At 45.2% G+C, this 57671-nt stretch carries 55 protein-coding genes and 1 other RNA gene (2 of these 56 only partly in view); 11 read left to right on the plus strand and 45 right to left on the minus strand.

Annotated elements, in window-relative coordinates; genetic code table 11:
- The 22 genes from IGI73_RS14255 to IGI73_RS14360 all read right to left on the minus strand — a co-directional run.
- Positions 1–790: the 5' portion of a PASTA domain-containing protein gene (locus IGI73_RS14255; RefSeq protein ID WP_005227808.1), read on the minus strand. It extends 524 nt beyond the left edge of the window; the window shows 790 of its 1314 coding nt (coding positions 1–790); it begins with the start codon at positions 788–790; its stop codon lies off the left edge, out of view.
- Positions 783–1457 carry an ABC transporter ATP-binding protein gene (locus IGI73_RS14260; RefSeq protein ID WP_428206802.1) on the minus strand — a complete coding sequence of 225 codons (675 nt, stop codon included), beginning with the start codon at positions 1455–1457 and terminating at the stop codon, positions 783–785. The genes IGI73_RS14255 and IGI73_RS14260 overlap by 8 nt, the downstream gene beginning before the upstream one ends.
- Before the next feature lie 12 nt (positions 1458–1469).
- Entirely contained in the window at positions 1470–2933 is a 1464-nt protein-coding gene (locus IGI73_RS14265; protein ID WP_332282532.1) for an ABC transporter permease, read from the minus strand.
- 272 nt (positions 2934–3205) lie between these two features.
- Positions 3206–4591 (minus strand): APC family permease, encoded by a 1386-nt coding sequence (locus IGI73_RS14270; protein WP_081116932.1) that lies wholly within the window; start codon positions 4589–4591, stop codon positions 3206–3208.
- A 23-nt stretch (positions 4592–4614) separates the two neighbouring features.
- A complete protein-coding gene (locus IGI73_RS14275) occupies positions 4615–5481 on the minus strand; it encodes a GRP family sugar transporter (protein WP_015510464.1) in 867 nt (288 codons plus the stop codon).
- 115 nt (positions 5482–5596) lie between these two features.
- On the minus strand, positions 5597–6634 hold the full coding sequence (gene sapS / locus IGI73_RS14280; protein WP_010749047.1) for a two-component system sensor histidine kinase SapS: 1038 nt from the start codon (positions 6632–6634) through the stop codon (positions 5597–5599).
- Positions 6631–7305, minus strand: a complete 675-nt coding sequence (gene sapR, locus IGI73_RS14285; RefSeq protein WP_005227794.1) for a two-component system response regulator SapR — start codon at positions 7303–7305, stop codon at positions 6631–6633. Before sapR ends, sapS begins: the two co-directional genes overlap by 4 nt.
- Before the next feature lie 158 nt (positions 7306–7463).
- Complete coding sequence (locus tag IGI73_RS14290) at positions 7464–7667, minus strand: hypothetical protein (RefSeq protein ID WP_005227790.1); 204 nt, start codon at positions 7665–7667, stop codon at positions 7464–7466.
- A 19-nt stretch (positions 7668–7686) separates the two neighbouring features.
- Positions 7687–9192 carry a phosphomannomutase/phosphoglucomutase gene (locus IGI73_RS14295; RefSeq protein ID WP_118215363.1) on the minus strand — a complete coding sequence of 502 codons (1506 nt, stop codon included), beginning with the start codon at positions 9190–9192 and terminating at the stop codon, positions 7687–7689.
- Positions 9193–9295: 103 nt separating this feature from the next.
- On the minus strand, positions 9296–9790 hold the full coding sequence (locus IGI73_RS14300; protein ID WP_428206803.1) for a methylated-DNA--[protein]-cysteine S-methyltransferase: 495 nt from the start codon (positions 9788–9790) through the stop codon (positions 9296–9298).
- A gap of 201 nt (positions 9791–9991) precedes the next feature.
- The gene (locus IGI73_RS14305; protein WP_428206818.1) at positions 9992–11914 is read right to left on the minus strand and encodes an ABC transporter ATP-binding protein; all 1923 of its coding nucleotides are present in this window, start codon (positions 11912–11914) and stop codon (positions 9992–9994) included.
- Positions 11853–13592 carry an ABC transporter ATP-binding protein gene (locus IGI73_RS14310; protein WP_010749042.1) on the minus strand — a complete coding sequence of 580 codons (1740 nt, stop codon included), beginning with the start codon at positions 13590–13592 and terminating at the stop codon, positions 11853–11855. The genes IGI73_RS14305 and IGI73_RS14310 overlap by 62 nt, the downstream gene beginning before the upstream one ends.
- A 189-nt stretch (positions 13593–13781) precedes the next feature.
- Complete coding sequence (locus IGI73_RS14315; RefSeq protein ID WP_159160640.1) at positions 13782–15332, minus strand: PASTA domain-containing protein; 1551 nt, start codon at positions 15330–15332, stop codon at positions 13782–13784.
- A complete protein-coding gene (locus tag IGI73_RS14320; protein ID WP_005227776.1) occupies positions 15325–15999 on the minus strand; it encodes an ABC transporter ATP-binding protein in 675 nt (224 codons plus the stop codon). Before IGI73_RS14320 ends, IGI73_RS14315 begins: the two co-directional genes overlap by 8 nt.
- A 12-nt stretch (positions 16000–16011) precedes the next feature.
- Positions 16012–17553: an FtsX-like permease family protein gene (locus IGI73_RS14325; RefSeq protein ID WP_208769942.1), complete on the minus strand. Its 1542-nt coding sequence runs from the start codon at positions 17551–17553 to the stop codon at positions 16012–16014.
- A 312-nt stretch (positions 17554–17865) separates the two neighbouring features.
- Positions 17866–18312, minus strand: coding sequence for a D-aminoacyl-tRNA deacylase (gene dtd / locus IGI73_RS14330; RefSeq protein ID WP_428206804.1), 447 nt, complete (start codon positions 18310–18312; stop codon positions 17866–17868).
- Between the two features lie 6 nt (positions 18313–18318).
- The gene (locus tag IGI73_RS14335) at positions 18319–20529 is read right to left on the minus strand and encodes a RelA/SpoT family protein (protein ID WP_428206806.1); all 2211 of its coding nucleotides are present in this window, start codon (positions 20527–20529) and stop codon (positions 18319–18321) included.
- Between the two features lie 187 nt (positions 20530–20716).
- Positions 20717–21382, minus strand: a complete 666-nt coding sequence (locus IGI73_RS14340; RefSeq protein WP_005227769.1) for a hypothetical protein — start codon at positions 21380–21382, stop codon at positions 20717–20719.
- 4 nt (positions 21383–21386) lie between these two features.
- On the minus strand, positions 21387–22142 hold the full coding sequence (locus tag IGI73_RS14345; RefSeq protein WP_060792566.1) for a 16S rRNA (uracil(1498)-N(3))-methyltransferase: 756 nt from the start codon (positions 22140–22142) through the stop codon (positions 21387–21389).
- A gap of 1 nt (position 22143) precedes the next feature.
- Positions 22144–23091, minus strand: a complete 948-nt coding sequence (gene prmA / locus IGI73_RS14350; protein WP_081116938.1) for a 50S ribosomal protein L11 methyltransferase — start codon at positions 23089–23091, stop codon at positions 22144–22146.
- Positions 23092–23102: 11 nt separating this feature from the next.
- Positions 23103–23591 carry a DUF3013 family protein gene (locus IGI73_RS14355; RefSeq protein WP_156236266.1) on the minus strand — a complete coding sequence of 163 codons (489 nt, stop codon included), beginning with the start codon at positions 23589–23591 and terminating at the stop codon, positions 23103–23105.
- 16 nt (positions 23592–23607) lie between these two features.
- Complete coding sequence (locus tag IGI73_RS14360; RefSeq protein ID WP_010749036.1) at positions 23608–24228, minus strand: DNA-3-methyladenine glycosylase; 621 nt, start codon at positions 24226–24228, stop codon at positions 23608–23610.
- Positions 24229–24444: 216 nt separating this feature from the next.
- Between IGI73_RS14360 and IGI73_RS14365 the strand changes: the two genes are divergently transcribed.
- The 4 genes from IGI73_RS14365 to IGI73_RS14380 all read left to right on the plus strand — a co-directional run bounded on the left by IGI73_RS14365 (position 24445) and on the right by IGI73_RS14380 (position 27004).
- Entirely contained in the window at positions 24445–25722 is a 1278-nt protein-coding gene (locus tag IGI73_RS14365) for a replication-associated recombination protein A (RefSeq protein WP_015510472.1), read from the plus strand.
- An 85-nt stretch (positions 25723–25807) separates the two neighbouring features.
- A non-coding RNA gene (ssrS, locus tag IGI73_RS14370) (6S RNA) lies at positions 25808–26002 on the plus strand.
- A 167-nt stretch (positions 26003–26169) separates the two neighbouring features.
- A complete protein-coding gene (locus IGI73_RS14375) occupies positions 26170–26460 on the plus strand; it encodes a hypothetical protein (protein WP_010749034.1) in 291 nt (96 codons plus the stop codon).
- A gap of 64 nt (positions 26461–26524) precedes the next feature.
- Positions 26525–27004, plus strand: a complete 480-nt coding sequence (locus tag IGI73_RS14380) for a universal stress protein (protein ID WP_010749033.1) — start codon at positions 26525–26527, stop codon at positions 27002–27004.
- A gap of 284 nt (positions 27005–27288) precedes the next feature.
- Here IGI73_RS14380 and IGI73_RS14385 read toward each other — a convergent pair whose 3' ends face one another.
- Both IGI73_RS14385 and IGI73_RS14390 read right to left on the minus strand, forming a co-directional pair.
- A complete protein-coding gene (locus tag IGI73_RS14385; protein WP_208769943.1) occupies positions 27289–28869 on the minus strand; it encodes an ABC transporter in 1581 nt (526 codons plus the stop codon).
- The gene (locus IGI73_RS14390; RefSeq protein WP_005227750.1) at positions 28870–29625 is read right to left on the minus strand and encodes an ABC transporter ATP-binding protein; all 756 of its coding nucleotides are present in this window, start codon (positions 29623–29625) and stop codon (positions 28870–28872) included.
- Positions 29626–29895: 270 nt separating this feature from the next.
- Between IGI73_RS14390 and IGI73_RS14395 the strand changes: the two genes are divergently transcribed.
- The 3 genes from IGI73_RS14395 to abc-f all read left to right on the plus strand — a co-directional run bounded on the left by IGI73_RS14395 (position 29896) and on the right by abc-f (position 33793).
- Positions 29896–31896, plus strand: coding sequence for a KUP/HAK/KT family potassium transporter (locus tag IGI73_RS14395; RefSeq protein WP_005227748.1), 2001 nt, complete (start codon positions 29896–29898; stop codon positions 31894–31896).
- A gap of 80 nt (positions 31897–31976) precedes the next feature.
- Entirely contained in the window at positions 31977–32105 is a 129-nt protein-coding gene (locus tag IGI73_RS14400) for a hypothetical protein (RefSeq protein ID WP_010749031.1), read from the plus strand.
- Positions 32106–32209: 104 nt separating this feature from the next.
- Entirely contained in the window at positions 32210–33793 is a 1584-nt protein-coding gene (gene abc-f / locus IGI73_RS14405; protein ID WP_208769944.1) for a ribosomal protection-like ABC-F family protein, read from the plus strand.
- Between the two features lie 95 nt (positions 33794–33888).
- On the opposite strand, the gene IGI73_RS14410 is transcribed toward abc-f, so the two are convergent.
- From IGI73_RS14410 to IGI73_RS14480, 15 genes are all read right to left on the minus strand, one after another.
- Positions 33889–35349: a peptide MFS transporter gene (locus tag IGI73_RS14410; RefSeq protein WP_208769945.1), complete on the minus strand. Its 1461-nt coding sequence runs from the start codon at positions 35347–35349 to the stop codon at positions 33889–33891.
- 358 nt (positions 35350–35707) lie between these two features.
- Positions 35708–36892 carry an acetate/propionate family kinase gene (locus tag IGI73_RS14415; RefSeq protein WP_005233419.1) on the minus strand — a complete coding sequence of 395 codons (1185 nt, stop codon included), beginning with the start codon at positions 36890–36892 and terminating at the stop codon, positions 35708–35710.
- Between the two features lie 24 nt (positions 36893–36916).
- Complete coding sequence (locus IGI73_RS14420) at positions 36917–37921, minus strand: class I SAM-dependent methyltransferase (protein ID WP_208769946.1); 1005 nt, start codon at positions 37919–37921, stop codon at positions 36917–36919.
- A gap of 167 nt (positions 37922–38088) precedes the next feature.
- The gene (gene comGG / locus IGI73_RS14425; RefSeq protein WP_244323117.1) at positions 38089–38460 is read right to left on the minus strand and encodes a competence type IV pilus minor pilin ComGG; all 372 of its coding nucleotides are present in this window, start codon (positions 38458–38460) and stop codon (positions 38089–38091) included.
- A complete protein-coding gene (gene comGF / locus IGI73_RS14430; protein WP_208769947.1) occupies positions 38423–38848 on the minus strand; it encodes a competence type IV pilus minor pilin ComGF in 426 nt (141 codons plus the stop codon). Before comGF ends, comGG begins: the two co-directional genes overlap by 38 nt.
- Positions 38838–39152, minus strand: a complete 315-nt coding sequence (locus IGI73_RS14435) for a hypothetical protein (RefSeq protein ID WP_208769948.1) — start codon at positions 39150–39152, stop codon at positions 38838–38840. The genes comGF and IGI73_RS14435 overlap by 11 nt, the downstream gene beginning before the upstream one ends.
- Entirely contained in the window at positions 39133–39606 is a 474-nt protein-coding gene (gene comGD / locus IGI73_RS14440; protein WP_034857584.1) for a competence type IV pilus minor pilin ComGD, read from the minus strand. The genes IGI73_RS14435 and comGD overlap by 20 nt, the downstream gene beginning before the upstream one ends.
- Complete coding sequence (comGC, locus tag IGI73_RS14445) at positions 39581–39886, minus strand: competence type IV pilus major pilin ComGC (protein ID WP_081116944.1); 306 nt, start codon at positions 39884–39886, stop codon at positions 39581–39583. The genes comGD and comGC overlap by 26 nt, the downstream gene beginning before the upstream one ends.
- Entirely contained in the window at positions 39883–40911 is a 1029-nt protein-coding gene (gene comGB, locus IGI73_RS14450) for a competence type IV pilus assembly protein ComGB (protein WP_010749023.1), read from the minus strand. The genes comGC and comGB overlap by 4 nt, the downstream gene beginning before the upstream one ends.
- Positions 40865–41827 (minus strand): competence type IV pilus ATPase ComGA, encoded by a 963-nt coding sequence (gene comGA / locus IGI73_RS14455; RefSeq protein ID WP_005227732.1) that lies wholly within the window; start codon positions 41825–41827, stop codon positions 40865–40867. The genes comGB and comGA overlap by 47 nt, the downstream gene beginning before the upstream one ends.
- 88 nt (positions 41828–41915) lie before the next feature.
- A complete protein-coding gene (gene trmB / locus IGI73_RS14460) occupies positions 41916–42572 on the minus strand; it encodes a tRNA (guanosine(46)-N7)-methyltransferase TrmB (protein ID WP_015510485.1) in 657 nt (218 codons plus the stop codon).
- 57 nt (positions 42573–42629) lie between these two features.
- Positions 42630–43409, minus strand: coding sequence for a phosphotransferase family protein (locus IGI73_RS14465; RefSeq protein ID WP_005227730.1), 780 nt, complete (start codon positions 43407–43409; stop codon positions 42630–42632).
- Positions 43410–43513: 104 nt separating this feature from the next.
- The gene (locus IGI73_RS14470) at positions 43514–44725 is read right to left on the minus strand and encodes an ABC transporter permease (protein ID WP_195961355.1); all 1212 of its coding nucleotides are present in this window, start codon (positions 44723–44725) and stop codon (positions 43514–43516) included.
- Entirely contained in the window at positions 44722–45456 is a 735-nt protein-coding gene (locus IGI73_RS14475; protein WP_142964470.1) for an ABC transporter ATP-binding protein, read from the minus strand. The genes IGI73_RS14470 and IGI73_RS14475 overlap by 4 nt, the downstream gene beginning before the upstream one ends.
- 78 nt (positions 45457–45534) lie before the next feature.
- Entirely contained in the window at positions 45535–46014 is a 480-nt protein-coding gene (locus tag IGI73_RS14480) for a hypothetical protein (protein WP_005227727.1), read from the minus strand.
- A 212-nt stretch (positions 46015–46226) separates the two neighbouring features.
- Here IGI73_RS14480 and IGI73_RS14485 point away from each other — a divergent pair, with 212 nt between their 5' ends.
- The 3 genes from IGI73_RS14485 to IGI73_RS14495 all read left to right on the plus strand — a co-directional run bounded on the left by IGI73_RS14485 (position 46227) and on the right by IGI73_RS14495 (position 48177).
- Positions 46227–46652, plus strand: coding sequence for an HIT family protein (locus IGI73_RS14485; protein WP_005233401.1), 426 nt, complete (start codon positions 46227–46229; stop codon positions 46650–46652).
- A complete protein-coding gene (locus IGI73_RS14490; RefSeq protein WP_005227717.1) occupies positions 46653–47027 on the plus strand; it encodes a YtxH domain-containing protein in 375 nt (124 codons plus the stop codon).
- Positions 47028–47142: 115 nt separating this feature from the next.
- Positions 47143–48177 carry a peptidylprolyl isomerase gene (locus IGI73_RS14495; protein WP_074934658.1) on the plus strand — a complete coding sequence of 345 codons (1035 nt, stop codon included), beginning with the start codon at positions 47143–47145 and terminating at the stop codon, positions 48175–48177.
- A 183-nt stretch (positions 48178–48360) separates the two neighbouring features.
- Here the strand turns inward: IGI73_RS14495 and IGI73_RS14500 are convergent, their stop codons facing one another.
- From IGI73_RS14500 to IGI73_RS14520, 5 genes are all read right to left on the minus strand, one after another.
- Positions 48361–49305, minus strand: a complete 945-nt coding sequence (locus tag IGI73_RS14500; RefSeq protein WP_026008117.1) for a 3'-5' exoribonuclease YhaM family protein — start codon at positions 49303–49305, stop codon at positions 48361–48363.
- Between the two features lie 16 nt (positions 49306–49321).
- Positions 49322–51997, minus strand: coding sequence for an AAA family ATPase (locus IGI73_RS14505; RefSeq protein WP_208769949.1), 2676 nt, complete (start codon positions 51995–51997; stop codon positions 49322–49324).
- Entirely contained in the window at positions 51994–53184 is a 1191-nt protein-coding gene (locus IGI73_RS14510; RefSeq protein ID WP_438759267.1) for a metallophosphoesterase family protein, read from the minus strand. The genes IGI73_RS14505 and IGI73_RS14510 overlap by 4 nt, the downstream gene beginning before the upstream one ends.
- 193 nt (positions 53185–53377) lie before the next feature.
- The gene (locus tag IGI73_RS14515; RefSeq protein ID WP_005227708.1) at positions 53378–53719 is read right to left on the minus strand and encodes a YlbF family regulator; all 342 of its coding nucleotides are present in this window, start codon (positions 53717–53719) and stop codon (positions 53378–53380) included.
- Positions 53720–53789: 70 nt separating this feature from the next.
- Positions 53790–55952, minus strand: a complete 2163-nt coding sequence (locus IGI73_RS14520; RefSeq protein ID WP_208769951.1) for a PBP1A family penicillin-binding protein — start codon at positions 55950–55952, stop codon at positions 53790–53792.
- A gap of 191 nt (positions 55953–56143) precedes the next feature.
- Here IGI73_RS14520 and IGI73_RS14525 point away from each other — a divergent pair, with 191 nt between their 5' ends.
- Positions 56144–56998 carry an RluA family pseudouridine synthase gene (locus IGI73_RS14525; RefSeq protein WP_016620005.1) on the plus strand — a complete coding sequence of 285 codons (855 nt, stop codon included), beginning with the start codon at positions 56144–56146 and terminating at the stop codon, positions 56996–56998.
- Between the two features lie 96 nt (positions 56999–57094).
- Here the strand turns inward: IGI73_RS14525 and IGI73_RS14530 are convergent, their stop codons facing one another.
- Positions 57095–57671, minus strand: the 3' portion of a protein-coding gene (locus tag IGI73_RS14530; RefSeq protein WP_194188305.1) for a M23 family metallopeptidase. It continues 500 nt past the right edge of the window; 577 of the gene's 1077 nt are visible here — the last part of the coding sequence; its start codon lies off the right edge, out of view; the stop codon is at positions 57095–57097.

Genomic DNA, 57671 nt, shown 5'->3' on the forward strand with positions numbered 1-57671 from the left:
TGCCTTCTTCCACAGTATCCGAAGCCTGTTCTTTGATTTCAAGCTCCAGCTCATGGGCTTTCCCCCATGTTTCTACCTCTGCACGGGTTTTATCACGAAAGTCTGGTACTTCAATATCTTTTTCAAAGGTTTCTTCGCCTTTGGAATAAAAGACTCGTCCGACATCTCGACGATGATAGTTTTCTTGCGAGACTTCTTTATTAGTAAATTCTACTCGAATCGGTGCTTTTTCCTCGATCTCATCGTGGTATTCATCGACGATCGTCAAATTGCTGGCTTGATTTTTTTCGATCCACTCTGCTGCCTCGTCCCTCGTCATTTCCATAAAGTCTGGCAGTGCCAATTTCTCTTCTGGATCTGGGCCTTGGCTCACCGTTAGATGCAGGGTGCTTCTTTTTCTGACCCGACTTCTGGCGGCTTCTTCTTGGGCGATCACTTGATTGGCTGGGGCTTCATCATAGGCAGGCGTCACATCGATCGCAAGATCATGTTCCGCCGCCCATTCCCTGACTTCTGAGATCTCTTTGTCCACAAAGTTATCCAGTCGGACGTACGCCAATTGGAAAAATAAAAAGCCGCTGAGTAGAAGTAGTCCGAGTAATGCACCAAGCCCCAGCAGTCGTTTTTTCCGCCGTTTCTTTTTGAAGGAGGGATCGTGTTCGATCCCCTCTTCTAAAGAAGCTGAACCTTTTTCTTTGCGGGAAGCACGGGAAGAAGGTGCTTTAGCTGTAGCTGATTCCTTGTCTGGCTCTTTCGGTTCTTCTTCAAACTTCGATAAAAAATCACTCATAGGCCGTCAACTCGCCATTTTTCAAATAAAAGGTCTGATCCGACTGCTTGGCAATTTCAGTCGAATGCGTCACTACGATGATGCACTTGTTGTGTAAAGTAGCTAAATCTTTAAAAATATCCACGATTTCTTGCTCTATGCCTTCATCCAAATTTCCCGTCGGCTCATCGGCTAAAATAATATCAACATTGGTCGCTAAGGCACGAGCGATGGCGACCCGCTGTTGTTCCCCACCGGAGAGCTGATTGACGAAACGATCAGCTTTCGTGGAGGTGATTCCGATATAATCCAACAAGCGATACGCAATTTGATCGTGTTGATCGGGGAGCTTGTTGTCTGAGATTGCCATCGAAACAAGGACATTTTCTAATGCCGTCAAATATGGGATCAAGTTGTAACTTTGAAAAATCAAACTGATCTTGTTGCGGCGATACTCTTCATAGCCGATCGTTTTGATATTTTTCCCTTCGAAAAATACTTCCCCATCGGTTGGTTGATCCAATGCGCTGATCAAGGAAAGAAAGGTGGTCTTTCCAGAGCCTGATTTCCCTAAAATCGTGTAAAATTTACCTTTTTCAAAGGAGATATTGGTTTTATCTAAAATCTTCCGACGATTCTCACCATCTTGGTAGTAATACGTCATCTCTTTGGTCTCTAAAATTGCCATGTTCTTCGCTCCTTACAGCATGATTTTTTTCGGATTCAAACGCAGAATATATAATAGCGGCACCACTGCCGAAAGCAAGATCGTCACGATCCCGGTCGCTAAAAAGGCAATGATATAAGGCAAGGTGTATTGAACGCGAAACGCTTCGTTGATCGTTGCTTGATCGATTTTCGGTACGGCCGCAACGCCCACAAAGAATTGCTCCACCCCTGCTTGATTTGCCTCTAGCATACTGCTGGATAACAAAGATTCAGAAACCATCTTGCCCAGCATATTCCCTGTGACCAAGGAGATCAGCATTGCACTGACACCAATCAACAGGAGTTCGAGCACGATTTGTGCAAACACGTATTTCCGTCGTTCCCCTAACGAAAGGTAGATGCCTAACTCATATTTCCGATCTCGGGTAAACAACACAATGATCAAGGAGATAATAATCAAGGAAGCAATCACCGCAATCACTACGACATATGAAGAAATTTGTGATAAGCGATTCATGCTGGTTCCCACACGATCGTACTCATCCGTAGAGGCATTGACCTTATAGCCATTTGGCAAGAGCGGTGTCACCTCTTGTTTGAATTGCTCTGCATCTTCTGGTTGATTCAAAATGAATTGCGGAGTGAAGAACTCCTCATCAGAACCGAAATCTGTCGCTGGAAACGCCGCTTGCTGGCCCGCACGTTCCTCTTCAACAATCGTTTTCACAGCATCATTGGGCATATAGATACGATTGAAGGGCCGATCATCAAATGCAAATGAGCTGACCATGCCATCTTGGCCTTGATCGTTCGCTTGTTCTAAGCTGGTATTTTTAAAGATCCCGACGATTTCGATTGGGTAATCATTGCCTTTTTGCTTCTCAGGGTCCATCCCTGACGAATAATCGACAAACTGTCCGTCTAAGACCATAGTGTCTCCCACGGTCAAGCCGTTTTCCTGAGCAAGCTCTTCAGAAATCAAGCCGACACGTTTTCCCGTACGCTGCTCCTCTTCGTTAAAGAAGCGACCTTGCGTTAAATTCACCGTATCCTCTTCAAAATCTAACGGCTGTAGGAGATTGGTTCCTGTTAAATAGACCGCAGAAGGCATGCCCCCAACGATCATGACATTCTCATCTTCCTCTTGTGGGCTGAAACTATAGGGTTTGAAGTTTTCAACAGCAATCACTGTTTCTCGTAGATAATCGTACTGCTTGACTTCGGAGCGTTCACCGATCTGCTTGATCAGCTCTTCTGACAGCGGCTGAATCTCCTCCATTCTTGCGCCGCTATCACTATTTGCCATCAACGCTTCATAATCGATCTCAATCGTTGCCAGTGAGCCTAATTGGTTTTTGATCTGCTTTTCGACATTTTGAGTCGATTGATTGACCGCAATTGCGCCAGCGATCACATTTCCTAATATCAGAATAACAGCAAACAATATCGCAGATTTCCCTCGCTTTCTCGTCACACTCAGCCATGCTCGTTTCATATAATTCACTTGCCAACATCCTCTCTTTTTTTCTCTAACAAAAGCATACTGGATGAACCTTTAGTGAATCTGTCATTTGCAAATTTTTTCAAAAAAAGCAGAATCTTAGGGAACATTTGATAAAAAAGACTGTTGTTTCAATGATCGACTCAAGCAATCATCGGAATGTGAATGACAAAAGAAAATACCTCCCAAAGATTTCTTTGGGAGGCTTTGCTATAGTTAACAAAAAAAGACAAAGACCACATCTGGATCTTTGTCTTTTCGCTATCTTATTCGTCGATTTTCTCATTTAATTCGCTGTTACGATAGCCATATACAAAATAGATCGCGATTCCGATCACTAAGGAGATCCCAAAAACGATCCAGGTCGCCGTTTGCAGACGGGTCATCAAGAAGAGACAGCTGGCAACAGACAACAAAGGCAATAACGGTACCAGGGGTACTTTAAATTCACCTTTAGCAGGTGGCCCCATCATCTTCCGCAGCTTGATGATCCCTAAGGACATTAAGATCATATAAGACAATGCCGCAATGTTGGTCAATTCTGCCAAGATATTCAACGGGAAAGCTGCCGCAAAGAAGAAAGCAAAAACACCAGCGATGTAGGTCGCTTTCTTTGGTGTTTTATGCTTAGGATCGATGGCTTGCATGGCTTTTGGCAATAACCCATCTTTACTGATGGCATATAACAGACGCGCCAAAGAGTACATCATAGCGATCGTCACTGTTAATAAGGTCAAGATCGCCCCTACAGAAATGATTGATCCGACCACTCCATGACCGACATAACGCATCGCAAAAGCCACCGGATCATTGACTCCTAATTCAGCAAACGGCACGATTCCCGTCATGATCAGTGTGACAATGATATAAAGGACTGTTGCGATCGCAATGGACCCAATGATCCCCCGAGGGACATTTTTCTTTGCATCTTCAACTTCTTCCGCCGCCATTGCGACGGCATCAAAGCCAAGAAAAGCAAAGAAGACTAACGCTGCACCATTAAAGACGCCTGAAAAACCAAAGGGCATAAAGGGCTGCCAGTTGTCTGGTTCCACGAAAAAGGCACCAAAGACGATAAACAAGAGGATCACGCCGAATTTCACCCATACCATGGCATTATTCAAACGCAACGCTTTTTTCGCTTCTTGGCTGACCCATAAGGTTACAAAAATAATGACTAAACCAGCAATCAGATCAATGTAGGTCCCCTTGCTTGGATCATAACCGCCCGTCAAAGCGGTTGGTAAATGGATATCCGCACTGGCCAAGAAGCCTTGCACATAGCCTGACCAGCCAGATGCCACCGAAGAAACGGCCAATAAGAACTCGCAAATCAAAAACCAGCCTGCCAGCCACGCGGTAAATTCACCAAAAACGACATACAGATACGAATAGGCGCCCCCTAAAACAGGGATCCGAGAAGCAAATTCCGCAAAAGAAAGCCCTGATAACACAACAACGATACCAGCTACAACAAAGGAAAGAATCAATGCCGGTCCGGCATACTCAGCAGAAGCAGTCCCTGTAACAACAAAGATACCTGTGCCGATAATGGCGCCGATCCCCAACATAATCAAATCTTTTAACTTCAACTCTTTTTTTAAATTCGTCACACTTTCCCGTTGTATGACTTTTTTTCGAAATAAATCCATAACTCCTCCTCAAAAATATAAGTTTATGTTGCTTTCATATACCCCAGCAAAACACCACCGATAATCACCAGCAGACAACCAATCACCACATAACGCAGTTCTTTCTTGGTTTTCTTTTCGCCGAGAATAAAAATCCCGCCTAGCGTTGAAATGATGATCCCCATCTGCGACAATGAGAAGCCCACCGCGAGTCCAACTTGCTGAACCGTGATCAGCATGCAGACATTTCCGATGCCCCATAACAACCCTGACAAAGTATTTTTCCCTACAAAACGGTCGACCTTCGTCTTCCTTAAAGCAAATAGGCTGGCACCGATCAGCATCCCGACACTTTGTGGCAAAATGATCGCCAAGGGGTCCAATCCTGCCCAAGTAATCAAAATCGTATAGGCGCCGTAACCGATCGTTGATGAGATCAATGCCCGAAATCCTTTAGGAAAATCAAGCATCTTGCTGCCAGCTTCTACCGGACTTTCGCCATCTTGACGAGCGGTCAGATACGCCCCGATCACCAACAAGATCAATGCGCTAACACCTAGTGCATAATCGCGGGTCTGTGTCCATTCTGCAAAAAACAATGCACCTGCGACTGTATTTAAAATCAGCTGCATGCCGGTTGAAAGCGGCAGTCCAACAGACACACCTAAATATTTCATGCCATGGAATTGACCGTTTTGACCGACGGACCAAAAAAGACCAGACAAAAGACCGATCAAAATCACCTTTCCATCAATCACTGGCATCGTCACAAAAAATACGACCAGCGAAAAGAAAAAGGCACCAATCGTCATTCCTAGCGTTTGCTGGTTCGCATCCCCGCCAAGTTTGGCACTTACTAAACCAATGCTGCCCCACGCAAACATTGGTACTAATGCAACGAGTATCTCCATTTCATTCATCCTTACCATTCAATTTTAAACACAGGCTTTAGTGTATCAGTGAAAACGTTCTAGGGACAAGTGATTTTTGTCAAAAAACACAAAAAGATACTCGAAAAAAAGCAGATTAGCGTTTTTCCTCATAATAACTCAACAACGGAAAGAACAGCGTCATGGTGGTTCCTTTTCCAACTGTCGACGAAGCCGTTAGCTCGATGCCTAATTCCTTCGCCAAACTTTTCGCTAAAAAGAGCCCCAATCCCGTCGAGTGGGTGTCCGTTTGGCGCCCATTTTCGCCCGTAAAGCCTTTATCAAAGATGCGCCGCATGTCTTCTTTAGGAATGCCAATCCCACTATCTTGCAAGTGGAGATAGGTCCCTTGGGCATCTTTTTCGATCCGAATCGTCAGCTGCCCATTTTGTGGTGTGTACTTCACGGCATTGCTGACCAGCTGTCGAAAGATAAAGCCGAGCCATTTTTCATCGGTCAACACTTGCTGATCCTCGCCTTCAACGGCATAGTGCAGGTTCTTTTGGATAAAATAATTGGCCTGACTGCGTAAAACTGGCTGGATGACGGCTTTCAATGAAATTTCTTGGACCAGATAATCTTTTGAAAAGCTGTCTAAGCGGGCGACGTATAAGACTTGCTCGACGTATTCGTTCATGCGGTTCAATTCATTTTCTAGTAAGATGAATTTTTCATCGGGAATATCAAATTCGATCGAATGCAAAAGCAATCGTGATGCAGCTAAAGGGACTTTGATCTCATGGACCCACGAATCGATGTATTCCTTTTGTTCTTCTTGATTGCTGACGACTTGCTGCATCAATTCTTGGTGCTCTCGGATCAACTGATTGATGTAGGATTCGATCCGTTCTTCTTCCGCCGAGCGTGCTCCTTGCAAGTAGTTTTGCAGCAAGCTGTCTCCAGGCTTGGGGGTGATTTTTTGCCAAAAACGCCGCTTAGATAAGTAGCTGACTGCTAAAAAGAACACCATCAAGACACTTTGCATCAAAAAGAGATAGCCGACTGTGCCCCAATCCATCGGGGAATGAGGAGTCAGCCAAAAAACTAAGACCGTCAACACGAAAAAGACTAGCCAACCGATAAACAGCAGCCAACGATCTTTCAAAAAACTGCGCAAAACTCGCCACTTTGTCATGGTACGATATACCCTTGACCAACCTTGGTCTCAATGTAGCCGTTCATCCCCGCTTGTTCGATTTTTCGTCGCAAACGATTGATATTGACCGTCAAGGTATTGTCGTCTACAAATCGCTCGTCATCCCATAAGGCCCGCAAGAGTTTTTCCCGACTTAAAATCTTGCCGTGATTTTTCATTAAAATATACAGCAGGCGGTATTCGTTTTTGCTAAGATCGATGCTTTCGCCATTGATATACATGCTGCTGTTGTCGATATTGAGGGTCAAACCGTTATGCACTAATGTTTCACTGCTACTTTCTACATAGTTGTAGGAACGGCGCAGCAGCGCATTGATTTTTGCAATCAGAACGTCGATCTCAAAAGGTTTTGTCACAAAATCGTCCGCTCCCATATTCATGGCCATGATCATATCCATATTGGTGTTGCGGCTAGAAATAAAAATGATTGGTACTTTGGAAGCTTCGCGGATTTTTTGACACCAATAGTAGCCATCAAAAACCGGCAAGTTGATATCCAGTAAAATCAGTTGGGGCTCTTGTTCTTCAAAGTCAGTCAACACTTGATGGAAATCCGTCGTGCCAAAGGTCTCAAACTGCCATTTTTCTAGTTCTTCGATAATCAGTTGGCGAATCACCGCTTCATCTTCTACTACCATTATTTTTGCCATATCCGTGAATTCCCTCACTTTGTGTAATTTTCTCCTCTTTACTTTATCAAATATCAAAAACGAATGCGAACATTAATCGCCGTTTTTAGCAAACCCTAAAAAACCTCGCCACTGACGGTAGAAGCCAGTGGCGAGGCAAAGCAAAAATGTCTATTGGGTTATTCGATGATCTCTACCGTCTCGATCAGTAATTTACCGATAAACAATAAGATTCCATCGAAAAAAAGCACACTCATGTTGACACCTAATAACATCGATAACCGTTCAACGACATCGATTTTTGGTCGTTTGTTCAAGTAACGAAACAAGAAAAAATTCACACCATACGTCACTGCCATGATCAGCAGCATCAAGATCACCATTTTAGTTCCCTGCTTTTCTTCAAATTTTTGGTTGCTGTGCTAAAAACTGTGTCAGTTTGCTTTGATCGATGGCTTCATACTGCGATAGGAAGCGACCGATCGCTTGAACGACTGCCGGTAGATGACCCGCTTCATCATTTTCGATCTGCAGCACCAGCAGTGGTTCGTGCAGGCTCATTCGCAGCAAGAACCAGCCTTGGCCATAGGGCGCTGTCAAGTTGATGCGAATGCCTTCCTCATTTTCTGGATCGATCTGCCAGCCTGGCAGCAAATGATCGGCTAAATCCGCGATCACTTGGCGACCATAGTCTTGATAGTCGGCTTGTTGGATCGCAAAGCGCAATTCTTGGGTCTCGGCGGGTTGTTGCAACGCCGCGATCAGCTCATCCAGTGTCGTGCCTTGCTGTTGCAATTGAGGCAGCATCATCAAGAGCTTGGCGATCACGTACGCCCCGTCATCTAAAAAGAAATTTTCTTTAAACGCGGCATGCCCGCTGGTTTCGATGGCTAACTGTGTGTCCAGTCCTGCTTCATTCAATTCGATCGCTTTGTTGATCACATTGCGGTAGCCAGAAATATAGCGTACTTGCTGCCCTCCCAGTGCTTCGATAAAGGTTTTTAAATGATTAGAGGTTGGCGAATTGGTGACGATACGCGTGCCAGGGTGTTCCGCTAAGATGATCTTGCTTAATACAGCGATCATATTGTTGCGGTTCAAGGGCTCACCGCTTTTGGTCACGACCGCCGAGCGGTCGACATCGGTATCGAAAATAATGCCTAAATCAGCTTGTTCCCGCAAGACGGCTTCGCGAATACTTGCCATTGCCTCTTTATTGTCTGGATTCGGGATATGATTGGGAAAATGCCCATCCGGTTCTAAAAATTGCGAGCCATTCGTATCTGCTCCCAGCGGCAGCAATACCTTTTCAGCAAAAAAGCCGCCGGCGCCATTGCCTGCATCAACAATGATCTTTAATCCAGCCAAAGGTTTTTCCTCATTGGTTCCCATCCCTTGGCGAATTTTTTGCAGTAGATCTTGGGCATAAGGCGTCAGCAAGTCTTTTTGCTGATAGCTTCCTTTTTCCGCTGCCTCATGAACGGTAGTATGGGTCAAAATATAGTGGATATCCGTTTTTTCGGCACCGCCTTGGCGGCTGAAAATTTTTATTCCATTAAAGTAATAAGGCAAATGACTCGCTGTCAGCATCACACCAGCATCACAGTCGAAATCCGCAAACTGTGTACTCATAAACATGGCAGGTGTCGTTGCCAAGCCGCAATCGATCACTGCCACGCCTTCTTGCTGCAGCTGTGCCATCAACACTTCTTGCAGTGCTTCGCCACTCAAGCGACTGTCACGACCGACTGCCACGCGAAAAGGACCGCTGCCCTTTGTTGCCAACCAGTTGCGCAAGCCCGAAGCAACTTGCCGAACCGCTTGCTCTGTCAGTGTCACCTGCTCTTTTTCTGTTGCGATCGCAATTCCTCGAATATCAGAACCATTTTGCAAATCAACGATGTTCATTTCCTCCACCCCTTCTTGTAACCGGAATCAATTTTATTATACCAGAGAAAAAAGGAAATGATATTGCTTTTTAGTATTTTTTACTATAAATAGTTTGCTTCCCTTACTCTTTAAACGGAATCCCTTCCAGTTGCAGTAGTCGGCGTTTGGTTGCTAAGCCGCCCCTGTACCCAGTCAAGCGACCGTTTTTTCCTAACACACGATGACAAGGAACCACGATCATCATCGGGTTACGCCCCACTGCATTTGCGACAGCGCGGACAGCAGTCGGTCGTTGAATGCGTAGCGCCAAGTCACTATACGTAGTGGTTTGCCCATAAGGAATTTGGGTCAGTGCTTGCCAAACGGTTTGTTGAAACGGTGTCCCGACAAGATCAAACGCAAAAGTAAATGTCACTGGTTCCCCTGCAAAATACGCTTGCAGCTGCGCTTCAATTACTGGATCAAGGTCAGCTGTACTACTGATTTCAGCCAATGGAAAGAACTTGAGTAATTCATGATGATCCTGCTGCCGACCAAAATAAACTAACCCTTTTTCCGATTGGACCACTTCATACCACTCATCATCTAAAACGATCTTTGCCAATGCTAGTTTCATGTTTTCACCTCATGGAATCCATTTTTCGCAGCACAACTGCTGACGTGCTGCCGCCGTTGTGCGGCTGTCTCAGTGACAGTATACCATTTTTTCGAGCTGCGCAAAAAAACCGACTGGCTTACTGCCAATCGGTCGTTGCAAACAAGGGAAAAATAGGTAGATCGCCAGTCGCTGCAGCTTCAATCCGTAGCCATGGCAGGATCAATCCAATTCGATTTTTCCAGTATAGAGCTGATAATAGGTGCCTTTTTCCGCCAATAGCGTTTCATGAGTCCCCCGCTCAATGATACGGCCATGATCCATCACCATGATGGCATCGGAGTTTTGGATCGTAGACAATCGATGGGCGATCACAAACACGGTCCGTCCAGACATCAAACGGTCCATCCCTGATTGGACGATCCGCTCTGTACGGGTATCGATGCTTGAGGTGGCTTCGTCTAAGATCATCACTGGCGGATCAGCGATCGCTGCCCGCGCAATTGCCAACAGCTGACGTTGCCCTTGGGAAAGCCCTTCGCCATCGCCCGTGATCACGGTGTCGTATTTTTCTGGCAAGTGGTTGATAAACATGTCGGCATTGGCTAATTTCGCAGCTGCCAGCACTTCTTCATCACTAGCATCCAGTTTTCCGAAGCGAATATTCTCGCGAATCGTTCCAGTAAACAAATGGGTGTCTTGCAACACGATCCCTAAGGAGCGGCGCAGGGATTCAAGATGGATTTTTTCAATATTGATGCCATCATAACGAATCTTCCCGTCTTGGATGTTGTAGAACCGATTGATCAAATTGGTGATCGTTGTCTTACCAGCACCTGTGGCACCAACAAAAGCAACTTTTTGCCCAGGCTCTGCATACAGATTGATATCATGTAAGACCAGTTGATTGTCGACATAGCCGAAATCAACATCTTCAAATCGCACGTCTCCCGTCACTTCCGTATAGGTAATGGTCCCATCCTCGTGGGGATGTTTCCACGCCCACGTGCCTGTTCGTTCTTTGGTTTCAACTAGCTGACCTTGCGACCATTTGGCATTGACCAGTGTGACGTAGCCATGATCGATTTCTGGCGTTTCATCTAATAGATGGAAGATCCGCTCGGCACCAGCTAACGCCATGATCACAAAGTTGATTTGTTGTGACACCTGGCTGATAGGACCATTTAATGAACGGCTCAGCTGCAAGAAAGAAGCGATCATCCCGACCGTTAGGCCAGAAACACCATTGATGGCAAACAGGCCCCCAATGATGGCGATCAAGACATATTGGACATTCAGTAAGTTCATCATGATCGGCATCAAGGTATTGGCATTGACATTGGCTTTAGTGGCACTTTCTTGTAGTTGGTCATTTAAGGCATCAAATTCTTCCATGACGATTTTTTCATGATTGAAGACCTTGACGACTTTTTGCCCGTGCATCATTTCTTCGATATACCCGTTGACAGCGCCTAAATCTCGTTGCTGTGCGCCAAAGAAGCGGCCGCTGCGGCGAGAAATGATGCGGATCACATTCAGCATCAAAATAATCGACAGCATCACGAACAAAGTCAATGGGACACTGATGGAGAACATGGCGATAAAGACAGAACAAAAGGTTACCGCCGCCATCATCAAGTTTGGAATACTTTGGGAGATCATTTGGCGCAACGTATCCGTATCGTTGGTAAAGTGACTCATGATGTCGCCATCTGAGCGGGCATCAAAGTAACCGACGGGTAGAGACTGCATATGCGTAAACATTTGGTCACGGATTTTTTTCTGCGTCCCCTCACTGATCTTGACCATCATAAAGTTATAGATCAGTGCGGCCAAGATCCCAATCAGGTAGATGATCGCCATTTGAACGATCGCCCGAAACAAACCGCCAAAATCAGGATTGGCTTGCCCTAAAAGCGGTGTGATATGATCGTCGATCACGACTTGTAAAAACAACGAACCGCGAACGTTGGCAAAGGCACTTAATAAGATCATAACAACGACGAATAGAAGTTGTCCTTTGTAGTCGCCAAACATCGTCCGCAATAAGCGTTTCAATGTGCGCTTGGGATTTGCTGCTTGTCTATTCTTCACCTTCACCAAATCCTTTCTGCTGCGAATGGTACACTTCTTGATAGATGGCATTGTTTGCCAATAATTCTTCATGGGTACCGATGCCGTTGATTTTGCCATCATCCATTACGATGATCCGATCGGCGTCTTCGATCGAATTGATCCGTTGGGAAATAATGATCGTCGTCGTTCCAGGGATTTCTCGTTTCAAGCCTTCACGAATACTGCGGTCGGTTTTGGTATCGACGGCACTGGTAGAATCATCGAGGATCAAGATTTTCGGTTTCTTCAACAAGGCACGAGCAATCGTCAACCGTTGTTTTTGTCCACCAGAAACATTGTTTCCTCCTTGTGAGATCTGCGTTTCATATTTATCAGGAAATTCTTGAATGAAGGGATCGGCTTGTGCGATCGTTGCCACGCGCTGGATCTCTTCATCCGACGCTTCTTCATTGCCCCAACGTAAATTGTCGTTGATGGTGCCGCTGAAAAGGACATTGTTTTGCAAGACCATACTTACTTGGTCCCGCAATGCTTCTAAATCATAGTCGCGAACATCATGACCGCCGACGATGACACGCCCTTCAATCACATCATATAAGCGCGGGATTAGCTGGACGAGGGTGGATTTTCCGCTCCCGGTCCCGCCAATGACTCCAATGACTTCCCCGGATTCGATACGCAGATTTGCATCCGTCAGCGCCAGCTTATTTTTGTCATTAGCGTAACTAAAGCCGACATTCTCAAAAACGATGGAGCCGTCTTTGATCTCTTTGACTGGATCGGCGGGATTTTTCAAGTCACTTTCTTCATCTAATACTTCTACGACCCGTTCGGCAGACGTTCGTGCGATCAAAATCTGCACGAAAGCCATCGACATCATCATCAAGCTCATCAAAATCTGCATCGTGTAGTTGAACATGCTGACTAACTCCCCAGTGGTCAGGCTGCTTTGTTCCACGATCAGCTGAGCACCAAACCATGACAGGAGCAGCATACACGTATAGACAGAAAATTGCATCAATGGCATGTTGAAAGAGACGATTCGTTGCGCAAGCGTGAAATTCCGATAAACATCGGTGGACACTTCGCCAAACAGTTCTTCTTGCTGTTCTTCCCGAACATACGATTTCACGACGCGAACCCCTTGTAAATTTTCTTGCACCACATTATTCAGGCGGTCATAAATGCGGAATACTTTTAGAAACAGCGGGTGGGCAAAACGTATAACTAAAGCCAGACCAATCGCTAAGATCGGTAAAACAACCAGATAGATCGTCATAAGTTCTGGACTGATGGTGCTAACCATTGCAAGTGAAAAAATCAGAACTAACGGACTACGGACCAGAATACGAATAATCATTTGGTAAGCATTTTGGACGTTGGTCACGTCAGTGGTCAAGCGGGTGATCAAACTGGAGGAAGAAAAGCGGTCAATGTTTGAAAAGGAAAAATCTTGGATTCGGCGAAACAGATTGTGCCGCAGGTTGCGGGCAAAACCAGCCGAAGCGATCGCTGCCGTTCGTCCGCCAAGCGTTCCTAAAAGTAATGCGATCAAGGAACATAAAAAAAGCAAGCCGCCATCTCTTAGAATCACACCGGCGTCTCCTTTTTCGATCCCTTGGTCGATCATCATGGCCATGATCAGGGGCATAATGACATCTAAGGCAACCTCTCCTGCTACATACACAGGGGTCAGCAAGCTATCCTTCTTATAGCTGCCAACATTCGCGAGTAATTTTTTTATCATTTGTTTCGTCCCTTCTATAGATGGCACTGCGGAGCCATTTTTTATCGTTACCATCAAGTTTACTTTATCGACCCAGCGATTTCAAGCGGCTCGCTTGTGTTTTTTTTACAATTAGTAAGTAAAAAGCACCCTTCCAAAAAGAAGGGTGCTTGCTTTTTTGATGCGGTTTGAAAATGCACTTAGTAAGGATTATTCGGTAGCGTTTGAACCAGCGGTACTGATCGGTTCATCGACATCGTCACCGCCATCATCTGCCGGCGGTGTTTGGGTACTGCCTTGCAGATTGCCGCGGCTGATCCCGATGGTGATCCACGTTTCTAGGGGAATAAACTCGCCGTAGCGGCTCATTTCAACAACGGTTCCTTTTGGTTCCGCCGAATCGACATAGTAGATTTCGTAATAGACGTTGGCGCCTTTTGATTTGTATTCATCAAAGAATAGTTTTGGCAAGTCGCCTTCCGTTGCTTGGAAACGGATGTCTTTTAAATATGGTCGGCCTAATGAGTAGACGACTTTGACGGTTGGCAAAGTATCGCTTTCGCTGTATTCTTTGCCTGCTTCTTCCGACTGGCTCAAGAAACTACCATACGCCACTTGATCGGAATAGACTGTGCTGACTTGCAGCGGGATTTTCGATTCTAGTCCTTGGGCTTCTTCGATCGTGTATTGTGAAAAATCTGGAACGGTCAATGCTTGGCCTTTTGAGACCTTCACCACAAATTCATCTTTTTTCGCGAGTTTACTGCCTTTGACTGGTTCTTGTGAAACCACCAGATCCAGGGCGACACTGTCAGAAAAGACGGTTTCTTCTTTGTATTTCAAGTCATTCTTTTTCGCCCATTCAGAAGCTTCACTCTTGGCTTTGCCCGTAAAATCAGGTACTTCAATATTCTTTTCAAAGACCTCTTTCCCTTTTGAATAATAGACACTCAAACGGTCTTTGCGTTTGTATTCCGCCAAATCAAGCTCTTTGTTGGCCGCCTCTTGTTTAATAAAGGCTTCTGCTGCTACGTTGTCGTCAAATTGTTCGATCAAAGAGAGGTTCTCGGCTTTATTGCTGGCGATCCATTCTTTTGCTTCGGTCACTTGCATCGCTGAAAAATCTGGCAGCTCTAAGCGTTCTTCAGGATCAGGCCCGAGACTCGCCGTCAGTGTCAATGTGGCACCCTTCTTGATCTTTTTGTCAGGATCAACACTTTGGTCAATCACTTGGTTGACGTCTTTGTCAAAATCATATTCTTGCTCCACTTTGATAGCGACGCCTTCTTCCATGCCCCACGTCCGCGCTTCTGACAGATCTTGGGCAGTGAAATCTGGCACCTTCACATGGGTCATTTGATAGTAGACGATCCCAATCACGGCAACCGCCAAGGCGGTCAGTAGGGAAATCAGCAAGATTTTTTTCTGCTTACGCTTTTTGTAGGTCGGATCAAATTCCGTTTCTTCTTTCCCAAACCGGCTGACTGGTTCCTTTGATGCTACCTTCTCCGTCGAAGAACTCGCCGCTTTTGCTTCAGTCGTCTGTGTTTGTTGACGGGCTGCCGAACGACTCAGTGGCTCACTAGCGGTCGACTCTTCTGATTGGTGAACCGTCGTCGGCTCTACTGGTTTGCCCGCTTGCTCTGCGCCACTTGCGTTTTGATCTCCGACAGGTTCGCTGGTTTTTTTCTCGCGATCGGGCGTGGGTTTCTTTTTGCCATCATAGTTGTCCGGGCTAAAATTTGATAAAAAATCACTCATGTTTACTCAACACACCTTTACGTAAATACAGGACTTCATCCGCTTGTTGAGCGATCTCGTTGGCGTGGGTCACGACGATCACACATTTGTTGTGGACGTGTGCCAGCTCTTTAAAGATATCGATGATTTCTTGTTCCATTTCTTCATCCAAATTCCCGGTTGGTTCGTCCGCTAAAATGATATCGACATTGGTGGCTAACGCCCGGGCGATCGCTACCCGTTGTTGTTCCCCGCCAGATAATTGATTGACGAGACGATCGGCTTTTTCTTTAGTGATGCCTATATAATCCAGCAAATTGTACGCCACTTCTCGTTGATTGTCTGGCAGCTGATTTTTCGTAATCGCCATCGGCACTAAGACATTTTCGACTGCACTCAAATAGGGAATCAGATTATAGCTTTGGAAAATGATACTGATGTCGTCGCGGCGATAATTCTCATGCCCGATTTTTTCGATATCGGTGCCTTCATAAAGTACTTGACCGCTTTTCGGACTATCCAACGCACTGATCAAGGACAAAAACGTCGTTTTTCCCGAACCAGATTGTCCTAAGATGGCATAGAAAGTCCCTTTTTCAAAAGAAACAGAGGTCTCTTTCAGTATATAGCGGCGCTGATCGCCGTCTTGGTAATAGTAATCGACTGCTTTCGTTTCTAATAAAGTCATCGTTGGTTCCTCCTACATCATGATTTTCTTTGGATTCAAGCGTAAAATATACAATAGCGGTAAAATCGCTGAGAGTAAGACAGTTCCTAGACCTAACAGCAGATACGTGATGATGTAGCCGGCTGAGAAGGATACTTGATAAGCATTTTTGATATCCATGTAATCAATATTAGCTGCCATCATACTGCCATAATAAACACCGCCCATCTCATTTTGATTGCTCATCCAATCGTTTTGCATCAAGGTATTTGAAACGGCACCACCTAATAAGTTCCCGGTCACTAAGGACAATAGCAATGCGGCTAAACTAACCAGCAAGACTTCAATCACGATCTGACCAATGACTTTCCCCCGACTTTCCCCCAAGGAAAGATAGATGCCTAATTCTTGTTTCCGATCTCGTAAGAAAAGCAAGACCACTAAGGAAATGATAAAGATGGTAGCGATCGATGCAATGATCACGATGTAATTTGCGATCACTCCTAAACGAGTAAAACCACCGGCGATCTGCTCGTATTGATCCGTATTGGCAACGACGCGGTAGTATTGGGGCAATAACGCACCAGCTTCTTGTTTAAAGGCTTCGACGTCATCCGTTGAATTTAGGACAAAGATCGGTTGATAAAAGTTATCTGCATCTTCATCGATTGTTTCACCCCAAACCTTCTCTGCTTGAATCTTAGTGTAATCGAGGACTAGATTATTACTAGCATAAAACGTATTGATTTGATCCATCACTTGCCATATCGTATCGGAGTTTTGACTACCACTTTGATCCGATGAATCATTTTGATTGCTCTGATCTTTTTTAACTACCGAAAAAATTCCAGCGATCGTCACAGGATAATCAAAGCTGGCACTGTTGCTGTCATCACTAGTTTCTTCTGTGCCATCGTTTTCTTCGTCATCCACGATCTCGCTTCCACCACCCATCATGATATCTGTCCGGATATCCCAAACCAACTGATCACCAACGCTCAAGTTATTCAGTTCAGCAACTTCTTTACTGATCAATACCGCATTCGTCAGTTCATTTAAATCTTTTTCCGTTAGGCCTTCGCCTTCATCGAGACGAATCAACCCTTCTTGCATATCTATTGGCTGTGTCAAATTGCCGCCTTTCAATGTGAAATATTGACCGCCCATCTGTATTGAACCATCTTCTGGTACATACGCTTTCAGTTCTTTCGTTTCTAAACTGCCCATCATTTGATAGTCATATTGTTTGACATAGCTTAACTGACCGATTTGCTTATAAACATCCAGCGCTGGTGGTTTCGGATAAAAATCCTCTCGAGACCGTTCTTCCTCCGAAACATCCGCATGGTCTTTATCAAAACCTTCCCAATCCATTTCCACCGTAGCTACGTTCCCCATTTTGCGTTTCGTCTCTCGCTCCACGTTGGCAGTGGATTGTTGAATTGCTACAGCACCAGCGATCACATTGCCTAGAATAAATAGAACTAAAAATAAAATAAATGATTTCCCTTTTCTTCTGGTGATACTTTTTAATGCACGCTGCCAAAAGTTCATTGTTTTTTCCTCCAGTGACATTATTTTTTAACAATTATTCCATACTTCTCCCTCAAGAACAATCGCAATAAAGGGGCGTTTTTCGAATTTTAAATATAAAAAAACGAGTACAAACGATATTTCCATTTAAAAACCCTTATAAAAGAACAAGAAAAAGATGTTAAATAACAAATAAAAGAATGGGGTTTTTGCTAACAGTTTTGTAAGATTTCCCGATTTCAACTTAAATTTTACTTGGATTCCATCAAAAATGCTTGGCGCTTTCGAGAGCATAAAAAAACGAAGGAATTCTCTCACTCTTTCCCAGCGAGAAAATCCTTCGTTTTGTATCACTTATTTTTCTTTCGTATCGATCACAATCGTCACCGGGCCATCATTGACCAAGGCGACTTGCATATCTGCACCAAATTTTCCAGTAGCAACAGTGATCCCTTCTGCTTTTAAGCCTTCATTAAAAGCTTCGTAAAGCGGGATCGCAATACTTGGCGGTGCCGCTTGAATGAAGCTGGGACGATTGCCTTTCTTGGTCTCCCCATAGAGGGTGAACTGTGAAATACTCAAGACGGCGCCATTTATACTTTCCAGTGACCGATTCATTTTACCTTCTTCGTCTTCAAAAACCCGCAGATTTTTGATTTTTCTTATGAGATAAGCCACATCGTCGCCGGTATCCTCATGGGTGATCCCCAATAAAACCATAAACCCTTGTTGGATCGCACCGACGATATTCTCCTCAATCGACACACTTGCTTGACTGACTCGCTGGATCACTGCCCGCATTCTTTCTCATCCCTTCGTACGTCTGACGCTGTAAACATCTGGAATCTGTTTGATCTTATCAACGATCGATTTCAAATGAGTCAAATTCTGAATCGCCACCGTGATGCGGATCGTTGCCATTTTGTCTTTGTTGGTTTTGGCTTCGACACTCACTAAGCGCTTCGTGACAGTGTTGACTGTCTGTAAGACATCATTGAGCAACCCAGAACGATCATAGCCGTAGATCTCAAGATCGGCATCGTATTCTTTGTTAATGTCGGTGGCATCTTCCCACTCAACATCGATCAAACGGTTCGCGGCGTCTTTGTTTTGAACATTGGGACAATCGCTGCGGTGGATCGAGATTCCTCGGCCTTTGGTAATGTAGCCGACGATCGAATCTCCAGGGACCGGATTGCAGCAGCGGGAGATACGGATCAACAAGTTATCGACCCCTTCAATGACAATGCCGCCTTCGTGACGAACCTTCATTTTTTCTGGTTCTTTTTTCGTCGGTTGATTGATCATCTCTTGGACTTGCTGCTTTTGCTTCTCGATTTGTTTCTCGCGCCGTTCTTCTTCGGTCAAACGGTTGGCTAAAGTCGTGGGACTAACTTCCCCATAGCCGACAGAGGCAAATAGATCATCTTCTGTTTGGTAGTTGAACCGTTCGCAAGCTTCCGCGATTTTGCTTTTCGTCAAAAATTCTTTCGGCACAAAGCCCATATCTTGTAAGGTACGAACCACTGCCTCATGCCCTTTGATGATGTTTTCATCACGATCTTGGGCTTTAAAAAATCGTTTGATTTTGTTCTTCGCTTTGCTGGTAGCCACTAGTTTGACCCAGTCGCGGCTTGGACCAAAGGAATTTGGTGAGGTCAAGATCTCGATAATGTCCCCATTTTTTAGCTTGTAGTCCAATTGGACCATCTTGCCGTTGACCTTGGCGCCGGTGGTTTTGTTACCGATGTCGGTATGGATGCTATAGGCAAAATCCAGGGGACTGGAGCCTTGAGGCAACTCCGTCACATCACCTTTTGGCGTAAATACATAGACTTTGTCGCTGAAAATATCGCCTTTGACACCTTCCATAAATTCAGAAGCATCATAGCTTTCATCTTGTAGTTCCAAGATTTCTCGGAACCAGCCAACTTGTTGGGTCATCTTGTCGGCTCTGACTTTTTCGGTCTTGCCTTCTTTATAGGCCCAGTGCGCAGCAACCCCAAATTCAGCGATCTCATGCATTTCATGGGTCCGAATTTGGATCTCGACAGGATTGCCTTTGGGACCAATGACCGTCGTATGCAGCGATTGGTACATGTTGGCTTTTGGCATCGCGATATAATCCTTGAACCGCCCAGGCATTGGTTTCCATTTTGTATGGATCGTTCCCAAAACCGCATAACAATCTTTGATGGAGTCAACGATCACTCGGATCGCCAACAAATCATAGATTTCATTGAACTGTTTCTTTTGGTCTTTCATCTTGCGATAGATTGAGTAAATATGCTTTGGTCGGCCATAGATCTCAGCATAGATATCTAGTTCCTCGGTGGCGATTCGAATCTCTTCTACGGTTTCAGAAACGTAGGATTCCCGTTCTTCTCGCTTTGTCTGCATCAAATGCACGATTCGGTAATATTGCTGTGGATTCAAATAACGCAAAGAAATATCTTCTAATTCCCATTTGATGCGGCTGATCCCTAAACGATGAGCCAATGGGGCATAGATTTCCATCGTTTCTTGGGCGATGCGGCGTTGTTTGTCTTCCCGCAGATGTTTCAACGTACGCATATTATGTAAACGGTCAGCCAGTTTGACCATGATGACCCGTAAATCTTGCGCCATGGCGATCAACATTTTTCGATGATTTTCTGCTAATTGTTCTTCATGAGATTTATACTTGATCTTACCCAGCTTGGTCACGCCATCCACTAGCATCGCTACATCGGCACCGAATTCTTCTTTCAGATCGGCTAACGTCACATCGGTATCTTCGACGACATCATGCAAAAAACCAGTTGCAACGGTATGAGGGTCCATCTGCAATTCTGCCAAGATCCCCGCAACTTGGATTGGATGAATAATGTAAGGCTCGCCGGATTTACGGAATTGTTCTTTATGGGCTTCTGTCGCGTAATCTAATGCTTTTTGGACAAAGGCAACATGCTCTTCACTCATATAATGAGCGACCAATTTGATGACATTGGGCCCGGTCAATATAACTTCTTTTGCCATTCATTCCGCCTCCTGCTTTTCTTTTTTGTGCTATCAAAAAGGCAGACAGAAGTCGCTGTTAACGTTTCGTCACGCACCCAAAGCCTTGCGGACAAACGTTCTAAGCATGGGACTCCTGTCTAACCTGCAGTTCTTATTTAGTAGTATTATTATACAAATTTTTCAGCTATTTTTCAATCGCTGTTGTTCAAAGCACATCGGGCGACGGCTGGTCCTTAAGCAATTCTTCAAAAACATGATACGAGAGCCCGATTTTCTCAGCGCCAGCAGCCTGTAGTGATTGCAGCGCTTGTTCATCTACTGTGTCAGGATTGATCTGGATCGACAGTTGACTGCCGCCATCTAAGGAAAACAAGCTCACGTCATGCAATGCTTCTGCTAGTGGTTGTTTTTGCCCTAACACAATCTTTGGCCAAGCTTCTTCTTTCAAGCGTTGTGCTACTTGGATCTTCGTCAATTCATTCATGATCTCGGTTTGCACAGCTAAGCGGATCTCTCCTCCTGTCAAGGTCAAGGAGCGGATCGTTTCAGTCAGCTCCGCAAAGCCACGATCATTTTCCATGAAGGAAGAAGCTGGCAGCCAGACTTCCAAAAAATCGGCGCCTTCCATAAACGCCCGACCAATTTCAAACGCCACCTTTGCCAGTGTTCCTTGGGCAAGGGGGTAATCGATCACTGCGCCGATTTGTAGGGAAGAGCCTTGTGCCAAGATTTTCGCTCGCCGAATGGCACTAGGCAAAACGACGACTTCCTTTAAGGTCGTCTTATATTGATTGATAAAATCCTTCAAGACCCAGTCGGTCAGATCGGCCGTCAACAAACGGACACTGATTGCTTCTTGGTTCTTATTCATCAACTCACATCCTCTTTAATTCCGTTAGCACACTGACAGCACTTAAAAAATAAAACGGTGCTGTTTCTGTTCGTAAAATTCGAGGGCCTAACCCGCATAATTTGGCGTTGTTTTGCTGGGCTTCTTCGATTTCGGAGGGGGTCAGACCGCCTTCTGGACCAAAGATCGCTAAAACTTTGCTGCCAACAGGCAATGCGGTGATCACTTGCAGCAGCATCGCCGCTTCTCCTTGCTTGGCTGATTCTTCATAAGCCACTAGGACCGCATCATACTGACTGAGGCTTTGCCAAAATGCTTTGGCGTTATCCAGCAGCGTGATGGCTGGCGCGATCTGCCGTTGGGACTGCTCCGCCGCTTCTTGGGCGATTTTTTGCAGCCGTTGCTGCTTTTTCTGTAATTTCTTTTGATCCCATTTCACGACCGAAGTTTGTGCAGGAAAACCGATAAAGGCTGCCGCCCCCAGCTCCGTTCCTTTTTGAACGATCAATTCCAGCTTGTCGCCTTTCGGGTAGCCGCTAGCGATCGTGACCTGCAGCGGCAATTCCTTGTCCTGCTGTTCTTTTTCGACTTCCTCTAAGTACACCGTTTCTTCATCGGCTTCTTTGATCTTGGCAATGATCGCCAAATGATCCTCAAACACTAAACCGACTTTTGCCCCGGGAGTCATGCGCATCACTCGGATCATATGGTGGAAGGGTTCTCCCGAAACGGCAAACACCGCTTTTGCTTCATAAGGCTCCTGTAAAAAATATCGCTGCATCTTACTCTACCTCTGGTTTTTTAAAGGCGATCGCATACCAGTCTTTTTGATTGAACAATTGATCGATCTCAAAGCCTTGTGCGATCATGGCATCGATCACTAATTGTTTTTTCGTCTCAATGATCCCAGAAACGATCAAGGTCCCTTCTTGCTTCAATAGACGCCACGCATCAGGGATCATCAATAGAATGATGTCCGCTAAAATATTGGCAACGATAAGATCAGCAGGGACCGTCACTCCTTGCAAGAGATCATTGGCCTGCACGGTCACATCGTGAGCAATAGGGTTCATCGCCATATTTTCTTGGGCGGACCTCACAGCGACTTCATCTAGATCATAAGCGAACACGTCTTTGGCACCTAAATATTTACTGGCGATACTCAACACGCCTGAGCCCGTCCCGACATCTAAGACGGTTTCACCGCCTCGCAAGTAGACTTCTAGGGCTTGTAATGTCAAGCGTGTCGTAGGATGCGTGCCGGTTCCAAAAGCCATCCCCGGATCAAGGGTGATGATCTTTTCCTCTTCTTGCAGCGGTTGATAGTTTTCCCAGCTCGGCACGATCGTCAGATAGCGGGAGATACGGACTGGATGGTAATATTTTTTCCAGGCCGTCGCCCATGCTTCTTCCACGACCTCGCTCGTTGTGATGGTGTTTTTGCCGATCGCCAAACCATATTCTGGCAGACGGTCGATGGCTGCTTTGATCGTCGGCAGCACTTCTGGTAAAAAGATCGTCTCTGGGAAATAGGCACTGACTTGGGCGCCTTCTTCTAAGGTCGTATAGGTTTCTTTATCCAAAATTTCGCCATACGCATCGCTTTTAAAATTTTCGATATCTAAAACGTCCTCGATCGCTACCCCACTTGCTCCGTGTTCCATTAAAATATTGGCGACTGCTTCCACTGCTTCGCTAGCTGTCGCTACGGTTACTTCATTCCATTTCATGTTCGTTCTCCTTAGTAACTAGGGTACGGGATCATGGTTTCCCCAGCTCCCGCTTGATAGTTCGTCATTTTCTCCACAAATTCTTCTTCGTTGAATCGCAATTCAAAGATCGCTTCTTCACTGTCATCGTTCAAGAAATCAAGCAGATCGCTTTGGCCTTCTTCTAAAATTTCTTGAATGTAATCAACCAATCCGTCTAACAACGCTTTTTGAACCCCTTTTTTCCCTGCATAAGGGATCGTCGCTAAATAATCTTCTTCATCAAACGTTGATTTTTGTGGATCATACAGCAAAATCCCATCTTCAAATTCAATGATCGCTTCTTCTGATGCCACACCTTGCGCATCGTCGATCTGCACGTGGTGAGGATTTTCAGCAAACAAGCGCAGCACCAATTCGATCGTATGATTTTTGGCATCCCAATCGATCGCCACATCATAGTCGGTGATTTTTTTCGTTAATCGGTGATCTAAGTAAGTCAATATCGTTTCTTTCGCCATCACTATTCCTTCTTTCTTAACACCATCCATGGTCTTGCTGAACAGCGGTTTTTCGTATATTTGTCAAATACGGATTGCCAGCCACCGCAAAACGAAGCGGCATCTGGGTCCATTCCCCTTTATTTGGGATACCGATCCGAGGCAATGCCAAAATTTCTTTTGGGGTACGTCGGCGCTCAGGAACCAAATGCAGTGGGCTTGTAAAAATCGATTCTCCATAAAGCTCAGCGGGGATCTGCAGTGCCTGTACCAGTTTCCCGGGGCCGTTGGCTACATCCGGTCCTGTTTTTTGTCGTTGTTGTTCCATCAAGGCGATCCCATCCACCGGTTCTAGCCCGCGAATCATGATTCCTTGCGGGATGCCTTTTGGCTGCGTAATAAAGTTGACGATTCGATGCGTATGCATCGTATATAAATAAATCGTACCTGGTTCCTGATACATCGCCCGAACCCTTGGTGTGTTTCGCATGCCCACACTATGAGCCGCCAGATCATCGGGACCTAGATACGCTTCACAATCCACGATATACCCACCTACTGTTCCTTCTGGGGTCTCATGTTCCAAATACATTCCTAATAAGGCACGTGCGATGGTCGTTGTCGGCTGTGTCGCAAAAAGTGCCATTAATTCATCCATTCTCATCACCCTCTTTATTCTACACAATTCTCGGCGAACTTACTATCTTTGACTACAGAGTTACGACGATCTCAACGATTTCTTTTCAACGAACCTGATTTTTGCTGACTGAGTGGAAAATAAGCGCCCTTTTGTTTCTGCAAAGACGCAAATCAGCTTGTTTATGAGAATATACGTTCTTATGTTATACTTACAGGAAAAGGAGAGGATCGTTTTATGCAGCAGCCACTTGCTTATCGAATGCGGCCACGGAACTTAGATGAAGTCGTCGGACAGCAGCATTTGGTTGGCCCGGGGAAAATCATTCGCCGAATGGTCGAAGCCAAAATGCTTTCTTCGATGATCCTATACGGACCGCCGGGAACCGGAAAAACCAGCATTGCCAGTGCGATCGCCGGCTCGACACGCTATGCGTTTCGCATGCTGAACGCCGCCACAGATACAAAAAAAGACCTGCAGATCGTGGCAGAGGAAGCCAAAATGAGCGGTACTGTCATTTTACTGCTTGATGAAGTCCATCGACTAGACAAGACAAAACAAGACTTTTTACTGCCCCATTTAGAAAGCGGCAAGATCATTATGATCGGTGCCACGACGGAAAATCCCTACATTACGATCAATCCAGCGATTCGCAGTCGGACACAGATTTTTGAAGTCAAACCGCTCCAAGAAGAAGATATTTTGACCGCCATTGATCAAGCCTTAGCAGATGAAACTCGCGGACTTGGATCAGAAACCATCGTATTGACCGATGATGCCCGCTTGCATCTCTCGCGAGCGACCAACGGTGATTTACGAAGTGCGCTAAACGGCTTAGAGCTCGCTGCTCGTTCCACCCCAAAAGGACCAGACGGCATTATTCATTTGACCTTAGCGATCATCGAAGAGTGCGTCCAGCGTAAAGCATTGACCCACGATAAAGATGGGGATGCGCACTATGATGTGATCTCTGCTTTTCAAAAATCGATTCGCGGCAGCGATGTGGATGGTGCGCTGCATTACTTAGGTCGTTTAGTAGAGGCAGGCGATCTGGCGATCATTTGTCGGCGCTTGATGGTCATCGGCTATGAAGACATTGGTTTAGCTAACCCAGCAGCCGCTGCTCGAACCGTCAATGCTGTGTTAGCCGCTGAACGTTTGGGCTTGCCAGAAGCTCGGATTCCGTTAGCCGATACAGTGGTCGATCTATGTCTGTCACCAAAATCCAACTCTGCCTACATGGCATTGGATGCAGCGATCGCAGATATTCGCAGCGGTAAAGCTGGCGATGTCCCGGATCATTTACGAGACAGTCATTACAAGGGTGCCCAAAGCTTGAATCGGGGTGTCGGCTATCAATACCCACATAATTTTGATGATGCCTGGGTCGATCAGCAATACTTACCTGATAAGCTGAAAAATACTCATTATTACCAACCAAAAGCCACTGGTAAATATGAGCAAGCCTTAGGTCAACGGTACCAACAATTGCAGCAGCGAAAGAAAAAAAACTAGGTACTTAAAAAAAATAGCGACTTTTTGGTATCGTTTTCAAACAACTTTATTGCACCTTCGTCATTCCTATGCTACTATAAGGGTGGGAATTCTGTGATGTACGAGTTGTCCCTTTTGTGTGTTGACCGAACATTTTTATTGATATCTTGGGATCCGTCTTGTGTCAATGCTGGTAACATGCCTTTTCCTTTGGTAGTTCGAAGCTTAGACCGTGGAACCCACCTGCTAGAATTTGCGGGATCAATACTATGGGAAAAAGAACGGCATCAACGGATATTACCCATTCTTTTTAGAATGTGCCATCTGTTTTTAACAGATGGCTTTTTTGCGTTTTCTAACCGATAGCAACAGTGAAACGTCCTTGCCTGACATCAGAGTAAGGGTGGCTTTTGCTATTCTTTCTAGGGTTCGCTATACTAAACTTATCAACTTAGGACAGGATGGCGTATGTTTATGATTCTTCTATTATTTACGATCGTGGCACTCGTATTATTCGGCACCAGTTATTTGCTTTATGCCAAACAAGCGATTTTTTTCACTTTGATCCCTACCACCGAGGCGAATAAGGTCTTCTTAAAAACCTATAGTCTCATTCATTTCCTTTTAGGCGTGGTGGCATTGGTTGTGGGCTTTGTCGATAAGGAGCTGATTGCCTTGTTTTATTTGGCTTTATTGCTGCTCTCTTCCGCATCTTTCAGCATCTTGTTGGCACAAAAAATGAAAAAAAAGAAAGATTAGGTTTTCTTTTTCCAGAAAAAAGCATTACAATAAAAGTAGAAGATAACAGATGGGAGTGTTTCTTATGTTACAACAATATCAACGAATCATGGTAGCCGTCGATGGGTCTAGCGAGTCAGAATTAGCCTTCAAAAAAGCCGTGAACGTGGCACAGCGGAATGATTCTGAATTGGTTTTAGCACATGTGATCGACACTCGTGCCTTTCAAACCGTTTCTTCTTTTGACGGCATGCTTGCTGAACAAGCAACCGAAATGGCCAAACAAACCTTGAAAGACTATGAGGATTATGCCCGCAAGCATCAAGTAACTGCGGTCAAAACGGTGATCGAATACGGCTCGCCAAAACCGATCATTGCCAAACAATTGCCCGAAGATCACGACATCGATTTGATTATGATCGGTGCCACTGGTTTAAATGCCGTGGAACGAATCTTTATCGGTTCCGTTTCTGAGTATGTCATTCGCCATGCCGGCTGTGATGTGTTAGTTGTACGGACAGACCTAGAAAACAAAGTCCCAGCAAAAGACCACACGAAAGCTTAATAGTGAGACGACCTGCCGCTGCTTGGCAGGTTTTTTTGTACAAAAAAAACCGTGACAAAAGCAAAAGAGGCAACGAGCGCTCAGGTCTCATTGGTCTTTTTGACTTTGGTCACAGCTCTTTGACAAGTCGGTTATCCAAACTTGTACAGCAAAAAATGAAAGCAAAGTAATAGGTACTCCTATCTAACCATGTTTCCGCTTGATTGTAAATAGTTTTTCTGAATTTTCTGAATAAATAGTTAATTTAACCATCCTTAAATAAAAAAAGCAAAGCGTCGCTTCCCTTAGGAAAAACGACGCCAAAATCTATGGTGATAATGGGCTATCCAAAGGACGCTGGTCAAGAGGATCACAAAGAAAACCGGACCATTCAATAACCAAAAATCAACTGAAGTCGCAGCAAAGCCGTAAAGGATGATAACAATGATGGAAAGAAACAGCGTTGCGATCGTTCCAATGGCTAACCCAAGACTCCCCGCCCCTCTCGTAAACAATTGACTGATGTTGGTCCAATCCAAAAGCAGCAGCCGATAATCACGAGCAAAATATCTCAAGCACAAAAGAAAACTGCTCCAAAGTGCCCCGATTAGAAAAGAGACAGCCAAAATCAGCGGCATTCTGAATAGAAGGACTGCTGCCAGCACGATGACTGCCGTTAAGCTCAGCTGCAAAACGACCCCAAAGCGGAATTTTTCCCGCAAGTAGCGCTTCATCGATAGCGGCAAGGAGCGGACAAACAAGAAATTCTCCTGATCCAGTGAGATCAAATTACTGATAAAAGAAGTCGGGTTGACCATCAATGCTGCCAAGGCGATCCCCGCCACAAAAACGACACCGATAAACCGCTCATCCAATTCACTTAACTGAATCGCTCCTGTAAACACAAAGGACACTAAGAAAATAATGGGCATCAGCAACGAAGAAGAAAAGACTTGCATGATCAAATTCGGATCTCGGATCAACTGCGAATTGTAATTAAACAACAGCTGGCCCAAGCCTTGATTGGGTTTATGCTTCCGACGAACACTCCCTTGGTTGGGCGCCGCGGCTGCCACTTGCTCATAAAACTTCGGCAAGATCAACCGATAGAGGGCAAAAAGCAACACGCCTGCTGTGGCGATGATCCCTAGCAAGCTAAGCAAACCAGTTGTTTGAAACGGCGCCACCATCACATAATAAAAGGGCAATAAAAAGCTGATCGCTCCTCGGTCTACCACGTCTGCCTCGTAGGTATTCACCTGATTCATCATTAAGACCCCGATCACAACAACCAGCATCGTCACGCCTAGCAATAAACTAGTGACCAATTTTTTATGCTTCAAGAAAAACTTGGTGCGCGTCAGGCTGAAGACGATCAAGCTACAAATGCTGAAGATCAGGACTAAAAACAAGCCGAACAGCAAGAACGCCCATAAGATCGTCAACAAGAAAAAGACGTTTGCCCGAATCCCTGTCAGGAGAAATAAGACCAACAGAGGAAAAATAAACGGCGCAACGGTGAGAAACACCACCACGATCTTTGCCAGAAAAATTTCACTCTGTCGAAAAGGCAGCGGCAAATACGCTGGCAGATCTTGACTCTCGAAAAAGACATTGTAAATGGACGAAATCCCTTGGGAAAAGCCTAAGATCCCGAACAAAGCGACATAATAGGTAAAAAAGCCTGGCATCTGACTAAAATCCAATGTAATCATCGTCAACCCATAGACTAGCAGAAATACTACCCCAGAAAACGCATATTGAAACAACAAATAACTGGTCAAAGTCGAACCAGCCTTGCCTTTTTTGCGGGCTTTATCTGTCAGTTGGGGATTGGCATACCGCAAATTAACGGAGGTCAGAGTCAGAAATTGTTGTTTTCGCATCTACGCTTCCTCCGCTTCTGCAAGAATCGCTTCTTCTTGACTTCTCCCAGTCATTTGCAGATAGATCGTTTCCAAAGAAAGCGACGGATGCTGTGCCAGCAAATCTGCCACTGAGCCATTGTACAGCAGCTCACCTTTTTTCAAAATCGCCAATTGATCGCACAACTGCTGGGCGGTGTCCAAGACGTGGGTGGAAAAAATCACGGTCTTGCCCTTGGCAGCGTGCTGTTTCATCATTTCTTTTAAATCATACGCCGCTTGGGGATCTAAGCCTTGTAATGGTTCATCCAAGATCCAAATGTCTGGATCGGGGATCAATGCCCCAATCAGCAGCGTTTTTTGCCGCATTCCATGGGAAAAGCTGGCGATGGTCTCTTCTTCATGAGACAGCATATCAAACAAGCGCCCTAATTTTTGCAAACGCTCGGCCTTTTCCGCTGCTGGCACCTCATACGCTGCGGCAATCAAGTCCCAATACTCCCCTGCCGTTAGCTGTAAAAACAAATCTGGCGTGTCCGGCACATAAGCAATTTGTTTTTTTATCGCTTCGCGATGTTCCACGAGGGATTGGCCATCAAAATAGATTTCCCCACTTGTCGGTTGCAAAATACTCACTAAGCTTTTGATCGTGGTCGACTTCCCTGCTCCGTTGTGTCCCAGAAAGCCAAAGATCTCCCCTTGACGGATCGTCAGGGAAAGATCAGACAACGCTTTTTTTGGTCCATACTGTTTCGTCAGATTCTTGATCTCAATCATTTTCCTGCCTCCTTATTCCATACCTATTGTTATCTTACGCTGAAAAGCAGGAAATGAAAAATGTTTATTGCCATTTTTAACAAATCAATTGACAGGAGCTGCAAAAACAAAGATAATAAGAGCACTTTAGGGGAGTAGCACATGGATCGTTCCATGATCTTAGATCAACAGCAAGCGGGAATCCGCTGGTTTAAGATGTTTCTTGCAAGACCTAAGTGGCAAGGGGCCGCTTAGGTCTTTTTGCAGTTTAAAATGGAGGGAAAACAGTCAATGAGTTCAAGTAAAATGAAAAAAGTGACCGCCGGCGGACTTTTAGTCGCCATGGGGGTGGTCTACGGTGATATCGGTACGAGTCCGCTTTACGTAATGAAAGCCCTGGTGGAGGACAATGGCGGACTACGCACCTTAACACCCGATTTTATCTTAGGCAGCGTCTCGCTCGTCTTTTGGACGCTAACGCTGTTAACGACGATCAAGTACGTCTTGATCGCATTAAACGCGGATAATCATGGAGAAGGCGGGATTTTCTCCCTTTATACTCTAGTTCGTAAAAACAGCCGCTATTTGATTATTCCAGCAATCATCGGGGGCGCAGCCCTGCTAGCAGATGGCGTTTTGACGCCAGCCGTGACGGTGACCACTGCCATCGAAGGATTACGGGGGATTCCAGTCTTTTTTGATCGCTTCGGCAATGACCAATCGATCATCGTCGGCATCACCTTAGCAATCTTATTGGTCCTCTTTGCCCTGCAGCGCTTTGGGACTGAGTTTGTCGGCAAAGCCTTCGGACCGATCATGCTAGGCTGGTTCACTTTCTTAGGGATCGTCGGGGTGATGAACTTTGCTGGTGACCTTTCGGTGATTCGCGCCCTTGATCCCCGTTATGCGATCAATTTGCTCTTTAGTCCCGATAACAGTGCCGGTCTCTTTATTCTCGGCAATATCTTTTTGGCAACGACTGGTGCGGAAGCCCTCTACTCAGACTTAGGTCACGTGGGCAAGAAAAACATTTATGCCAGCTGGCCCTATATCAAAATCTGCTTGATGCTAAATTACTTTGGTCAAGCGGCGTGGTTGCTGCAAGTCTATCAAAACCCGACTTATCAAGAAATCGAAAACTTGAATCCATTCTTCCAAGCGTTGCCGCAAGGGTGGACAGTCTTTGGTGTCAGCTTTGCCACCCTCGCTGCCATCATAGCTTCGCAAGCCCTGCTGTCTGGCTCCTTTACCCTGGTTTCTGAAGCCATCAAGTTGAAACTATTGCCGCGGATGCAAATCATCTATCCGGGGGCGTCTATCGGGCAAATGTATATTCCTGCCTTAAACACCTTGCTGTGGATCGCCTGTTCTGGCGTGGTCTTGTTCTTCCAGACCTCTACTCGGATGGAAGCTGCTTATGGATTGGCCATTACGGTAACGATGTTGATGACCACTATTTTGCTGTATTTCTACTTGCACCAAAACAAGAAGACCCGTTTCTTGGCACCGTTCATCACGCTCTTTTTTGCAGCGATCGAGGGGATTTTCTTTATCTCCAGTGCGACCAAATTTTTCCATGGCGGTTACGTTGCCATCTTATTAGCCAGCGTGATCATCGGCGTGATGCTGATTTGGGAATGGGGCAATCGTATTCAAGAAAATGCTGCCGAAGAAGTTGCGCTTTCTACCTACATCCCTCAATTGAAACAGTTGCGGGAAGATGATTCTTTGCCGTTATCTCAGACGAACGTCGTCTTCATGGTTCCTAAACTGCAAGACGATCAGATCGGTCAGCAGTTCATCTATTCCATTTTAGACAAACGGCCAAAACGTGCCAAAGTGTATTGGTTCGTCAATGTGGAAGTCACCGACGAACCCTATACGAAAAAATATGAAGTTTCGATGGCAGATACCGATTTTATCGTTAAACTAAAGCTTTATCTCGGCTTTCGGGTGCCGCAAGAAGTCAATCTCTACATTCGCCAAATCATTCAAGAATTGATGAAAGATGGTCGCTTGCCGCTGCAGCCGCAACGCTACTCCTTAACGCCTGGACGCAATGTGGGCGATTTCCAATTCGTGATGATCGAAGAAGAGCTGTCGAATGCAACTGCATTAAGCAAATGGCAGAAGCAAGTCATGCAGACGAAGCTTTTTATCAAACGCCACACCATTTCACCTGAACGCTGGTTCGGCTTAGAATACAGTGATGTGGTTCATGAGACCGTTCCATTAGTCATCGGTCAGATGAAAGAAAGCTCTCTGACAGAATTACGCATCGAGGAACGCTAAGAAACCGCCAGTACTGGTTGAACTTTCTGATACTTTCAGGTACACTGAAAAGACAAAGACACAAAGGAGGGGAAACTACCATGATGCGCATGACTAAAATAACAAGTAATGAAAATTACCAACGATACCATATCGCATTTAGCCATGCAATTGGTTTTACAGTTGCTGTTGACGGGACGAGTCTGTCCAAAACAGTTACATTTACGTAAAATCAATGGCCATCTCAAGGTATTTTTCTCAAGAAAATCTGAGTTTAAATAACACTGGCCATGGATATCCATGGCCTTTTTGAGTGGTCTCAAGGAGAGAGATCATGATTATACAAGCAATTGCTATTAAAAAAACCATCGGCGGGAATCCGTTATTTGAGGAGTTAGCCTGCCAAATCGAAGCTGGGGAAAAAATTGCCCTAGTCGGCATCAACGGAACGGGCAAATCAACCTTTTTACAAATCTTGACTGGCAGTGAAGGCGTCGATAGCGGCGTTATCAGCCGCCAAAAAGGCTTGAGGATCGGGACGGTCGAGCAAGAGCTGACAGTTTCTGAAGCAACCGTTACCCACTACCTGCTCCATTCTGCTGCTACCATTCAAGAACTCAAGCAGCAAATGAGCCATTACGAAGCCTTGATGGCAGAAGCCGATACTGATTTAGAGAAGTGTCTGATCCGTTATGGCGAGCTGCAGCAGCGCTTTGAAGAGCTGGGCGGCTATGGATTAGAAGACCGAATTTCCGCGATCTTACAAGGCTTAGGAATTCCCCATCGACAGAACGCACGCTTAACAGAGCTTAGCGGCGGTGAACGGGTCAAAGTCGCTTTAGCCAAAGTGTTAGTTGCCGATGCTGACCTGCTGTTACTGGATGAACCAACCAATCACTTGGATCTTTCCAGTATTCGCTGGTTGGAAAATTATTTACAGAATACGAAAAAAGCGGTTCTAGTCGTTTCGCACGATCGGCACTTTCTCGATCAAGTCACCACCAAGACCTGGGAACTGGAAGAAGGCGCCTTGGTTGAGTATCCTGGAAATTACAGCCGATTTCGTGTCTTAAAAGAAGCTCGCTTGGCAGAGCTGACCAAAAATTACGAACTGCAGCAAAAAGAAGTCCAGCGGCTAAAAGTCATGATTCGTCGGTTTCGTCAGTGGGGCCATGAAGGAGACAATGAATCCTTCTTCAAAAAAGCCAAAGAATTGGAACGCCGCCTAGCGAAACTTACACTGGTCAAACCGCCAGCGCCCCCGAAAAATCGGCTGCAAGGCTTGGCAAATGGCGGAAAATCAGGCAAAGAGGTGTTCATCGTTCGCGACTTGCACCAGCAATATGCCGATCAGCTCCTATTCAAAGACAGTAGTTTTGCAATCTACCGTGGGGAGCATCTAGCCATCATCGGCGACAATGGTACTGGAAAATCAACCTTACTCAAATTACTTCTCGGTGAGGAGCTTCCTAGCGGCGGCACTATCAAGCGCGGCAGCAGCTTACAAATCGGCTATTTGCCCCAACAGCTGCAGTTTGCCGATCCTGAGAGTCGCTTGTTGGCCTACGTACAGACGTTGACAGGAAACGAAGAGGCTGCTCGTCGGCAATTGGCCAAAAGCGGGTTTTATCAAAGTGATGTGGCCAAACGAATCAAAGATTTATCTGGTGGTGAAAAAATTCGTTTGGCGTTACTGAAACTCTTTTTAGAAAAAATCAACGTCCTGATTTTGGATGAACCAACCAATCACCTCGACAGCTATGCCCGAGAAGAAATTGAAGAAATGCTGCAAGATTATCAAGGGACCCTGTTGGCGGTCAGCCATGACCGCTACTTTTTACAGCAGCACTTCCAAGAAGCCCTGGTCATTGCACAGCAGCAGATCACGCGCCAGCCATTGAGCCCCTTGATTGATTAAGAGATTGATTCGCAACAAAAAAACTTGATTTTCCTACCGTATGCATGGGTTGTTCAATCCATGCATAGGCGGAAAATCAAGTTTTTATTTTTTGATCAATGAATGTTGCCGATCAAGTTGCGGATCGGTTTTCTAGCTAAATACAAGACGATGCCGACAACAACGGCTACTCCGCCGACGATGCCATAGTACATCCCTTCTGTTTGCGGTGTGTAGAACCGAGCGATTTGCGCATTAATGGCTTGTGAAGAAGCGTCTGCTAACAACCAAATCGCCAAGGTTTGTGCTTCGAAGGCTTTCGGCGCTAGTTTGGTCGTCACCGACAAGCCCACCGGTGAAAGACACATTTCCCCTGCAATCATAATGAAGAAGCTCAATACCAACCATAATGGGCTGACCCGTTCTTCTACTCCAAACAAGAGGCTTGGCAGCATTAGCAATAGAAAGGACAAACCGGCTAAGACTAAACCGATGGCAAACTTCACTTCTGTCCGTGGCTGACGAGAGCCTAGTTTGGTCCACAACCAGACAAAGACAGGTGTCAATAAGACGACAAAAAGTGGATTTAAGGTTTGATACAAACTTGCTGGAATATTGATGCCGAATAACGTTGATTGCGTACGGTCAGCGGCAAACAATGCCAAGATCGATGAGCCTTGTTCTTCCAATGACCAAAAGACGATCGCTGACAAAAACAGCGGAATGTAGGCCAACACTTTTTTCTTTTCATCTGGTGTGACATCTTTCGAACGGAGCATTTTGGTAAAGTAGTAGATCGGTAAGAAAATACCTAGAACACTGATAAAGTTGATGAAGAAATCAACCGTCAGATGGCCAGTTGCAGCTGCTGCGCCAAACAACACTGCCAATGCGAGAAGAACCAGAACGACTGCTCGGAAGAAGGTTTTCTTTTCGGCTGCCGATAAGGGATTCGTTGGCGCGATCGCTACACTTTTCAACGTGGTTTTTCCTTGCACATAATACTGCACCAACCCGATGAACATCCCGATAGCAGCAATCGAAAAGCCTAAGTGGTAGTTGACCTCTTGTCCTAAGATCCCGACGATGATCGGTGCTAACAAGCCGCCAATATTGATCCCCATGTAGAAAATCGAGAAACCAGCATCCCGACGGATATCGTCTTTGCTGTATAAATGCCCCACCATACCCGACACGTTGGATTTCAAGAGTCCGGTTCCGATGACGATCAGCATCATGGACACAAACAACGCTGGAATCCCTAAAGGTGTTGCCAAAACGATGTGTCCTAACATGATCAAGATCCCACCATAAAAGACGGATTTATTTGATCCTAACAGACGGTCCGAGATCCAGCCGCCAACAATACTTGACATATACACTAAGGAACCGTAAATCGACATGATCGCCACAGCCGTTCCTTTTGGCAACCCTAAGCCGCCGTTGGCAACTGCATCGTACATGAAGTACACCAAAATCGCCCGCATACCATAATAACTGAATCGTTCCCACATTTCCGTGAAGAATAAAGTCGACAGCCCTCGCGGCTGACCTAAGAATGTTTTTTCTTTTTCCATATGTAATGGCCCCTTATAAAAATTAATGAAAATAAAATAGCGGAATTTTTCTGAAAATTCACAAATGCCAGTTTATTCCCATTTGGCAACTTTTACAAGGGTATTTCCCTGAGAACACCTTATAAAAAAGGTGGGAAATTTAAATTCAAATGAAAGCAAAATGAGAAGCCCTCCACCTAGGTGCAGTATGAGCCAATTCTCATATGTATAATTATTAAATTATCTGTTTAAAAAATTAGAAAATGGTCTTCACCAATTTTTCTCTCTAGCCCCATTTTGCGGACTTTCCTACAAAAAAAACACATGCAAGCATTTCTCTTGCATGTGTTTCAGCTTCTATTCTAAGGAAGGTTTTCGCTTAGCCGCGTAAACGTTCCACATCGCGAGCGATCATTAATTCTTCATCTGTTGGGATCAAAAGTACTTTGACTTTTGACTCTTCAGTTGAGATCACTAATTCTTCGCCGCGTTTTGCATTTTGATCGGCATCTAATTCGCAACCAAACCAAGTCATGCCTTTGATAACTTCGCTGCGGACGTGGGCATCATTTTCACCGATACCAGCAGTAAAGACGATCGCATCAACACCGTTCATGGTTGTGACATAGCCACCGATGTATTTACGGATGCGGTCAGTAAAGACGTCATAAGCAACTTTGACTTCTTCTTTGTCGTAGTTTGCTTCTAGATCGCGCATGTCGCTGGAAATACCAGTTAAACCTAATAAACCAGATTTTTTGTTTAAAACATCCACCATTTCATCGATATTCAAATCTAATTTTTCCATTAAGTAAGGCAAAACAGCAGGATCGATGTCACCTGAACGTGTGCCCATCGTTACACCAGCTAATGGCGTGAAGCCCATTGATGTATCTACTGATTTTCCGCCGTCAACCGCAGTGATCGACGCACCGTTCCCTAGATGGCAAGTGATGATTTTTAATTCTTCGATTGGTTTACCTAACATTTCTGCTGCACGCTCAGAAACATAACGGTGGCTTGTACCGTGGAAGCCGTATTTACGTACTTTAAATTCGTTATAGTACTCTAATGGCAAGCTGTATAGGTAATTGTGTTTTGGCATCGTTGCATGGAAAGAAGTATCAAAAACAGCGACACTGATGATTTCTGGCAAGATTTTTTTGAAAGCAGTGATCCCCATCAAGTTTGCTGGGTTGTGTAATGGCGCAAATTCAGCCAATGCTTGGATGCGTTCCATCACTTCGTCTGTGATCACAACTGAATCAGGGAAATCTTCTCCGCCGTGAACGACGCGGTGACCGACGCCAGTGATTTCATCATAGGCACCTAAAATGTTTAATTCGATCAGTTGATCCAATAACATTTTTACAGCTACTTCGTGATCGTTGATGTCGATGATTTGTTCGAATTTTTGATCTTCCCCATATTTGATGGTAAAGATAGAATCTTTCAAACCGATTCGTTCAACGATTCCTTTAGCGACAACTGTTTCCTCTGGCATTTGATATAATTGCCATTTTAAACTTGAACTTCCAGCATTGATTGCGATTGTTTTTGACATGATGATCTCCTTATCCGAATTATATTACAGATTTGCTGCTTTCCAAGCCGCAAATTGTTCAAAAAGTTTTGTGATGTTCTTTGGTTCTTTCAGTGAGGCTAGCTTGACCAGCAAGACTTCGTCTGCTTGTTTGCTTGTCCCTCCATGGTTTTGTAAAAGCAAAATACTTTTACGTGAATGTTCATTTTTAAAGAGTTCTTCAGGAAGCTGAATCATTCCTTGCAAATAAACCTTTTCTTTCAGCCATTTTTTCAAAAGTTCACTCTGTTCCGTTTCCAAGAAGTTGCTTGGTACTAAGAACAAACCGTAACCGCCAGCTTTGACATAGTTCATCGCTTGTTCCATCAACAAATGATGGGCATAACTGTGCCCTTCTGGAGCCGCCGTAATGAAGCTGCGGGCTTTGTCATCTTGTGGGTAATAGCCCACCGGTAGATCGCTGATCGCCAGATCCATCGGTTCGATCAAAAGCTCTTGCAAGCCATCTTGATGGAACAAATGCAAGGGCGCTTTGGTCCATTCGCCAGTCGCAGCTGCGATCGCCAACAAGGTTTCGTCAATATCCACACCGGTTCCTTCTACTGGACGCTTCGCTAATTGCAGATTCAGCAAGACTGTCAATAAGAGATTCCCCATGCCTACCGATAAATCAAGAAGTTTCACTGGTTGGTCGGCACTACTCAACTGCTCGATCAAATAGACGAATAAAAACCCAAGACTATCTGGTGTCAGTTGGTGATTGGCCTGCAGGCGCTCCGTTTGGCTGCCTTTCAACAAAACCAACTGCGCAAGCTTGCGTTTTTCTTCTGCCGATAGTTCCATTGCTCGAATTTCTTGATAGATGGTTTCTAAACGAGCAGCAGTTGCTTCATCTGGAACCCCATCGATCACGCGAACTTGGTATTGATCAACAAAATTTTCGATCGTCTCTACGTAAGCATCAAAAAAAGACGTTTCCAATGCGTTTTGAAGCAGTTGGATCGCTTCAACGGTCAAATGAAAAGACGTTTCCATTTTTTCTGCGGACATCTTGCACCTCTTTTCAAAACTATAACAACATATATACCTGTTTAATTTTAGCCGATTCATCCAAAATAATCAATCGCTTTCGTTTAGAATAATTTGTGAAGCTGTAAACATTCTTTTTCTATTTCTGTATGAAAAAGGATGGTCGAAACAACCATCCTTTTCCTGTACTATTCTTCTTGGTCATCTGTGTCTATTTCAGGCTCTTCTTCGGGTAACAAAAAGGTAAATGTAAAGCGGCGGCTTTTGACATAGCACTCGATCTGTAAGAGTTGTCCTTGCCGTTCATAGGTCAACTTTCCTACATTATAAAGTCGTGACCCTTGATCTGCCAATTCGTTTTGCAAGAATTCCGCATGAAACAGTTCGCTCATGATGCGAGCTTCATAGGTTTCAATGGTTTTTGTATAAAAAAGGGCTGTTGTGCGGCTGTTTTCTAACACTAGCAATAACATCAAGCTCAACAGCTGCACAAACAACAATGCTGTGAGTAAAATACCGCCTTTATGCCGCCTCTTGTGTGTGAATTTTCCATTGTCCAATTTTCTGCTCTCCATTCTCAAAGGAAACGGCAAAGCGGATCGCTGCGCCAATTTTCTCAAAAGACACATCCGTTACTTCTGTCAATAGTGGTTGATACCCATTGTTGTCCCGCTTTCGCAGCACGCGATTGATGCGATCGATGGTGACCGAATTGTTTTGACTGCTTCGCAAATACAGTGTGGTCTCACTGACCGATAGATAGGTACAGGTACTTAATTCCCGTTCCAGCTGAAACAAAAACACATGCCATTCTTGATCTTTGCGAGCCATGATCTGCTGATTGACGGGTGCGAGGTGCTTAACGATCCCGCTGATCAGCAATAAGCAGATCGCCAATACCCATAAAGACAACAGACACTCCAACAAAGTAAAGCCTTTACTCTTCATACACGATCTCCCAGAGCTGCTCGCTGCTTTGGATGCGTGCTTGTTGATGCTGCGCTGCTTGCCAAAAGCGAACTTGATAGACTCCCTGACGCTGCGTCGTGTAGGTAATGGTTGACGCATCAAAGGAGTGGTTCTGGACTTCTTCATACAGCACCCGCAGCATTTGGGCTTTTTCTTGCAATGCCGCACTTTGCGTCAGTGAAGCGGTCTGCATTGCTAAAAACAGTAACACACAAGTTGCCAACACCCCAAAGCCAATCAGGCTTTCTGCTAAGATGAACCCACTATTCAACGATTTTTTCATAACGGCCACTCCCAAATAAAAACTTATAGCTGATGGTTTGCTTTTTCTCCTGCCAATAGAAAATGATCCTTCGCAGACTGCTGTTGTTGCCGGATTGACTACTAAAAAGAATATCGGGAAACGCCTGCATCGCTAGTTGAGGAGGAACGTCGATCTTGGTGACTGGCTCAGTTGCAGCGCCGTAAAATGAAACAGTTGGTGTTGGCTCTGCTTGATAGATTGCTCGGGTTTGTGTGTTATCGATGATGGCCGATTGCTGCAAGGTATAGAGTCCTTTTTCTAAGCGAGCACAAAAGCCGAAAACTTCCGCAGATCGTTGATAGTACTCGATAGCCACGACGGGGAAAAAGAGAAAGAGACTACTGACCAAGAGTACCAAGAGACTTTCCATCAAGGTAAACCCAGAAAATCCCCTAGTGCCATTGTTCTCACTTTCTCTGCTCATAAATCGCATATTGTTCCTCAGATACATACCCTTCTGCAATCAATTCTTCTTTCGAAGGCACCCGATCTTCATTTAGACGAAAGAGTTCGATCTGGGTTTCCACTACTTTTTCAATCGCCGCATTTCCTTTCTCATCAATGATTCCTCTTTGATTGGCAAGATTTGGGACAAACAACAAAACCAAAATACTGATCACTAATAAAACGACTAGCATTTCAACCAATGTAAAGCCTTTTTTGACACGCCAAATCCCCTGCTTGCGAGGAGATGCTACTTTCTTTTCTATCATTCGATCACTCCTTGGATATTTCCATAGATTGGTAAAAACATAGCGGCATAGATCCCAACGATCATTAAAGCAACCAACAAAAAAATCAGAGGCTGAACCCAGTGAATGGCTTTTTCGATTCGTTGAAACAAGCGTTCCATCAATAATTGACTGTATAAAAAAAGCTCTTCTCCTAACTTTCCTCGTACTTCTCCTTGAAAGACGATCAAAGAAAATTCGGGTGTAAGAAACGAGAAATGACGAAGTTTTTCTGGGAGTTCGCCCCCAAGTGTCAAGGTCACTCGCAGTTCTCGTGCTAATTCTTGGATCAAGGTAGCTTTATTGGTGTGCTCCATACACTCAATGATCTGTTGAATATCTAATCCTTGCTGAAACAACTTGCCCCATTCCAATGCGAAAAAACTCGTGTGATAACTCGTGTACAATGCTCCGAACAATGGCAGGTGGCTGAAAAACACAGCTTTTTGCAAGGCAGTGCGGCGGGCAAACATCCAGCGGCTGATCACAAAAAGCAGCACACTTAACAACAAGAAGAGGATAAGTACTGCTGGTGCCCAAGTGATGGCGCGAATGCCCCAATGACCTTCGTCGATCATGCCAGAGGCTAGCAATTGGGGCAATAAAAAGCGGTGCATCCCAAAAAGCGCAGCTATTAAAAAGACCAGTAACAAAAGCGGATAGGCAGCTACTTTGTACAGCAGCTGTTTTTGCTTGTTGACCAATTTATGGTAGTCGACCATCCGCCGCAAGGTCGCCGTGAGATCCCCATGATTTTCTGCTAAATGAAGCTGACTTTTTTCAGTAGCCGATAACGACAAGGGCGCTACCGCTGCTGCAAAGCTTTGCCCTTGGGCGAGATGGACAATTAGCTGTTCGATCACAGGTTCAGAAAACTGGCGGCTGCGCAGCAGCACTTGGAGGCTTTCTTGTAGGGAAAAGCCACTCTCCAATAACACCGTGAAGGTGACTAAGAGGGCTTCAGTTGCACGGCGTGGTAGCTGGGGCTTCTTTTTCATAAACTTCATCGCTGATCCACCCACTTTCTTTCACTTGTTTTAATACCTGCTGCCACTGTTTTTCCACTTGCCCCTCATAAAAGTGATATGCCAGCAATCCATGAGGTTCATTCGCTTCATTTGGCAACAATCGCTGATAAATGATCCCTTGCAGCGCATGTGCCAGACGATCGTCTGTCCCCAGCAATTCCAGCAGCCGCGTCTTGGTTTCTGCTACACCTCGGGCATGGATCGTGGCAAATACTCGGTGACCTGTCAGAGCGGCTCGTACAGCGGCTTGCGCCGTTTCTTTGTTACGAATCTCGCCGATCAAAAGCAGGTCTGGACGATGCCGCAAGGACAAGCGAATCAATTCATCATAGTCTTGTTCGATCTTCAAATTGGTTTGCAGCTGTAAAAAGCGCGGCTCCTCGATCTCCACAGGATCTTCGATGGTAATGATTTGCCCCTTGGTTGCCCGAGCTAATTGATACATGAGGGTCGATTTCCCTGAGCCAGTGGGGCCAGAAAACAAATACAGCCCTCTTTGTTTGGTTGCCTGTTGGATCTGCTGGACGTCTTCTGCAAAAAAATAGCGCAGGTGCTCCTGAGTCAAAGGATAAAGAAACCGCATCACGAGACTTTCACGCCCTTGGTAATCACCGACTGTGGAGATGCGCAGCCGCTGCAGCTGATCGCCTAACGGATAACTGACTGCTCCTAACTGAGCTTTGCGTCGTTCTCCCACCTCCATTCCTCCTAAAAATTTGAAGCGAGTAATCAGCTGTTGGGCTTCTTCGTTGGTCAGTACTTGATAGGTCTTTCTGAGATAGCTTTTACTGAAAATCACCTCCATCTGTGTACCGCTCGGCAAAATGGCCAGATCCTGCATGCGTTCTTGTCTGCCATAGTGAATCAACTCATCTGAGAATGCTTGAATATCCACGACTTATCCCTCCTAAAAAGAAATACGCAAGCCTTTTGAGAATAGAAAAAAAAGACGAAGCAAATTTGCTTCGTCTTTCGTCACTTCTTTATTCCTGCGGGTCTTTTGCCACAAATTGGGCTTCCACCCGATAGATTCGCTGCCCGCGGCTTGAGAATTTTTCTTCATATTCCGTCATGATATTGTTCTCAAAGGTACTGTTATGCAGGTCCAACCAAACTTGTTTGATGATCATGCCATATTGAGAAAAGCTCGCTAAGGAATACTCAAACAATCCTTGGTTGTCCGTTTTGAAATGGATTTCGCCATTAGGTCGTAAAATTTGCTCGTCCACCGCTAAAAAGGCTTTAGAAGTCAAACGGCGCTTCTCATGCTTCTTCTTAGGCCATGGATCAGAAAAATTCAAATAGATCTGGTCTACTTCATTGTCTTCAAAATAGTTGGTCAAAGCCGAACCATCCACATGCAGCAGCTGCAAGTTTGGGATCTCCTGCTCGATCATTTTATCCAATGCGATCGAAACGACACTGATCTGCATCTCTACCCCAATATAATTGATTTCGGGATGAGCTTTCGCCATTTCAGTAATAAATTGACCTTTTCCCATGCCGATCTCGATGTGTAGCGGATGATCATTGCCAAAGCGTTCATGCCAACGTCCTTTCCATTCGGTAGGCTCTGCAACGACGTATTGTGGATGAGCTTCAATCAGCTCTTTTGCACCTGCACGTTTTCTTACTCTCATGTTTCTTCCTTTCCGAAAAAACAAGATGGAACCAAATTGCCTCGCTCCATCTTCTCTTCATTCACTATAAATTCGTTTTAATTGTAAAATCTCTGCATTCATGGCTTTGTAATCGCCCCGCAGATAATATTTTTTGACCTCTTGCAGCATACTCAACAATGCATACCAATAAATTTTTTCGATCACTTCGCTGCTGCTATGGATACCGTAGCGCACCAGCCAATGGGACCAGCTGGATAGCGGCACATAGTGACCTAAAATAGTCCCGATATCGATTGCTGGATCTGCAAACATCACGGAATCCCAATCGACTAAATACAAATAGTTTTGACAAACCAGCCAATTTCGATAGTTGACATCGCCATGGACGACCGCGGCTTTTTGCTCGTCAAAAGCTGGAATATTGGCTTTTAAATACTCGGTGACCAAATGAATAAAACGGTTTTGAGCCACCGCAGAAGGCAGCTGATCTTGATAATCCATCAGCATTTGTTCAGGCGATCTGACTTGTCCGCCGATTTTGCTTAGCATCTGTGCCAGCGTTTTTGAATGATGCAAGTGATACAACACATCAATGACGTCATTTCTTTGGCCGATCTCATCGGGATCTAAGACCCGTCCATCCAGCCATTCTTGTGCGGAGAGCGTATCCCCATTTCCCGTCCGTTTCGTCCAGACGAGTTTGGGTGCAATGCCCTCTTTAGAGAGTGCCGCAAGCATCGGGGTCGTATTTCGTTTGATAAAGACTTTGTCGTTGTCCTTGAGCCCGATATAGGCTTTCCCGGTGTCGCCTTTGATCGGCCGCATACGCCAATCTTGATCCAAGCGAATATCCATCCTAGCTTCTCTCCTTATTTCGCAGTACCTCTTATTCTAGCTTCCTAAAGGGTCGCCGTCAAGCGCATATGCGTTCGCTTTTTGTAAGAGAGGTTTCCTGAGGATCAGGCGTGCATTTTCTTTAATCGCCCTGGCAAGTAGATGCCTAAAAAAAGACCCGCAAAGAGGAAGAAGCCCACAAAAGCGATGCCCCCTTGCCAAACAACGGGCAAGCGCCAGCAACAGATCACGCCGAAAAAAACAGTCGTCACAAGCAAAAGTGACCCGATAATTTTTTTGATTGCTGCGGCTTTTTGTTTTTCTGGCACGGGATACAAATGGGTCAAAACCATGTATTGAAATTCATTGATCAAAGGGATCAGTTGGAAACCGATCAGATAAAGAAACAAGCAGCCGATCAGCAGACTGATCCAAAGCTCATCGACAAAGAATAAGACGAAGCCACCAATCAAGGATAAACGGACATAAAGACCGCCGTATTGCCCACCACGAATCACTCGGCGCAAGTAAAGATAAAGATACGTATTGCTTTGGGCTGGTTTGATCTTTGCCAGCAACCAGTCGAGGTATTTGCGCCGTTTGGCTTCCGTCGTGATTTGGGGAACATCTGTAAACAAGTTGATAAATCGATAGATCCGTAATAAGCGCGATTGCTCGGCTTGGATCATATAGTCCCAATCCAAGAGCTGACGATTAGATTTCACGCCAAAGAGGAACCAGATTGCTTGGAGGATGCTGATCACCAACCCTAGCCAAGGTGCTACATAAATACTGGCAAGTGTGGCAGCTAACGCACTGGCGAACCAGATTCCTCGCTGCTGTTTGACTTGCTGCTGTGTTTCTTGATACAACCGAATCCGCTGCAGTGAAAGATCCCCCAGTTTTAACAGCCACATCATTCCTAAAAAGAAGGGAAAGGAAGCAAATGTACTGTTTGCGGTGACCACGACTAAAGGCATCGTTGCTCCTACGGCTAAAAATAAGACCCCAAAGGGCAGCCAGAGGGAATAACGCAGGGCTTGACTGAGATAACTTCTCATTTGCCCTTCTTTGGCTAACAGAAAAATCAAATCTGCCGGTTTCGTCAGTGTCGCTAAGCGTCCCAGCGGTAAAACGAAGAGCCAAACAGCGACCACGATGATGCCGCCTAATGGAAACGGCCGCGGCAATGTTTTTAGCAATTCTGAATAATACAGCCCCAGACCTCCCACTAAGAAGGTGCTGATCAAAGCAAAATGATCATTGAAGACATAGCGCAAATAGCGTGTCATCTGTTTTTGATGCCGCTGTAAGCGTTGCGAGAAAAACTGCTTCATGCTTGACTCTCCTTTGTCAGTGCGAGGTACAGATCATCAAGGGAGGCTTCTGGTGCTTGAAATTGGCTTCTTAGCTGCGCCAATGTCCCTTGTGCGCGGATCTCACCGTTATGCAGTAGGATGAATTTGTCACAATACTTCTCTGCGGTTGCTAAAATATGGGTGGACATCAAAATTGATGCCCCGGTTTGTTTCATCTCATTCATCAGTTCCAATAACGCATTGATCGCTAAAGGATCTAATCCTAGAAAAGGTTCATCAATGATGTAGACGCTTGGCTCAATCAAAAAGGCACACAACACCATGACTTTTTGTTTCATCCCTTTTGAGAAGTTTGCTGGGAACCAATCGAGTTTGTTTTCTAAACGAAAGGTTTTTAATAAACGCTCCGCTCGCTTCATGGCTTCTTCTTGCGGAAGGTCATAGGCCATCGCTGTCACTTCAATGTGCTCTCTTAAGGTCAATTCTTCATATAAAGATGGGGTTTCGGGAATATACCCGATTTGTTTGCGGTATTGCTCTGGGTTTTCCTTTAAGGTCAAGCCATCGATCGTGATCGTCCCGCTGTGAGGTTGCAGTAACCCGATGATTTCTTTGATCGTCGTACTCTTCCCCGCCCCATTCAAGCCAATCAGACCAACGAGCTCACCATCGCCGATCGTAAAATCAATATTTTTTAAGACTGGCAGCTGGTTATAACCGCCTGTCACATTTGTTACTTGTAAAGTCATTCTTTTCCTCCGATTCGCCTAATTACGGCTTTCTGTCAACGTAGGCTCTTTTTTTCAATCCGCTAGCAAAACCGTTGCTTATTTTTCTTTATTCGTGACTTGTAAGATAAATTCGTTTTCTCCCACTGTAATGGTTTCTTGCGGCAATTCTTGGCTGCCAAAGCGTTCTTGCCACAGTTGTGCATCACTCGCTGGAAAAATGACCATTTGGATCGCACCGGCGGCAAGACGGGTGGTAAAGGCTTGAACAGCAGCTGGTTCAGCATAGGAAACCAGACTGATCCTCAACTCTTCTTTTTGATACCCTTGGTCGATCGCCCAGGTCTCAACGGCTGTCTCTAATTCACTTTGCACCGTAGGGTCCATCGCTGTTTCAGTGACGATGGCGGCATTGACTACTTCTTCTTTTGGGCGCGTTAGCGAATAGGTGATCGAACCTGCGAACACCACAAAAAGCGTGATCGCAATCAACCATTCTTTATAGGCATAAGCCAAATAGCGGAGCTTCGCTGAAGTCGTTGTTTTTTTCTGTAAGGTTTCTTTGATGATCGGTTTCATAGGTTCCTTCTTTCCAATTGATTTCTGATATTAAGTCTAGGATTGTTGGAATCTAAATGCAAGCGTTTCTCGCTCGCTTTTCGCATTTCTTTAAAAAAGCGCCTTTGTTGAAGGAACAGTTGCCTTGTTCCGACTTTTTCAAAGAGGAATCCAGACGAAAAAAAGCAAAATATGGTAAAGTAGAGGTAATAGATCAAGGAGGTTTTTTTACAATGGAAAATTGTATTTTTTGTAAAATCAACAATCGTGAGATCCCTAGCTACAAAGTCTACGAGGATGAGCAAGTTTATGCCTTTTTAGATATTTCCCAAGTCACCCCTGGTCATACATTGGTGATTCCCAAAACCCATGTGACGGATATTTTTGAGTACGATGAAACGTTGGCAGCAGCGGTTTTTGCCCGCATCCCTAAGATTGCTCGGGCGATCGAAAAAGCATTCCCTGAGATCGAAGGCTTAAATATCATCAACAACAATAAAGAATTGGCGTACCAATCGGTCTTCCATTCCCATGTCCATTTGATTCCTCGTTACAGCAAAGACGATGATTTCAAGATCCATTTTGGCAATCATGCAGAGAATTACACGGGGGAAGAGCTAGCGGCAATCGCCGAAAAAATTGGAAAGCAGGTGAACTAAATGATCGGTAATTTTCTTAAAGGACTTTTGTTCGGTTCCATCGCCGGCGGCTTAGGCGGTTTGCTTTTTGCACCAAAAAGCGGCAATGAAACTCGTGAAGAATTGATTCGCTATTTAGATGACACGACAGAAGCGACTTTAGAATTCAATGACAGTGTCAAACAGCTCAAAGATGCTGTGATGGTAACCCGCAAAACGATCGACGAAACGATCCCAGTTGTGACCGAATCTTTCACGAAAGATTTGGAAGCCTTCAAATTCCAAGCACAACCGCGCCTTGCTCGGATAAAAACCCAAATGGAACAATTGAATCAGCACATCACGACGATTCAAGCCCAAAGCGCAGAGGATGACAAACAAATCGAAAATTTGTAGTTTTTATGAATTTTGTTTGAAACATCCGCTGTTTTCTTTCCAACCATTTCTAGAAGTGGTATAGTAGGTGCAGTGATTATTATGAATCTTTTTAGAATTAGGAGTGCTTAAACGAATGAAGAAAAAATTAATTTTAGTAGCAGTCAGTGCAATGAGTCTTTTTGCATTAGCGGCTTGTGGTAACTCAAGTGAGGAAATCGCAACAATGAAGGGCGGTAAAATCACTGTTCAAGATTTTTATGACAAAGCAAAAACAAGTACAGAAAATCAACAAGCGTTGCGTGAAATGATCGTCTTGAAAGTCTTTAATGAAAAATACGGCGATGACGTAACGGAAGAAATGATCGACGAACAATTCAACAACGTGGCTGAGCAATACGGCGGCAGTGATTCCTTTGAATCAACATTGACTGCCTCTGGTTATACGGTGAAATCTTACCGTGCAGAATTAAAACAACAACTTGCGTTACGTGAAGGCTTAAAAGCCAACATGGATATCACTGATGAAGACATGAAAACTGCTTGGGATTCTTTCCACCCTGAAGTAGAAGCACAAATCATCAAAGTAGCAAGTGAAGATGATGCCAAAGACGTCTTAGAAGAAGCGAAAAAAGATGATGCAGACTTTGGCGAAATCGCTAAAGAAAAATCAACGGATGCGGCAACAAAAGAAGATGGCGGAACGATCAAATTCGATTCTACTTCATCAGCTGTACCAAGTGAAGTAAAAACAGCCGCTTTTGATTTAAAAGATGGTGAAATCTCTGAAGTGATCTCTGCAACCAACACGTCAACTTACACGACAGAATACTATATCGTGAAAATGGTGAAAAACCAAGACAAAGGCAATGATATGGATAAATACAAAGATGAATTGACTGAAATTGCTCAAAACACTTTGTTGAATGATTCAACCTTTATGGCAGCAACGATCGGTCAAGAATTGCAAGCAGCAAATGTGAAAATGAAAGACTCTGACTTAGCAGACTTGCTTTCTGATTACATCACAGCGGCCGAAACAGAAGATTCAACTGCTGACTCTTCTGCAACGGATGCAACAGACAGCTCTGCAGCAGATTCTTCTGCTACTGAGGCAACCGATGATTCTACTGCAACAAGTGAAAGTGCTACAGATTCTTCTGCTGAATAAACGAAAAAAGAAGTGCCGTCATAGCGGTGCTTCTTTTTTTGTGCCGATTAGATTTCTATCTACGATTCAACTGCTTTTTCCAGCTGCTTTTTCCAGCAGCTAAAAAAACCACGCTAAGCAAGCCTAGCGTGGTTTTTGTTCTTTCTATCATTCACTTTGATCGATCAAGCTGCAACATCACTGCTACACTTCTTTCGGTACATAAAAACTCCGATTGTCCATGCCAAAAATTCGGTCTGTGTATTGACCAGGTTCTGTCAGGCGGATCGAGGTCAGCATCATTTGCATGGAAGCATCCAAATTATCGATCTGATGGAGGATCTCCGCTTCCATTATGCGGGGCCGAACAGGTGACCCATATTCTAACAAGCCATGGTGGGCTAAGACCATATGCCGCAAAACAACGATGTCTTCTTGTTTGTCATCAAATTTCAAAGCAATACAGGCTTGCGTGATTTCTTCATCCACTAAGACCAAATGCCCTACTAGATTCCCCGCTAAGGTATATTCTGTCGTCATGGGACCTGTCAACTCGATCACTTTTCCTAAATCATGTAAAATAATGCCCGCATACAGCAGTGACGCATTTAATTCAGGGTATTCTTTGACGATCGCTTTTCCTAAGCGCAGCATAGTTGTCGTATGATACGCCAATCCACTGGCGAAGGCATGGTGATTGCGCTTCGCAGCTGGAAAATCAAAGAATTCCTTTTTATACTTGTTCAACAAGAAACGGACGATGCGATTCCAGTGAGGATTTGTGATCTCAAACAAGGTTTGACTGATTTCTTCTTCCATCTCTTCTTTTCGCAAGGGCGCTTTTTCCATGTATTGGCTTGGTTCGTGGGGTTCTTCCGGCTTCGCTAAACGCAAATGCATGATTTTGACTTGCGGATTGCCTTGGTAAACTTCTCGTTTCCCATCTAGTAGTACCACTTTCCCGGGTTCAAAACGGGCGATTTCTTCATCTGATGCATCCCAAAACTTTCCATCGATCGTGCCAGATGTATCCTGAAACGTGAAGGCAATAAACTTTTTGCCGTTTTTCGCGATCCGTACATCGGCATTTTTGATCAGTAAGAAAAGTTGAAACGTTTCATCAACAGTTAATTCACGAATTTTTTTCATGGGCTTATTTGGCCGATCAGCCAAATCTTTCACTTCCTTTACTCAGATCCTGGATAGGCTGCTGGTACTTCTGATAATAGCTTACCATTTCTTGGTCAGAAGACAAACAAATTACTTGATAACTTTGTCCAAACTCTTTTAATAGTGCTGCGAAGCGTTCCTTACGAACACTGTCATAATGCAACCAACCATCATCAATAATGATCGGGCACAACGGGTGATTTTTTTGCAGCGCTAGATAACCGAAACGTAACGCCATGATCAACTGATCCTTCGTTCCTGTGGACAAGTCAATGATCGAAAAGGTCTCGCTGGCATTTGCCGCTACTAACAGACCATTTTCCAGAAGAATCTTTTGATAACGTCCGTTTGAAAGCTGTTCAAAATAAGTCGAAGCGGCTGACAATAGCTGCGGCAATTGCTGTTCTGACAACTCGGTCGTGACATCCGTTAAAATCGAAGCCGCCAACTGACGACTCCCCCATGCCACAGCAAGTTCTTCAATGACCGCCTTTAGCTCACTTTCTTCTTGATAAAGCTGATTCAAGGTGCCATTTTTTTGACTAGCTACTGCTTCTAATTCCAAGCGCTGTTTTTGCTCCGTCAACTGCTGTATTTGTGCCTGAAGCTGTGTTTGCTGCTGCTTGATCTGGTCTTTTTGCTGCAGCAATTCTGCTTGTGTGACTGGTTTAGGATAAATCGGTGTTAACATCCCCGCCAATTCTTCTGCTCGCTGCTGCGTGCGTTGCGCCGCTTCCCATTGCTTCAACCAGAGGCTGATTTCTGCAGGGTGATCTAAGCCTTGTTGCTGCAAGAGCGCACTGGCTTGGGCAAACAGTTGGTCGCGTTCGTTGCGGGTACGGGTCAATTGTTGGGCCAATAACGTGCTAGGTTGTTGCAACCGCGAAAGCTTGATCGTTTGCATCTCTTCATGAAACTTCTGCAACATCGCCGCTTTTTCTAACAAGGTTTTGTTTTGCAGCGGCAGCCACTCCGCATACGGACGGAATTGCTCCTCAAAGGGGGCCAATTCTTCCGTGACCGCTTGCCGTTCTTGATAGGCTTGCTTGCGCTGCTGTGAGTAGGCTTGATAGCTAGCAACATCTTCATCATAGGCGAATAGATACGACTGCCAGTTTTCCACCGGCAAATCACCAAAAAAGGGTGTCAACGCTTGGTGGGCACGGCTGATCTGCTGCTGCTTTTGCTGCTGTTCATTTTCCAGCTGTGCCAACTCTTCGCCCAGCAGATCCAGCTGCATGAGGACCGTCTGCCATTCTTGCTTGATGCCTTGCTGCTTGTTTGGTGCTGCTTTCATCAGCGGCAAAATACTGCCGATGATCGCTGCGATCCCCGCACCTAATGCAAGCCAGCGCCAGGGACTTGGCAAAAAGATACCGATCACTGCGACTAGCCCACCGACGATCCCTAGCGGCCATAGTGGGCGAGAAACGGGCTTGCGGCCAATCAATTGAGGATGCTGCTGTTCTAAGCGGGCCGCGGTGTCTTGCAAAGGTTGCGCTTTTTCTTCTAAATGCCTCATGCGCTTTTCGAGCTCTTCTAACTGCACACGTTCTTGCAGTAAACGTGTGGTTTGTTCATGGATCGAAGCCGTTACTAGCGGCGGCGATTTTCTGCTCCACTGGCGCTTTTCAATCAAGCGATTCAACTCTGTGATGGCGACTGTTTCTTGTTGATTGGCTGCTGCTTCACGATCTGCCAAACGCGCCATCGTCACTTGCTGCTGCAGCAAGTGATTGATCTGATGCTCGTGATCAAGGTAAAAGAAATACTTGTCTGATTCTTTTCCTTGCTCCAACTGATCTAATTCGGCTTCTTTTTTGCGAATTTCTTCCGTCAGCTGCTGATACTGCTGATAAAACTGTTTGATGGCTTGGACTTGCTGAGGATCGGCTAGCGTATCTGCTGGTGCCATTTGCTGCCACTCTTCATAAAGGCCCCAGTGACTCAGCTGTTGCTGATTTTCCTGATAAGCGTCATTCAATGCTTGATACTGGTGCCGCAAGTCTTGGATCTGTTCTTGCAGCTGGGCGATCTGTTGATACTGCTGTTGGATGCGGCTTTCTTCGCTTTCTTTTTCCGCAATCGTTTTTTGCAGTTTTTCTAATTGTTTTAACGCTTGGTTCAAAGGCAGCTTTTGCCCTCGTGGCTTGTATTGCTGCTGATTGGTGGTTTCATATTGCGCCACTTGCTGCAGCATTTTTTGACTGCCGCTGATCCCTAGAGAAATCAACGCTTGGTGCAGCTCATTTTCTTCTAGCTTATCGATCTGGGTCAATTGCTCTTGCTGAAAAGTAAAGACATCGAAGAACAATGCTCGATTGAGGGGCTGCAGGTGTTGTGCCAGCCATTGCTCATCGACCGTCTGGCCAGCGACATGGACTTTGGCACGACCACGGTCCACTTGCCGATAGCGTTCCACGATCACTTCGCCGAAGGGTTCCAGCGCCAACCATAACTTGCCACCGTAAGCAGCACCGTTTTTGGGGGTATAGTCTTTTTTCTTGGCTGTCTTTTTCGAAAAGCCAAACAAAATGGCGGCAATAAATTGATACAACGTCGATTTTCCGATCTCGTTGTGCCCAAAGAGCAGCTGATTTTGCGGATGAAAGGCAAAGCTTTGTTCATGGTATTTCCCAAAACCGGTAATCTCTGCTTTTAAAATTCTCATGACTGCTCCTCCCATTGAAAGTCGTCTTTCAACAATTGCTTGGCTTGCTGCAAGACTTCTTCTTGAAATGATTCATGGGTGATCCCCCGCTGGATCAGTGGATGCTGCAATAGATCCGACAATCGATCCGCAAACATCTCTGGCGACTCATACATCGCTAAAAACTGCAGCATATAATCTTCTGATACCGCCAATGCGATCTTGTCTTCATTGGCTTGCTCGACTTCAAGGGCATAGATCACTTGCAGCGGCTCTGTTTGTGCCAACCGTTCATTGAGGTAGGTCAGCCATTCATTTTTTTCCGCAGCTGGAAACCAATCTGGCGGCAGCTGCTGCACATCGGTCAACACCAGATGCAGCAAGCGCGAACCAGGACTTTTTAAGCGCTCGATGATCGCTGGCAATACGGCATTCGAGGCAGTCACATCCGCTAAGGAGACCACTTGCTTTTGCCAAGCGATCTCTGCGATCTCCAAGCGCTCGATCGTTGGTCCCTGCGGCGTTAAGTCTGCCAAAATCACCCCAGTCGCCTGTTCTTTCTTGGTCTTTCCTTGAGGTGTACTTGGATAGAGAATCGGTGGCTGCTCTGAGAGCGTCTTAGGTATATGGATGTGCCCCAAGCCCCAATAATCATAGCCTTTTTGCTTCATTTCACTGATTGAAAAGGGGGCATACCGTTCACCAGCTTGGTCCCCATGGTAAAGCCCGATATGGTAATCCACCGCTGCTCTTGCAGGAAATTCTGTTACTTTATTTTCAGTAATCCAAGGATGTTGGTAGCTAAATCCACTGATTGCATAGGTTTCACCGTTTTTCGTTGTTCCTTGTACCGTTTGAACTTCTTCCGATGAAAAGAGAATGACGTTTTCTGGAAAAGCAAACCAATACCGTTGCGGATCATAATAATCATGGTTGCCGAAAATCATATAGACTGGGATCTCTGCTTCTCCCAGTCGTTGCAGTTGGGCAAAAAAGTCATGCTGCACTTTTAGACTCGGCCGTGCTTGATGGAATGTATCCCCAGCCAGCAAAACAAAATCGACCGCTTTTTCTAAAGCAACATCCACCAAATTACGGATGATTTTTTGATTGATAGCAGGGAGTTGGGTCTTCACTTTTTCAGATAACAGATGGACCCCTTCAAATGACCGGTCGATATGCAGGTCTGCACTATGTAAAAATCGCATTTCTTTCTCCCTCCTTAATGCTTCTATCATAACATTTATCAGTCATTTCGTCAGCAAAACACGAAAATTTGTTCGCCTTTTTCATAAAAAAAACCAAAGAAGCGCTTTTGAAACTTCTTTGGAAACGACTCTTGCAGTTGCAGCCGGTTTCTCTGAAGTTTCACTTGCTTCTTTGGTCTTTGTTTGTTGGCGATTACGCTTCGTATAGATCTCTTACAGGACCCATGATGATGCGGTTCAAGTCATTGGCTACTAAACTGAAGGCTTGCTCTTTTTGCATCAAGTCAGAAACGATGCCGTCTTGTTGAATTTTTTGCGATAATTCTTGGGCTTTTTGCGCTTCTTCTTCCGTCATTTCTTCGCCAGCCATCATTTTTTGTTGCAGGCTTTGTTGCAACTCTTGAAACTCTTTGAATAACGCGTACGCTTCTTCATTTGCTTTCAAACGGTCGAAAGAACCTTTCAGATCTTGAAATTGTTCTGACTCCCGTAATTCACGTTCTAATTGGTTTGCTGTATCATAAATATTTGCCATTTTGACGCCTCCTCTTTTTTTCTAGTATACCATTCTTCTCAGGTTCTAGACTAGCAGTTGCCTAATTCCTTTAATTTCCACTAATGGAATTCCACAAGCCGCCAAACAATTCTTTCGTTCCTTCTTTGATCTTGCTGCCGAATTCCTTCATACCTTCTTTGGCGCTTTCGGCAAAGTCATCGATGGTTTGCTGCCAATCATTGCCATTTTGTGACGTACTGCTATCAGGATCTGGTACCTCATCGGCTGCCATTAATTTTCCGCCTGTCCAATAAGCGTCTGCAACTTGGAATTGGGTGCCTTGACTATAAGGCAGTAAGCTTTCGGCCTCTGCTTTAAATATTTTCCCAACAACTTGTCCGCTAGTTCCCGTTAAGTAATGATCTTCACTCACATGTTCAAATCCTAGCCAGGTTGACAGAACCATATCAGGAGTATAGCCGACGATCCATTGGTCATTGACCTTAGAAGCATCAAAGTTGGTCTCTGTCGTACCCGTCTTACCGGCGATCGTAAAGCCGTACGGACTAGCACTAACCCCCGTCCCGTTAGAGAAGGTTCCTAGCATCATGCTCGTCATTTTATCAGCGGTCTCTTTAGAAATCACGCGTTTGCCTTGCACAGACGTATTGTCAACGATCACGGCACCAGTTGAATCAACGATTTTGGTGATCAAATGCGGTTTGTAGTAATACCCGCCATTAGCGAAAACGCCATACGCTGCTGCCATCGTCATTGGAGATTCCCCTTTTTCCAAACCACCTAATGCTAAGCCATAATATTTGTCGGATTCGGTCAAGGAAAGACCGAATTCTTGTGCTTTGCTATACCCGCGATCTAAGCCGATCTCATGCAGCAGCCAAACTGCTGGCAGATTCAAACTTTGGGCGAGGGCTTGATACATGACTGCTTCGCCAGCATAGGTCCCGTCAAAGTTTTGAGCATCATAAAAATCAAGGGGCTCGTCTTTCAGGACACTGTCCGGTTCAAACCCAGCTTCTAGGGCAGGGGCGAAGACGCTGATCGGTTTGATCGTGGAACCTGGTGAACGTTTCATTTGCGTGGCAAAATTAAATCCTCTAAAGACGTGCTCACCACGACGACCCACCACCGCTTGCACCCCACCGGTATTCGGATCAAGTGCGACAGAGCCAGATTGCACCATCGTGCCATCAGCGGCATTTTCAGGGAACAAGGCATCGTTTTTATAGGCAGCTTCCATTTGTGCTTGGTAGTTTTGATCCAGGGCTGTATAGATCTTGTAGCCGCGATTCATGACATCATCGGCGTCCAACCCATAGGATTCGGCTTCGTCGATGACCGCATCGAAATAATAAGGATACTTATAGCCAGATTCTGAATTGCCAAATCCATCATAAAGTAAATTGGCTAAGGCAACTTGTGATTCTTGGTCAGCAACGGACTGGTCCAACTTGCCGTTATCCACCATCAAACTCAAGACGGTGTCGCGACGGTTCGTGGCGTTTTCCAGATTGTCGATCGGGTTATAGATCGAAGGACCTTTGAGCATCCCCACCAACGTCGCAGCTTCTCCCACGCTTAGTTCAGAAGCATTGACACCGAAATATTTTAGCGAGGCATCTTGAATGCCCCAAACCCCGTTACCGAAATAGGAACTGTTCAAATACATTTCTAAAATCTCATCTTTAGAATATTTCTTCTCGATCTCGATCGCTAAGAAAAGCTCCTTGGCTTTTCGACTAAAGGTTTGATCCAAGGACAGATAGGCATTTTTAGCAAGCTGCTGGGTGATGGTACTTCCCCCACCGCCTTCGGCACTGCGGTTGACCAGCATACGTAGGGCTGCCCGAGCGATCCCTTTGATATCAAACCCGTGGTGATTATAGAAGTTGCGGTCTTCAGTTGAGATCAAGGCGTTGACCACATCACTGGAGATGGCATCAAGAGAAACGTACGTGCCTTTTTGCGAGTACAACTGCCCTGCTTCATCACCATTGGCATCAAAAATCACCGTCGATTCTTTCAGACCTGACTCTAATTCACTGACTTTCGTATTTTTGGCGATATAAAATAAATACCCGCTCATGATTAAGATAGCAACTAAACTAAGTAAAATAAAAATTTTATTTACGTGGTATTTTTTCCAAACCCGCTTGCGCCATTGATGAAATTGCTGCAAATACGGTTTTAACCAGCGCCAAAAGGTCAGCCAACCGGTCTTTATTTTGTGAAGGATGTGTTTCCAATCCATTACTTCACGCTCCTTTGGTTAAGTGTAGCATAAATGACTTTCTTTGTTATACGGCTCTAGACGTAATTTCATTCGAAAAGAATGCTTTATTATTCTAGCATTGAATACTCTGTTTTTTATTGTTTTTTTTATAAGAAAAGCTTAAAGATGCTATAATAGTCGGTAGCGAATAGCAAAGAAAGGACGTTATTATGGAATACACCATGACTTTACCCGAAAATCACCCGCCCATGCCGCTTCGCGATTTGTTGGAACAGGAGTGGCTCGTTCCACGAAAAGTGCGCCATTTTCTGCGCACACGGAAAAATGTGGCCGTCAATCAGCAGCCCGCGATGTTTCATCAAGAAGTTCGTGGCGGTGATCAAATCACTTTGATCATTGAAGACAGTGATTACAGCTACCAGCCGATCCAGTTAGGCCAAGCGGACAAAGTCGACGTACTTTTTGAAGATGAACACTTATTGGTGCTGAACAAGCCTGCCGGGGTCAAGACGCACCCAAATCAGCCATTAGAAGCCGATACTCTGTTGAATGATGCAGCTGCTTACCTTGCGCCGAAACAGCAGCAGCCTTATGTGGTCCATCGTCTAGACAAAGAAACCAGCGGTGTGGTTTTATTTGCAAAAAATCCTTTGGTGTTGCCGATCTTGGGCCGAATGCTGGAAAACAAACAGATTTTCCGTCGCTATCAAGCCACTGTTTTGGGGAAACTTACGCAAGATCAAACGATCGCCAAAAAAATCGGTCGTGACCGTCACGATCGTCGCAAGCGGATCATTGACTCCCGCAACGGTCAGTCAGCCGTCACCCATGTAACCATCGCTCACGCCCAACAAAAGACAACCAATGTGTATTGTGTGTTAGAAACTGGTAGGACCCACCAAATTCGCGTCCACCTTGCCAGCATCGGTCATCCAGTCGTTGGCGACCCGCTTTACCAAAACAAACCAGCGCCACGTTTGCTGCTGCATGGCTACGAATTGCATCTAGAGCATCCTTTTACCAAAGAACAGTTAGTGATCATCGCTCAACCGGGCTTGTGGTAAGCAACCAAAAAGCATGACGACTTGAGGAATCCCTCTTGTCAGTCATGCTTTTTGGTTTCAGATGATTTTCTCCATGCTTCTACTTGGTATTTTGGTTTATAGCGGTAAGTAAGCTGCTGGATCAACGAATTCTGACCACAACGTCTTACTCAGTCCAAAGTGCAGATGGACGCCTGTCGAATTTCCAGTCGTCCCCATCGTACCGACTTGGTCGCCGACTGCAACGGTCGCCCCCTTTGAGACACTGACAGCTGTTAAATGAAAATAATACGAGTAAAAGCCATTATCGTGAGCCAAAATCACGTAATTTCCAGTGCTTGGGCCATAGCCAGCATCTTCTACCTGTCCATCACGAGCGGCGACGATCTTCTCCCCCGCTTGACCTGTGAAGTCGATCCCGTCATGCTGCGTCCCTGAAAAACCAGTCGGGTCTGCTCGAGTACCAAAACCGCTGGAGATCGACACGGAGCCAGTGATTGGCAGTGAAAATTCACTGGCTGCCGCTTTCTCCGCTGCTTCTTTGGCTTTTTGTTTCGCTTCTTCAGCTGCTTTTGCTTCTTGCTCCACTTTTTCTTGTAGGTCTTGCACTTGGGCTTGCGTCTGCTGCAGCTGCTCTTGTTGGGACTGCAATTCTTTTTTGGCTGTTGCTAATTGTTCTTCGCTATGTACTAAT

The organism is Enterococcus sp. DIV0755f (assembly GCF_051713725.1).
Lineage (GTDB): Bacteria > Bacillota > Bacilli > Lactobacillales > Enterococcaceae > Enterococcus_D > Enterococcus_D casseliflavus.

Coding starts and splice junctions, on each gene's coding strand:
- IGI73_RS14260 (WP_428206802.1), bottom strand. CDS start 1,457: ATGGCAATTTTAGAGACCAAAGAGATGACGTATTACTACCAAGATGGT.
- IGI73_RS14265 (WP_332282532.1), bottom strand. CDS start 2,933: ATGAAACGAGCATGGCTGAGTGTGACGAGAAAGCGAGGGAAATCTGCG.
- IGI73_RS14270 (WP_081116932.1), bottom strand. CDS start 4,591: ATGGATTTATTTCGAAAAAAAGTCATACAACGGGAAAGTGTGACGAAT.
- IGI73_RS14275 (WP_015510464.1), bottom strand. CDS start 5,481: ATGGAGATACTCGTTGCATTAGTACCAATGTTTGCGTGGGGCAGCATT.
- sapS (WP_010749047.1), bottom strand. CDS start 6,634: ATGACAAAGTGGCGAGTTTTGCGCAGTTTTTTGAAAGATCGTTGGCTG.
- sapR (WP_005227794.1), bottom strand. CDS start 7,305: ATGGCAAAAATAATGGTAGTAGAAGATGAAGCGGTGATTCGCCAACTG.
- IGI73_RS14290 (WP_005227790.1), bottom strand. CDS start 7,667: ATGGTGATCTTGATGCTGCTGATCATGGCAGTGACGTATGGTGTGAAT.
- IGI73_RS14295 (WP_118215363.1), bottom strand. CDS start 9,192: ATGAACATCGTTGATTTGCAAAATGGTTCTGATATTCGAGGAATTGCG.
- IGI73_RS14300 (WP_428206803.1), bottom strand. CDS start 9,790: ATGAAACTAGCATTGGCAAAGATCGTTTTAGATGATGAGTGGTATGAA.
- IGI73_RS14305 (WP_428206818.1), bottom strand. CDS start 11,914: ATGCCATCTATCAAGAAGTGTACCATTCGCAGCAGAAAGGATTTGGTG.
- IGI73_RS14310 (WP_010749042.1), bottom strand. CDS start 13,592: ATGATAAAAAAATTACTCGCGAATGTTGGCAGCTATAAGAAGGATAGC.
- IGI73_RS14315 (WP_159160640.1), bottom strand. CDS start 15,332: ATGAGTGATTTTTTATCAAATTTTAGCCCGGACAACTATGATGGCAAA.
- IGI73_RS14320 (WP_005227776.1), bottom strand. CDS start 15,999: ATGACTTTATTAGAAACGAAAGCAGTCGATTACTATTACCAAGACGGC.
- IGI73_RS14325 (WP_208769942.1), bottom strand. CDS start 17,553: ATGTCACTGGAGGAAAAAACAATGAACTTTTGGCAGCGTGCATTAAAA.
- dtd (WP_428206804.1), bottom strand. CDS start 18,312: ATGCGGGCAGTGATCCAGCGAGTCAGTCAAGCAAGTGTGTCGATTGAG.
- IGI73_RS14335 (WP_428206806.1), bottom strand. CDS start 20,529: ATGGCAAAAGAAGTTATATTGACCGGGCCCAATGTCATCAAATTGGTC.
- IGI73_RS14340 (WP_005227769.1), bottom strand. CDS start 21,382: ATGAATAAGAACCAAGAAGCAATCAGTGTCCGTTTGTTGACGGCCGAT.
- IGI73_RS14345 (WP_060792566.1), bottom strand. CDS start 22,142: ATGCAGCGATATTTTTTACAGGAGCCTTATGAAGCAAAAGCGGTGTTT.
- prmA (WP_081116938.1), bottom strand. CDS start 23,091: ATGAAATGGAATGAAGTAACCGTAGCGACAGCTAGCGAAGCAGTGGAA.
- IGI73_RS14355 (WP_156236266.1), bottom strand. CDS start 23,591: ATGGCGAAAGAAACGATATTGACTTACTTAGATCACCGATTAACGAAA.
- IGI73_RS14360 (WP_010749036.1), bottom strand. CDS start 24,228: ATGGATGAATTAATGGCACTTTTTGCGACACAGCCGACAACGACCATC.
- IGI73_RS14365 (WP_015510472.1), top strand. CDS start 24,445: ATGCAGCAGCCACTTGCTTATCGAATGCGGCCACGGAACTTAGATGAA.
- IGI73_RS14375 (WP_010749034.1), top strand. CDS start 26,170: ATGTTTATGATTCTTCTATTATTTACGATCGTGGCACTCGTATTATTC.
- IGI73_RS14380 (WP_010749033.1), top strand. CDS start 26,525: ATGTTACAACAATATCAACGAATCATGGTAGCCGTCGATGGGTCTAGC.
- IGI73_RS14385 (WP_208769943.1), bottom strand. CDS start 28,869: ATGCGAAAACAACAATTTCTGACTCTGACCTCCGTTAATTTGCGGTAT.
- IGI73_RS14390 (WP_005227750.1), bottom strand. CDS start 29,625: ATGATTGAGATCAAGAATCTGACGAAACAGTATGGACCAAAAAAAGCG.
- IGI73_RS14395 (WP_005227748.1), top strand. CDS start 29,896: ATGAGTTCAAGTAAAATGAAAAAAGTGACCGCCGGCGGACTTTTAGTC.
- IGI73_RS14400 (WP_010749031.1), top strand. CDS start 31,977: ATGATGCGCATGACTAAAATAACAAGTAATGAAAATTACCAACGATAC.
- abc-f (WP_208769944.1), top strand. CDS start 32,210: ATGATTATACAAGCAATTGCTATTAAAAAAACCATCGGCGGGAATCCG.
- IGI73_RS14410 (WP_208769945.1), bottom strand. CDS start 35,349: ATGGAAAAAGAAAAAACATTCTTAGGTCAGCCGCGAGGGCTGTCGACT.
- IGI73_RS14415 (WP_005233419.1), bottom strand. CDS start 36,892: ATGTCAAAAACAATCGCAATCAATGCTGGAAGTTCAAGTTTAAAATGG.
- IGI73_RS14420 (WP_208769946.1), bottom strand. CDS start 37,921: ATGTCCGCAGAAAAAATGGAAACGTCTTTTCATTTGACCGTTGAAGCG.
- comGF (WP_208769947.1), bottom strand. CDS start 38,848: ATGAAGAGTAAAGGCTTTACTTTGTTGGAGTGTCTGTTGTCTTTATGG.
- IGI73_RS14435 (WP_208769948.1), bottom strand. CDS start 39,152: ATGAAAAAATCGTTGAATAGTGGGTTCATCTTAGCAGAAAGCCTGATT.
- comGD (WP_034857584.1), bottom strand. CDS start 39,606: ATGCGATTTATGAGCAGAGAAAGTGAGAACAATGGCACTAGGGGATTT.
- comGC (WP_081116944.1), bottom strand. CDS start 39,886: ATGATAGAAAAGAAAGTAGCATCTCCTCGCAAGCAGGGGATTTGGCGT.
- comGB (WP_010749023.1), bottom strand. CDS start 40,911: ATGAAGTTTATGAAAAAGAAGCCCCAGCTACCACGCCGTGCAACTGAA.
- trmB (WP_015510485.1), bottom strand. CDS start 42,572: ATGAGAGTAAGAAAACGTGCAGGTGCAAAAGAGCTGATTGAAGCTCAT.
- IGI73_RS14465 (WP_005227730.1), bottom strand. CDS start 43,409: ATGGATATTCGCTTGGATCAAGATTGGCGTATGCGGCCGATCAAAGGC.
- IGI73_RS14470 (WP_195961355.1), bottom strand. CDS start 44,725: ATGAAGCAGTTTTTCTCGCAACGCTTACAGCGGCATCAAAAACAGATG.
- IGI73_RS14475 (WP_142964470.1), bottom strand. CDS start 45,456: ATGACTTTACAAGTAACAAATGTGACAGGCGGTTATAACCAGCTGCCA.
- IGI73_RS14480 (WP_005227727.1), bottom strand. CDS start 46,014: ATGAAACCGATCATCAAAGAAACCTTACAGAAAAAAACAACGACTTCA.
- IGI73_RS14485 (WP_005233401.1), top strand. CDS start 46,227: ATGGAAAATTGTATTTTTTGTAAAATCAACAATCGTGAGATCCCTAGC.
- IGI73_RS14490 (WP_005227717.1), top strand. CDS start 46,653: ATGATCGGTAATTTTCTTAAAGGACTTTTGTTCGGTTCCATCGCCGGC.
- IGI73_RS14495 (WP_074934658.1), top strand. CDS start 47,143: ATGAAGAAAAAATTAATTTTAGTAGCAGTCAGTGCAATGAGTCTTTTT.
- IGI73_RS14500 (WP_026008117.1), bottom strand. CDS start 49,305: ATGAAAAAAATTCGTGAATTAACTGTTGATGAAACGTTTCAACTTTTC.
- IGI73_RS14505 (WP_208769949.1), bottom strand. CDS start 51,997: ATGAGAATTTTAAAAGCAGAGATTACCGGTTTTGGGAAATACCATGAA.
- IGI73_RS14510 (WP_438759267.1), bottom strand. CDS start 53,184: ATGCGATTTTTACATAGTGCAGACCTGCATATCGACCGGTCATTTGAA.
- IGI73_RS14515 (WP_005227708.1), bottom strand. CDS start 53,719: ATGGCAAATATTTATGATACAGCAAACCAATTAGAACGTGAATTACGG.
- IGI73_RS14520 (WP_208769951.1), bottom strand. CDS start 55,952: ATGGATTGGAAACACATCCTTCACAAAATAAAGACCGGTTGGCTGACC.
- IGI73_RS14525 (WP_016620005.1), top strand. CDS start 56,144: ATGGAATACACCATGACTTTACCCGAAAATCACCCGCCCATGCCGCTT.